The 55498-nt window shown below is 65.7% G+C and carries 58 protein-coding genes (1 of these 58 only partly in view); 16 read left to right on the top strand and 42 right to left on the bottom strand.

Annotated elements, in window-relative coordinates:
- The 6 genes from HHL27_RS05980 to rpsM all read right to left on the bottom strand — a co-directional run.
- On the bottom strand, positions 1-1191 hold the 5' portion of the coding sequence (locus HHL27_RS05980; protein WP_338114833.1) for a prolyl oligopeptidase family serine peptidase. 1134 nt of this gene lie to the left of the window's left edge; 1191 of the gene's 2325 nt are visible here — the first part of the coding sequence; its start codon is at positions 1189-1191; its stop codon lies beyond the left edge, outside the window.
- A gap of 94 nt (positions 1192-1285) precedes the next feature.
- Complete coding sequence (locus HHL27_RS05975) at positions 1286-3364, bottom strand: prolyl oligopeptidase family serine peptidase (protein WP_169492465.1); 2079 nt, start codon at positions 3362-3364, stop codon at positions 1286-1288.
- A 390-nt stretch (positions 3365-3754) separates the two neighbouring features.
- The gene (gene rplQ, locus HHL27_RS05970; protein WP_169492464.1) at positions 3755-4180 is read right to left on the bottom strand and encodes a 50S ribosomal protein L17; all 426 of its coding nucleotides are present in this window, start codon (positions 4178-4180) and stop codon (positions 3755-3757) included.
- 114 nt (positions 4181-4294) lie between these two features.
- A complete protein-coding gene (locus HHL27_RS05965) occupies positions 4295-5359 on the bottom strand; it encodes a DNA-directed RNA polymerase subunit alpha (protein ID WP_169492463.1) in 1065 nt (354 codons plus the stop codon).
- Positions 5360-5477: 118 nt separating this feature from the next.
- Positions 5478-5867, bottom strand: a complete 390-nt coding sequence (gene rpsK / locus HHL27_RS05960; protein ID WP_008065643.1) for a 30S ribosomal protein S11 — start codon at positions 5865-5867, stop codon at positions 5478-5480.
- A 55-nt stretch (positions 5868-5922) separates the two neighbouring features.
- A complete protein-coding gene (gene rpsM, locus HHL27_RS05955; RefSeq protein ID WP_169492462.1) occupies positions 5923-6291 on the bottom strand; it encodes a 30S ribosomal protein S13 in 369 nt (122 codons plus the stop codon).
- A gap of 433 nt (positions 6292-6724) precedes the next feature.
- Here rpsM and HHL27_RS05950 point away from each other — a divergent pair, with 433 nt between their 5' ends.
- Together HHL27_RS05950 and HHL27_RS05945 are read left to right on the top strand one after the other, a co-directional pair.
- Positions 6725-7771, top strand: a complete 1047-nt coding sequence (locus HHL27_RS05950; protein ID WP_169492461.1) for a glycosyltransferase family 2 protein — start codon at positions 6725-6727, stop codon at positions 7769-7771.
- Positions 7768-8145 (top strand): GtrA family protein, encoded by a 378-nt coding sequence (locus HHL27_RS05945; RefSeq protein WP_169492460.1) that lies wholly within the window; start codon positions 7768-7770, stop codon positions 8143-8145. The genes HHL27_RS05950 and HHL27_RS05945 overlap by 4 nt, the downstream gene beginning before the upstream one ends.
- Before the next feature lie 13 nt (positions 8146-8158).
- Here the strand turns inward: HHL27_RS05945 and HHL27_RS05940 are convergent, their stop codons facing one another.
- Both HHL27_RS05940 and gdhA read right to left on the bottom strand, forming a co-directional pair.
- Positions 8159-9712, bottom strand: a complete 1554-nt coding sequence (locus tag HHL27_RS05940; RefSeq protein ID WP_169492459.1) for a glycosyltransferase family protein — start codon at positions 9710-9712, stop codon at positions 8159-8161.
- Positions 9713-9827: 115 nt separating this feature from the next.
- A complete protein-coding gene (gene gdhA, locus HHL27_RS05935) occupies positions 9828-11183 on the bottom strand; it encodes an NADP-specific glutamate dehydrogenase (RefSeq protein ID WP_169492458.1) in 1356 nt (451 codons plus the stop codon).
- A gap of 283 nt (positions 11184-11466) precedes the next feature.
- On the opposite strand from gdhA, the gene HHL27_RS05930 reads away from it, so the two are divergent.
- A complete protein-coding gene (locus HHL27_RS05930; RefSeq protein ID WP_169492457.1) occupies positions 11467-12813 on the top strand; it encodes an MFS transporter in 1347 nt (448 codons plus the stop codon).
- A gap of 169 nt (positions 12814-12982) precedes the next feature.
- On the opposite strand, the gene HHL27_RS22365 is transcribed toward HHL27_RS05930, so the two are convergent.
- The 29 genes from HHL27_RS22365 to rpsL all read right to left on the bottom strand — a co-directional run bounded on the left by HHL27_RS22365 (position 12983) and on the right by rpsL (position 32197).
- On the bottom strand, positions 12983-14053 hold the full coding sequence (locus tag HHL27_RS22365) for an SRPBCC domain-containing protein (RefSeq protein ID WP_169492456.1): 1071 nt from the start codon (positions 14051-14053) through the stop codon (positions 12983-12985).
- Between the two features lie 56 nt (positions 14054-14109).
- Positions 14110-14754, bottom strand: coding sequence for an adenylate kinase (locus tag HHL27_RS05920; protein ID WP_169492455.1), 645 nt, complete (start codon positions 14752-14754; stop codon positions 14110-14112).
- 30 nt (positions 14755-14784) lie between these two features.
- A complete protein-coding gene (secY, locus tag HHL27_RS05915; RefSeq protein ID WP_169492454.1) occupies positions 14785-16152 on the bottom strand; it encodes a preprotein translocase subunit SecY in 1368 nt (455 codons plus the stop codon).
- 158 nt (positions 16153-16310) lie between these two features.
- Entirely contained in the window at positions 16311-16790 is a 480-nt protein-coding gene (rplO, locus tag HHL27_RS05910; RefSeq protein ID WP_169492453.1) for a 50S ribosomal protein L15, read from the bottom strand.
- A gap of 104 nt (positions 16791-16894) precedes the next feature.
- Positions 16895-17998 (bottom strand): acyltransferase family protein, encoded by a 1104-nt coding sequence (locus HHL27_RS05905; protein ID WP_206069406.1) that lies wholly within the window; start codon positions 17996-17998, stop codon positions 16895-16897.
- A gap of 165 nt (positions 17999-18163) precedes the next feature.
- Positions 18164-18340, bottom strand: a complete 177-nt coding sequence (rpmD, locus tag HHL27_RS05900) for a 50S ribosomal protein L30 (protein ID WP_169492451.1) — start codon at positions 18338-18340, stop codon at positions 18164-18166.
- Between the two features lie 6 nt (positions 18341-18346).
- Positions 18347-19060: a 30S ribosomal protein S5 gene (rpsE, locus tag HHL27_RS05895; protein WP_169492450.1), complete on the bottom strand. Its 714-nt coding sequence runs from the start codon at positions 19058-19060 to the stop codon at positions 18347-18349.
- 2 nt (positions 19061-19062) lie between these two features.
- Positions 19063-19413 (bottom strand): 50S ribosomal protein L18, encoded by a 351-nt coding sequence (gene rplR / locus HHL27_RS05890; protein WP_169492449.1) that lies wholly within the window; start codon positions 19411-19413, stop codon positions 19063-19065.
- Positions 19413-19946: a 50S ribosomal protein L6 gene (gene rplF / locus HHL27_RS05885; RefSeq protein WP_169492448.1), complete on the bottom strand. Its 534-nt coding sequence runs from the start codon at positions 19944-19946 to the stop codon at positions 19413-19415. Before rplF ends, rplR begins: the two co-directional genes overlap by 1 nt.
- The gene (gene rpsH / locus HHL27_RS05880) at positions 19946-20341 is read right to left on the bottom strand and encodes a 30S ribosomal protein S8 (RefSeq protein ID WP_169492447.1); all 396 of its coding nucleotides are present in this window, start codon (positions 20339-20341) and stop codon (positions 19946-19948) included. The genes rplF and rpsH overlap by 1 nt, the downstream gene beginning before the upstream one ends.
- Positions 20342-20351: 10 nt before the next feature.
- Positions 20352-20657 (bottom strand): 30S ribosomal protein S14, encoded by a 306-nt coding sequence (rpsN, locus tag HHL27_RS05875; RefSeq protein WP_169492446.1) that lies wholly within the window; start codon positions 20655-20657, stop codon positions 20352-20354.
- 27 nt (positions 20658-20684) lie between these two features.
- Positions 20685-21266, bottom strand: a complete 582-nt coding sequence (rplE, locus tag HHL27_RS05870; RefSeq protein WP_169492445.1) for a 50S ribosomal protein L5 — start codon at positions 21264-21266, stop codon at positions 20685-20687.
- The gene (gene rplX, locus HHL27_RS05865) at positions 21259-21576 is read right to left on the bottom strand and encodes a 50S ribosomal protein L24 (RefSeq protein WP_169492444.1); all 318 of its coding nucleotides are present in this window, start codon (positions 21574-21576) and stop codon (positions 21259-21261) included. Before rplX ends, rplE begins: the two co-directional genes overlap by 8 nt.
- Positions 21576-21944, bottom strand: coding sequence for a 50S ribosomal protein L14 (gene rplN / locus HHL27_RS05860; RefSeq protein WP_169492443.1), 369 nt, complete (start codon positions 21942-21944; stop codon positions 21576-21578). The genes rplX and rplN overlap by 1 nt, the downstream gene beginning before the upstream one ends.
- Positions 21945-22070: 126 nt before the next feature.
- Positions 22071-22340: a 30S ribosomal protein S17 gene (rpsQ, locus tag HHL27_RS05855; protein ID WP_169492442.1), complete on the bottom strand. Its 270-nt coding sequence runs from the start codon at positions 22338-22340 to the stop codon at positions 22071-22073.
- A gap of 10 nt (positions 22341-22350) precedes the next feature.
- Complete coding sequence (gene rpmC, locus HHL27_RS05850) at positions 22351-22554, bottom strand: 50S ribosomal protein L29 (protein ID WP_169492441.1); 204 nt, start codon at positions 22552-22554, stop codon at positions 22351-22353.
- A gap of 12 nt (positions 22555-22566) precedes the next feature.
- Positions 22567-23001 carry a 50S ribosomal protein L16 gene (rplP, locus tag HHL27_RS05845; protein ID WP_039334360.1) on the bottom strand — a complete coding sequence of 145 codons (435 nt, stop codon included), beginning with the start codon at positions 22999-23001 and terminating at the stop codon, positions 22567-22569.
- Positions 23002-23004: 3 nt separating this feature from the next.
- On the bottom strand, positions 23005-23715 hold the full coding sequence (rpsC, locus tag HHL27_RS05840) for a 30S ribosomal protein S3 (protein ID WP_169492440.1): 711 nt from the start codon (positions 23713-23715) through the stop codon (positions 23005-23007).
- Between the two features lie 2 nt (positions 23716-23717).
- Positions 23718-24095: a 50S ribosomal protein L22 gene (gene rplV / locus HHL27_RS05835; protein WP_169492439.1), complete on the bottom strand. Its 378-nt coding sequence runs from the start codon at positions 24093-24095 to the stop codon at positions 23718-23720.
- Positions 24095-24373 carry a 30S ribosomal protein S19 gene (rpsS, locus tag HHL27_RS05830; RefSeq protein WP_169492438.1) on the bottom strand — a complete coding sequence of 93 codons (279 nt, stop codon included), beginning with the start codon at positions 24371-24373 and terminating at the stop codon, positions 24095-24097. Before rpsS ends, rplV begins: the two co-directional genes overlap by 1 nt.
- A 6-nt stretch (positions 24374-24379) precedes the next feature.
- Positions 24380-25216 (bottom strand): 50S ribosomal protein L2, encoded by an 837-nt coding sequence (rplB, locus tag HHL27_RS05825; RefSeq protein ID WP_169492437.1) that lies wholly within the window; start codon positions 25214-25216, stop codon positions 24380-24382.
- 13 nt (positions 25217-25229) lie between these two features.
- On the bottom strand, positions 25230-25535 hold the full coding sequence (locus HHL27_RS05820; RefSeq protein ID WP_169492436.1) for a 50S ribosomal protein L23: 306 nt from the start codon (positions 25533-25535) through the stop codon (positions 25230-25232).
- Positions 25528-26151, bottom strand: coding sequence for a 50S ribosomal protein L4 (gene rplD, locus HHL27_RS05815; protein ID WP_169492435.1), 624 nt, complete (start codon positions 26149-26151; stop codon positions 25528-25530). The genes HHL27_RS05820 and rplD overlap by 8 nt, the downstream gene beginning before the upstream one ends.
- Positions 26152-26154: 3 nt before the next feature.
- Positions 26155-26910, bottom strand: a complete 756-nt coding sequence (gene rplC, locus HHL27_RS05810) for a 50S ribosomal protein L3 (protein WP_169492434.1) — start codon at positions 26908-26910, stop codon at positions 26155-26157.
- Positions 26911-27209: 299 nt separating this feature from the next.
- Positions 27210-27521 (bottom strand): 30S ribosomal protein S10, encoded by a 312-nt coding sequence (gene rpsJ, locus HHL27_RS05805; RefSeq protein WP_011444906.1) that lies wholly within the window; start codon positions 27519-27521, stop codon positions 27210-27212.
- 155 nt (positions 27522-27676) lie between these two features.
- Positions 27677-28867 (bottom strand): elongation factor Tu, encoded by a 1191-nt coding sequence (tuf, locus tag HHL27_RS05800; RefSeq protein WP_169492433.1) that lies wholly within the window; start codon positions 28865-28867, stop codon positions 27677-27679.
- Positions 28868-29016: 149 nt separating this feature from the next.
- Positions 29017-31089 (bottom strand): elongation factor G, encoded by a 2073-nt coding sequence (gene fusA, locus HHL27_RS05795; RefSeq protein WP_169492432.1) that lies wholly within the window; start codon positions 31087-31089, stop codon positions 29017-29019.
- Positions 31090-31187: 98 nt separating this feature from the next.
- A complete protein-coding gene (gene rpsG / locus HHL27_RS05790) occupies positions 31188-31658 on the bottom strand; it encodes a 30S ribosomal protein S7 (RefSeq protein WP_169492431.1) in 471 nt (156 codons plus the stop codon).
- Between the two features lie 167 nt (positions 31659-31825).
- Positions 31826-32197 (bottom strand): 30S ribosomal protein S12, encoded by a 372-nt coding sequence (gene rpsL, locus HHL27_RS05785; protein ID WP_169492430.1) that lies wholly within the window; start codon positions 32195-32197, stop codon positions 31826-31828.
- Positions 32198-32603: 406 nt separating this feature from the next.
- On the opposite strand from rpsL, the gene add reads away from it, so the two are divergent.
- From add to HHL27_RS05755, 6 genes are all read left to right on the top strand, one after another.
- The gene (add, locus tag HHL27_RS05780; RefSeq protein WP_338114831.1) at positions 32604-33761 is read left to right on the top strand and encodes an adenosine deaminase; all 1158 of its coding nucleotides are present in this window, start codon (positions 32604-32606) and stop codon (positions 33759-33761) included.
- Between the two features lie 195 nt (positions 33762-33956).
- Entirely contained in the window at positions 33957-36356 is a 2400-nt protein-coding gene (locus HHL27_RS05775; RefSeq protein ID WP_169492429.1) for a TonB-dependent receptor, read from the top strand.
- A 235-nt stretch (positions 36357-36591) separates the two neighbouring features.
- Complete coding sequence (locus HHL27_RS05770) at positions 36592-37272, top strand: energy transducer TonB (protein ID WP_169492428.1); 681 nt, start codon at positions 36592-36594, stop codon at positions 37270-37272.
- A 75-nt stretch (positions 37273-37347) separates the two neighbouring features.
- Positions 37348-38202 carry a kinase gene (locus HHL27_RS05765; RefSeq protein ID WP_169492427.1) on the top strand — a complete coding sequence of 285 codons (855 nt, stop codon included), beginning with the start codon at positions 37348-37350 and terminating at the stop codon, positions 38200-38202.
- 43 nt (positions 38203-38245) lie between these two features.
- Positions 38246-38506 carry a hypothetical protein gene (locus HHL27_RS05760; RefSeq protein WP_169492426.1) on the top strand — a complete coding sequence of 87 codons (261 nt, stop codon included), beginning with the start codon at positions 38246-38248 and terminating at the stop codon, positions 38504-38506.
- A gap of 131 nt (positions 38507-38637) precedes the next feature.
- The gene (locus HHL27_RS05755) at positions 38638-38895 is read left to right on the top strand and encodes a glycine zipper 2TM domain-containing protein (protein ID WP_169492425.1); all 258 of its coding nucleotides are present in this window, start codon (positions 38638-38640) and stop codon (positions 38893-38895) included.
- A 27-nt stretch (positions 38896-38922) separates the two neighbouring features.
- Here the strand turns inward: HHL27_RS05755 and HHL27_RS05750 are convergent, their stop codons facing one another.
- The 4 genes from HHL27_RS05750 to HHL27_RS05735 form a co-directional block, all read right to left on the bottom strand.
- Entirely contained in the window at positions 38923-39411 is a 489-nt protein-coding gene (locus tag HHL27_RS05750) for a MarR family transcriptional regulator (RefSeq protein ID WP_169492424.1), read from the bottom strand.
- 87 nt (positions 39412-39498) lie between these two features.
- Complete coding sequence (locus HHL27_RS05745; protein WP_169492423.1) at positions 39499-39945, bottom strand: hypothetical protein; 447 nt, start codon at positions 39943-39945, stop codon at positions 39499-39501.
- 81 nt (positions 39946-40026) lie between these two features.
- Positions 40027-40395 carry a hypothetical protein gene (locus tag HHL27_RS05740; RefSeq protein ID WP_240959411.1) on the bottom strand — a complete coding sequence of 123 codons (369 nt, stop codon included), beginning with the start codon at positions 40393-40395 and terminating at the stop codon, positions 40027-40029.
- Positions 40396-40457: 62 nt separating this feature from the next.
- The gene (locus HHL27_RS05735) at positions 40458-41039 is read right to left on the bottom strand and encodes a helix-turn-helix transcriptional regulator (protein ID WP_240959409.1); all 582 of its coding nucleotides are present in this window, start codon (positions 41037-41039) and stop codon (positions 40458-40460) included.
- A 320-nt stretch (positions 41040-41359) separates the two neighbouring features.
- Between HHL27_RS05735 and HHL27_RS05730 the strand changes: the two genes are divergently transcribed.
- From HHL27_RS05730 to HHL27_RS05700, 7 genes are all read left to right on the top strand, one after another.
- Positions 41360-42988: a sensor histidine kinase gene (locus tag HHL27_RS05730; protein WP_169492422.1), complete on the top strand. Its 1629-nt coding sequence runs from the start codon at positions 41360-41362 to the stop codon at positions 42986-42988.
- Positions 42985-43608, top strand: coding sequence for a response regulator (locus HHL27_RS05725; protein ID WP_169492421.1), 624 nt, complete (start codon positions 42985-42987; stop codon positions 43606-43608). Before HHL27_RS05730 ends, HHL27_RS05725 begins: the two co-directional genes overlap by 4 nt.
- Before the next feature lie 86 nt (positions 43609-43694).
- On the top strand, positions 43695-44066 hold the full coding sequence (locus HHL27_RS05720) for a hypothetical protein (protein ID WP_169492420.1): 372 nt from the start codon (positions 43695-43697) through the stop codon (positions 44064-44066).
- Between the two features lie 242 nt (positions 44067-44308).
- The gene (locus tag HHL27_RS05715; protein ID WP_169492419.1) at positions 44309-45304 is read left to right on the top strand and encodes a sensor histidine kinase; all 996 of its coding nucleotides are present in this window, start codon (positions 44309-44311) and stop codon (positions 45302-45304) included.
- Between the two features lie 132 nt (positions 45305-45436).
- Positions 45437-47203 carry a type I secretion system permease/ATPase gene (locus HHL27_RS05710; RefSeq protein WP_169492418.1) on the top strand — a complete coding sequence of 589 codons (1767 nt, stop codon included), beginning with the start codon at positions 45437-45439 and terminating at the stop codon, positions 47201-47203.
- Positions 47200-48549: an HlyD family type I secretion periplasmic adaptor subunit gene (locus tag HHL27_RS05705; RefSeq protein ID WP_169492417.1), complete on the top strand. Its 1350-nt coding sequence runs from the start codon at positions 47200-47202 to the stop codon at positions 48547-48549. Before HHL27_RS05710 ends, HHL27_RS05705 begins: the two co-directional genes overlap by 4 nt.
- Positions 48550-48573: 24 nt before the next feature.
- Entirely contained in the window at positions 48574-50217 is a 1644-nt protein-coding gene (locus HHL27_RS05700; RefSeq protein ID WP_338114830.1) for a TolC family protein, read from the top strand.
- A gap of 170 nt (positions 50218-50387) precedes the next feature.
- Here HHL27_RS05700 and HHL27_RS05695 read toward each other — a convergent pair whose 3' ends face one another.
- The gene (locus HHL27_RS05695; protein WP_169492416.1) at positions 50388-55487 is read right to left on the bottom strand and encodes a VCBS domain-containing protein; all 5100 of its coding nucleotides are present in this window, start codon (positions 55485-55487) and stop codon (positions 50388-50390) included.
- Positions 55488-55498 lie beyond the last annotated feature (11 nt).

Here is a 55498-nt window from a genome sequence, read left to right as displayed (position 1 = left end):
TGCGCCGGACAGGTCGAGTTCAAGGAGGCGGTAACGCGGCGCGCCCATGTTGCTGACGAACCACAACCGGTCGCCGATGCCATCGACGAACTTCCAGTCGTTGTCGAACCCGTCGGCGATGCTCGCCTGCGCCCATTGTCCCGGCTTGCCGCTGCGCAGGTCCAGCAGGTGGATGGCGCGGACCGGCAGCGTGCCGACCTCGCTGGTGATGACCGCCCAGCGCCCGTCGGCCGAAACCGCTGCCTTGTGGCCCTGCTCGGGATGGTCGGGCGTCGCATAGACCAGCAGGTCCGCCGCCTGCGGCGTGCCGACGCGGTGGTACCACACCGCCTTGCCATAGACGGGGGCAAGATGCTCGGCACCCTTCGCGGGCTCGGGAAAGCGGGAGTAGAGGAAGCCTTCCTCACCCACCCATGCGATCGTGGTGTCGTTGGCCCAGGCCAGCGTCTCATCAAGCAGCCTGCCCGAACGCACGTCGATCAGCCGGATCGTGCGCCAGTCGCTGCCCGCCACCTGCACCGTGTAGGCCAGCGTCCGCCCCTGCGGGCTCGGCACCCAGGCATCGAGCGCGACGGTACCGTCCTTCGACCAGCCGTTGGGATCGAGCAGCACCCGCTCTTCGCCATCCAGCCCGGCGCGGACGTAAAGCTCGCTCTGGTTGGAGAGCCCCGGATTGCGCAAGTAGAAGTAGGACTTGCCCGCGCGGCGCGGCAGGCTGATGCGTTCGTAGTCGAACAGGCTGCGGATGCGCGCGGCCAGCGCATCGCGCCCCGGCAACTGCGCCAGATAGGCGGCGCTGGCGGCGTTCTGGCCTGCAACCCACTGCGCCACTTCGGGACTGCTCGCCGGGCTCTGTTCGAGCCAGCGGTAGGGATCGGCCACGTCCTGCCCGAACGCGCGTTCGACCAGCGGCAGGCGCCTGGTCGGCGGGTAGGCCGGCGTGGCGATGCGTGGCATGGCGAGTTGCGGTGCGGCTGCAGGCGCAGTGGGCTGCGCGATGGCCGTAGTCAGGCCGGTAGCGTGCCGCTCTGCCGAAACGTGCGCCGCGCCTTCGGCATCCTCGGCCGCGGGCATCGCCGCCTGCGCCAGCGAGACGGCGGGCAGGCAGGCAAGGAGCAGCGCGGGCACGAGCCCTGCGCAGCGCCAGATGGCGCGGCTTATCCGCCTTGCTGTCCTCTCCGCACGTTTCATCTTTTATCCCGCCCGCTCTAGCACCCATGGCGGGCGCTAGGCGAGAGGCAAAACGACGGAAAGCGCCCGACTTTCAGGGCAAAGGCCGCGGCCTTCAGGGCCGTGGCGTCAGCCCCGTCCAGTGGGCGAGGAAGGCATAGACGTCGGCGCTTTCGGCAATCATCTTGTCGACCGGCTTGCCCGACCCGTGCCCGGCGCGCGTTTCGATGCGGATCAGGTGCGGCTTGTCCCCGATCTGCGCGGCCTGCAGCGCGGCGGCGTACTTGAAGCTGTGCCCCGGCACCACGCGGTCGTCGGTATCGGCGGTGGTCACCAGGATCGCCGGATAGTCCTTGCCGTTCGCGATGTTGTGGTACGGCGAATAGGCGCGCAGCACCTTCCAGTCGGCCTCGCGATCGGGGTGGCCGTAATCGTCCACCCAGTACCGGCCGGCGGTGAAGCGGTCGAAGCGCAGCATGTCCATCACGCCCACGGCCGGATGCGCCGCGGCGAACAGGTCGGGCCGCTGGTTGACTACCGCGCCGACCAACAAGCCGCCGTTCGATCCGCCTTCGACCGCAAGCCCGCCCCTGGGCGCGACGCCGTTGGCGATCAGCCATTCGCCCGCGGCGATGCAATCGTCGAGCACGTTCTGCTTGTTGGCCCGGCGGCCGCCATCGTGCCATGCATCGCCGTATTCGCCGCCACCGCGCAAGTTGGCGATGGCATAGGCCCCGCCGCTTTCCAGCCAGGCCATCCGGGCGGAGGAGAACGCCGGCGGCAGCGAGATATTGAAGCCGCCGTAGCCATAGAGGATCGTCGGCACCGGACCCTTGGCATCCTTGCGCCGGATCACGAACATCGGGATCTTGGTGCCGTCCTTCGACGGGTAGAACACCTGTTCGCTGACGTAGTCACCCGGCGCGAACTTGAGCGCGACCTGTTCCCAGACCTTGGCCTTGCCATCGTCCTCGCTGAAGCGGAACACGGTCGACGGCATGGTGAAGCCGGTGAAGCCGAAGTAGCCCCCCGCCCGGCCCGGCTTGCCCGACAGCCCCGCGAGCGAGCCCACGCCCGGCAGCGCGAGCGTTCCGGCGGGCTTTCCATCGAGCGTGAACAGGCGGACATCGGCCTTCACGTCGCGCAGGTAGGCCACGACCAGCCGGTCACCCACGATCGCCGCGCCATCCAGGTTGGCGTCGCTCTGCGGGACGATGGTGGTGAAGACCGGCTCCGCGCCCGACAGATCGACCCGGACGATCTTCTTGAGCGGGGCATCCTTGCTGGTGACGAACCACAGCACATCGCCCACGCCGTCGATCAGGTCCCACTGCGCGGACAGGTCGGGGATAAGCGGGCGGACCTGCCAATCCCCCTTGCCGATGGGCGCAATGCCGATGGCGGTGGTGGGGTCGGTGCCTTCGTGGCTGGTGACGACCAGCCAGCGCGCGTCGCTGGTGACCTGCGCGCCGTGGCCCCAGGTAGGCTTGTCCGGCGTTGCATAGACGAGCCGATCCTGATCCTGCGGGGTGCCGAGGCGGTGGTAGTAGACCTGCTGGTCGTAATTCCGCGCCTGGAATGCTTCGCCATCCTTCGGCGCGGCGAAGCGCGAATAGAGCACGCCATCATTGCCGACCCAGGCAACGCCACTGAACTTGACCCACTTCAGCTCGTCGGCCAGCGGCTTGCCATCGGCGGCGGCGACGAACTTCATCGTCCGCCAATCCGAGCCGCCGTCCTGCACGGTGTAGGCCAGCAGGTTGCCGTCGGGCGACGGTTCCCACGCATCGAGCGCGGTGGCGCCGTCCTTGGCCCAGCCGTTTGGATCGAGCAGCACGCGTCCCTTGGGCGAGGCTGCATCGCGCACGAGCAGTTGCGCCTGATTCATCAGCCCCGAATTGTAGGCATAGAACAGCCGCCCACCTTCTTCACGCGGCACGCCGAAGCGGGCATAATTGAACAGGCCCTTGAGCCGCGCTTCGAAGGCCGGGCGTTCGGGCAACGCCTTGAGATAGGCGTCGGTGAAGGCACTCTGCGCCGCGACCCATTCGTGGACCTTTGCATCGGTGCGCACGTCGGCTTCGAGCCAGCGCCAGGGATCGGCCACCTGCTCGCCGAACTGCGTTTCGACGACATCGCCGCGCGGGCTGGCGGGATAGGACTGCAGGACAGGCTGGGCGGGCTGGGACGACATCGGGGCGGAACTCGTGTTGGCAAGGACGGGCTGGCAGGGGATCAGCAGGCCGGCGACAGCGATGGCGACGACCGAGCCGAAAAGCGCAGAAACGCTGAGGGGTTGACGGGGTTGACACGGTCCTGAGGAAAAACCCGCGAGGGCCTTTTCAGGCTTTTGGAAGGACCGGCGCGACGACCAGGAATGCTGATTTGCGAATGGGTTGGAAGGCTTCATGGCGGCGACCCTAACCCACCTGCCCGCCGTAGGACAGAGCCCGCGCGTGCATTGGTGAGCTTGCGTATGCAACAGGTGTCAACCCCCGCCCCGCACAAGCGAAAGGGGCGGAGCCTTGCGGCCCCGCCCCTTCCTTGTCCGTGTCCGAACGAAGCGCCGATCAGGCGGCCCGTGTCAGGCTGCTTCGTATTCGTCCTCGTCCGCGGTCTGCACCGGACCCGAGTCCAGGCCCTTGGCGGCGGTGTCACGGTCGACGAGTTCGATCACCGCGATCGGGGCGGCGTCCGAAGCGCGGTAGCCGGCCTTGATGATGCGGGTGTAGCCGCCGTTGCGATCGGCATAGCGCGCGGCCAGCACTTCGAAGAGCTTCTTTTCCTGCGCTTCGTCGAGCAGGCGGGCGTGGGCCAGACGACGGTTCGAGAGACCGCCCTTCTTCGCCAGCGTGATGAGCTTTTCGAGGTAGGGGCGAAGTTCCTTCGCCTTGGGCACCGTGGTGGTGATCTGTTCGTGCTTGATCAGAGCAGCCGCCAGATTGCGCAGCAGCGCGATACGGTGCGAGGAAGTACGGCCGAGCTTACGCTGTCCCAGCTTATGACGCATGTTCTTGTCTCCGTTCGTAGGGGGCCCGTATCAGGTAGCCCGATCCAGGCGGCTGTCGGGGTCGCCGCCAAATGACCCGAATTAGGGGCGCCACAACGGGCGCCCCCGAATTGCTTAACCGAGCAGCTCCTGCTCCAGCTTCTTGGCCATCTCTTCGATGTTCTCAGGCGGCCAGCCGGGGATGTCCATGCCGAGGCGCAGGCCCATCGACGAGAGGACTTCCTTGATCTCGTTGAGCGACTTGCGGCCGAAGTTCGGCGTGCGCAGCATCTCGGCTTCGGTCTTCTGGACCAGATCGCCGATGTAGATGATGTTGTCGTTCTTGAGGCAGTTGGCCGAACGCACCGACAGTTCCAGTTCGTCCACCTTCTTGAGCAGGTAGCGGTTGAGCTGGTTAGCGTCGCTTTCTTCCGGCGCGTGCGTGGCAACGCCACCCGAAACCGAAGGCGCGTGGCCGGTCGGCAGCTGGTCGTCGAAGTGGACGAACAGCGAAAGCTGGTCCTGCAGGATGCGCGCGGCATAGGCCACGGCGTCTTCAGGGGTGACGGTGCCGTCGGTTTCGACCGTCAGGTTGAGACGGTCGTAATCGAGCTCCTGGCCGATACGGGCGTTTTCAACCTTGTACGAGACCTGGCGGACCGGCGAGTAGAGCGAGTCGACCGGGATCAGGCCGATCGGGGCATCGACCGGGCGGTTCGACACGGCGGGGACGTAGCCCTTGCCGGTGTCGACGGTCAGTTCCATGTTGAACGTCGCGCCTTCGTCGAGATGGCAGATCACGAGGTCCTTGTTCATGACCTCGATATCGCCGGTCACGGCGATATCGCCCGCCTTCACTTCGCCCGGGCCGGTGGCCGAGAGCTGCAGACGCTTGGGGCCTTCACCCTGCATCTTGAGCGCGATCTGCTTCACGTTGAGGACGATGTCCGTCACGTCTTCGCGCACGCCAGCCAGCGACGAGAATTCGTGCAGCACGTTCTCGATCTTGATCGAGGTGACGGCCGCGCCCTGGAGCGACGACAGCAGCACGCGACGCAGCGCGTTGCCGAGCGTCAGACCGAAGCCACGTTCCAGCGGCTCGGCGACGAAAGTCGCACGGCTCTTGGCGTCGTTGCCGGACTTGATCTCGAGGGAGTTGGGCTTCTTCAGTTCCTGCCAGTTCTTGATGTTGACAGTCATGGAATTCCCCTGGGGTTAGTTCGGGAGCCGGAGGTCGGCCGAGGGATGGCCGCGCCCGGTCAAAGATATTGGGCGCTCCGGCGCGGTGGATCCGCCGCGCCGGGTGCCGAAAGGCAGGTCAGACGCGACGGCGCTTCGAAGGGCGCACGCCGTTGTGCGGGATCGGGGTCACGTCACGGATCGCCGTGATGGTGAAACCGACCGCCTGAAGGGCGCGCAGGGCGCTCTCGCGGCCCGAACCCGGGCCCTTGACTTCGACTTCGAGGGTGCGGACGCCGTGTTCGGCGGCCTTCTTGCCGGCGTCGTCCGCGGCCACCTGGGCGGCGTACGGGGTCGACTTGCGGCTGCCCTTGAAGCCCATCATGCCGGCAGACGACCACGAAATGGCGTTGCCCTGGGCATCAGTGATGGTGATCATGGTGTTGTTGAAGCTGGCGTTGACGTGCGCGACACCACTGGTGATGTTCTTGCGCTCGCGGCGCTTAATGCGCTGAGGTTCGCGTGCCATGTGCTGAATTCCTGTCGAGAAACCGTTGGAAAGATCAGACCCTTACAGGTCGATCTTACTTCTTCTTGCCGGCGATCGGCTTGGCCTTGCCCTTGCGGGTGCGGGCGTTGGTGTGCGTGCGCTGGCCGCGGACCGGCAGGCCCTTGCGGTGACGCAGACCACGGTAGCACGCGAGGTCCATCAGGCGCTTGATGTTCATCGCGGTTTCGCGACGAAGATCGCCTTCCACGGTGTGTTCAGCGTCGATCGTTTCGCGGATCTGCAGGATCTCGGCGTCGGAGAGGTCCGACACGCGACGGGTCTGGTCGATGCCCAGCTTGTCGGCGATCTGCTTGGCCTTGAACGGGCCGATACCGTGAATGTAGGTCAGCGCGATGATAACGCGCTTGTTGGTGGGGATATTGACCCCGGCAATACGAGCCACTTGTTTCTCCGTTTGCTCCACAGGGCGCCGACATCGAGTCGAGACCCTATCTCATCGCTTCACGCCGCCCCGAAAATGGCAAAAACCCGCGCAGAACAAAGCATTCGCCCTGACTGCCGGGAACCCTTCCGGTTGAGAGTGAAAGGCGCGCTTAGGACTTTTGGGGTTGAGCGTCAACCGCCATGCCGCGCAAACGCGCGATTTCCGCTCCGTTGCCGATGCAAGAGCGGTCTGCTGCGTCCACCTCCGATAATACCCTATCGCCGCAGGATCGTCAAAGGGGCGCGTTGCCCCTTCCCCTTGCCGCCGGGAAACCGGTCATCGCTTGCTTTTGCCGCGTTATCGTAGGCTTAAGGACTGCGCGCCTAATACCGGACATGGTTAATAGCTGGCAGGGCGCGGCGCGAGTGCCATCGCGCGGAACGGGGCGGACATGATAACGGCACAAGCACAGACGCCACGGGCATGGACGGCGACGGCCGGGGTTGAGGCCGGGTGGACGAAGGCGGAGGAGGCGAAAGCCGGCGCGCCGCAGCCGCGCATCGCGGTGCTGCTGCCCGCCTATAACGAGGCGCTGGCGATCGGCCCGGTGATCGACGCCTTCCGCGCCGCCCTGCCCGGGGCGACGATCTACGTCTACGACAACAACAGCAAGGACGGCACCGGCGATATCGCGCGGGCGCACGGCGCGGTGGTGCGGATCGAACGGCGGCAGGGCAAGGGCTATGTCGTGCGGCGCATGTTCGCCGACGTCGATGCCGACATCTACGTGATGTGCGATGCCGATGCGACCTACGATGCGGCCGCCGCGCCCGAACTGGTGGCGCGGCTGCTCGACGACGGGCTCGACATGGTGGTGGGCGCGCGCAGCGCGATCAGCGACACCGCGTATCGCCCGGCGCATGCCTTCGGCAACTGGATGCTGACCGGCATCGTGCGGGTGATCTTCGGCAACACCTTCACCGACATGCTGAGCGGGTATCGCGTGTTCTCCCGCCGTTTCGTCAAGTCGTTCCCGATCACCTCGCAGGGGTTCGAGATCGAGACCGAACTGACCATCCATTCGCTCGAACTGCAGATGCCGGTGGACGAAGTGCGCACGCGCTTCACCGACCGACCGGAAGGTTCGCTGAGCAAGCTGAGCACGGTGCGCGACGGCTTCCGTATCCTTGGCACGATCATCGGCCTGCTCAAGCTGGAGCGGCCGTTCCACCTGTTCGGCATCGCGGGCGCACTGCTGATGCTGCTGTCAATCGCGGCGGGCTCTCCGGTGGTGGCGGAATTCGTGCGCACGGGCCTTGTCCCGCGCCTGCCCACGGCGGTGCTGGCGACCGGGCTGATGATCATCGGCTGGTTCAGCGTGTTCAGCGGCCTGATCCTCGATTCGGTGACGCGGGCGCGGCAGGAGGTGAAGCGGCTGCGCTACCTCGAACTGGCAGGCGTGCACGCGCTGACCGAAGCCGATCCGGCATCGAGGTGAACGCCTTCCTGCGCTTCGCCCTTGTCGGCGCGGCCGGTTTCCTGGTCGATGCGGGTGTGCTCGCCCTTGCCGTTTTCATGGGCGCGGGCCTGTTTGCCGGGCGGGCGCTGTCCTACCTCGTCGCCGCGACGTTCACCTGGGCGTGCAACCGGCGCTTCACCTTTGCCGCCACGCAAGCGCCGAGCGTGGGGGAATGGGTGCGGTTCCTGGTCGCCAACGCGGGTGGCGGGATCGTCAACCTCGGCGTCTATTCGACGCTGGTGGTGACGGTGCCGCTGGTCGCGCGCGCGCCGGTGCTGGGCGTGGCGGCGGGATCGATCGCGGGACTGACGGTCAACTTCCTCCTTTCGCGCCGCTTCGTGTTCCGCGCCTGATCACGCGCGGCGTTCAGGGCTGCGGCAAGGTGGCGGGACAGGCATAGGGCGGCAGCCAGCACGGCCAGCCGATGCCAAGCGCCGGCGCATAGCGCGCGACCGGGCGGCGCGGGAACGGGCCATGCAAGGGGCGGGTCGCGACTTCCATCGGATTGACCGGCCAGCTCACCCCGCGCGGGACATCTTGCCACACTTCGTTGCCGGCGAAATCGCGGCGCAGCGCTTCGCCAAGGACGCGATGCTGGTCGGGCGCGGGGACGAGGTGGACGTCGAGCAGGTTGCGCTGCGCCCCGACTGCGTCCTCGATCGAGGAATGGCCGAAATAGACCAGGGCACCATCGTCATCCACGCCATCGAACACGACCAGGCGCGCCGGGCGGTCCGCCGCCACCGGCACCGGATCGAGCCGCAGCGCGCCGAGCAGCAGCAGCGGCGTGACGGCGAGCGCGGCGGCAGCGGGCCGGTGCCTGACGTACGAGAGCCAGTGCACCATCCCCAGCGCCAGCGCAGGCAGCAGCCACTTGAAATAATGGACATTGCCGAACGCCCAGACCCCGCTGGGCAGAAGGTCGATGTAGGCGAGCATGACGACGGTATAGGCCGCAGCCGGCAGCACAAGCAGCAGGCCAAGCATGCGGCGGCGCGCATCGGCCAGCAGCAGCAGCAGGCCGGCAAGGCCGAACGGGAGCCAGGGCAGCACGCGCAGCAGGCCGTAGCCTTCGGGATACCATGGGCGGGGTTCGACCAGCAGGAGATAGGCCTTCCACCCCGTCCACGCGAGGTTGGTGCCGTACGCCGCCGAGAGCAGCATGTAGAGCGAGGGCCGCGGGCCGTGGATCGCAAGGTGCAACGCAAGGCCCAGTGCGACGACGGCCAGCCCGGCGCCGATGATGGCGCCCAGCGCGTCCCAGCGCCGCCCGTGGCGGATCAGGCCCCACGCCGCGATCGCGCCGATCAGCGCCGCGACGGGCACGTCACCGGGGCGGCCGAGCGGGATCAGCGCCAGCACCACACCCAGCGCGGCGGCGCGGCGCAGGCTCAACGCTTGCGGGTGGTCGCGGTCCAGCGTCCGCGTCGTCCAGGCGAGCGCGAGCCAGATCAGCGCGGCGGAGGGCGTCGTGGTCCAGGGCATTAGCCAGCCGCTGCCGATCTGCGGCCAGGCGACGGTCGAAAGCAGGAACACGACCGCCGACGAAATGCCGGTCAAGCCAACCAGCCGAGCCACTTCGTGAAAGCCCCAGTACGCGGCGAGAAAGCAGGCGGTATCGACCAGCGTGGTCTGCACCAGCGGCGGCAGGCCGGCAAACGGCGCCAGCAGCAGCGGATAGAGCATCGGGTACCAGTGCTGCCCAGGCGAAAGATCGCCATGGAACAGCGCGCGGGCCGAGGTGAGGTACTGGCCCTGATCGAACCAGCCAGCAAAGCGCGGCGGCTGATCGAGCAGGAGCATCGGGATCGGGTGCGACAGCACCACGCCGACCAGGAAGGCGAGCGCGACGATAGCCAGTTCAGGAAGCGCGGATTCCGGCAAAGCCGCGCGCCCATCGCGCACTTCGATATTGGTCATGACATTCCAGCCTGGCACGGCCGGAGCGGCCCCCGGCGTGGTGCATAGGCCAGCCCCGGCCGGCTGCCAATCGGTCTGGCGGCCGGGGCTGTGCCCAAGCTGGAAGCGGCGCGCCCTACACCACGCCGAAGGCCAGCATCGCGTCGGCGACCTTCTTGAAGCCCGCGATGTTCGCACCCTTCACGTAATCGACATAGCCGCCGCCCTGATCGCCCCAGGTGAGGCAGGACTGGTGGATGCCGAACATGATGTCCTTGAGCATCTGCTGCAGTTCCTCCTCCTTCCACGCGCGGCGTTCGGAGTTCTGGCTCATCTCGAGGCCCGAAACCGCGACGCCGCCGGCGTTCGAGGCCTTGCCCGGCGCGTAGAGCAGCTTCGCCGCCTTGAACACGTGCACGCCTTCAAGGTCGGTCGGCATGTTGGCGCCTTCGGCCAGCGCCTTGCAGCCGTTGGCGACGAGCGTGCGCGCATCTTCGCCCAGCAGTTCGTTCTGCGTGGCGCAGGGCAGCGCCACATCGCAGGGGACGCCCCACGGCGTCTTGCCTTCGTGGAAAGTCGCCTTGGGGAAGGCTTCGACATAGTCCTGGATGCGGCCGCGACGGTGGGTCTTGTGCGTTTTGACCCAGTCGATCTTTTCCTGGCTGAAGCCGTCCGGATCGTGGACGAAGCCACCCGAATCCGACAGCGTCAGCACCTTGCCGCCCAACTGGACGATCTTTTCGGCCGCGTGCGTGGCGACGTTGCCCGAGCCGGAAATGACCGCCGTCTTGCCGACGAGGTCCTCGCCCTTGGTCGCCAGCATGTTGGCAAGGAAATAGACCGCGCCATAGCCGGTCGCCTCGGGCCGGATCAGCGAGCCGCCGTATTCCAGCCCCTTGCCCGTGAGCACGCCGGTGAACTGGTTGGTGATGCGCTTGTACTGGCCGAACATGAAGCCGATCTCGCGACCGCCGACGCCGATGTCACCCGCCGGCACGTCGACGTCGGCGCCGATGTGGCGATAGAGTTCGGTCATGAAGCTCTGGCAGAAGCGCATGATCTCGCGCACGCTCTTGCCCTTGGGATTGAAGTTCGAACCGCCCTTGCCGCCGCCCATCGGCAGGCCGGTGAGCGCGTTCTTGAACGTCTGCTCGAAGGCGAGGAACTTGAGCACGCTTTCATTGACGCTGGGATGGAAGCGGATGCCGCCCTTGTAGGGACCGATCGCGTTGTTGTTCTGGACGCGGTAGCCGCGCTGGACGCGGATGTTGCCGGCATCGTCTTCCCAGCACACGCGGAACGACACGACCCGGTCGGGCTCGGCAATGCGGCGCAGGATCTGCTGCGCGTGGTATTCTTCCTTGTCCTGGATGAATTCGTAGATGTCTTCGGCAACCTCCTGAACCGCCTGGACGAATTCGGGCTGGTTGGGATTGCGCTTCTTGACGCCTTCCATGAAGGTCGGAAGGTCGACGTGATCGCTCACGGCCATGCTATTCTCCCCCGGTGGCCGGCGTCCTGCCTGAATGCAGGGTTGGCCGGCAGTCCTTTTTCAACACGTGCGACCGGTGGAGCGTCTGTGGCGATCGGCAGCACCTGGCCGAGTCGCGCTCCTTGCGATCTGGAACGTAACGTTTTTTCGCCCCGTGGGTAGGCGCTTGGTCCGAGGTGGAGCGAGATCAGCCCGCAATCGCCCCGAAAACGCCGGACTTGCGAGGCCGCGCGCACATGCGCAAGCTGCGGCCGGAGGAGAATCCGGCGCAGCGGGGGGTGCGATGGAACATGACGAGCGCGATGGCGCGATCGAGCGCACGACGATGCGCAAGGTGGCGTGGCGAACGCTGCCGTTGCTGATGCTGGCCTATCTGGTCGCCTATATCGACCGGACCAACATCAGCTTCGCCGCGGTGACGATGAATGCCGATCTGGGCTTTTCGGCGACCGTCTATGGCATCGGCGCGGCGATGTTCTCGATCAGCTATGCCCTGTTCGAAGTGCCGTCGAACCTGCTGGGCGACAAGGTCGGCCCTCGTCGATGGCTGGCGCGCATCCTGGTGACCTGGGGTCTTCTTTCCGCCGCGACGTCGCTGGTCGGCAATGCCTGGCAATTCTATCTCGTGCGCTTCCTGCTGGGGATTGCCGAGGCGGGCTTCTACCCGTGCGTGGTGCTCTACATCTCCGGGTGGTTTCCGCCAGAATATCGCGCCCGTGCCGTCTCGCGCTTCTATGTCGCGCTGCCGGTGGCGATGATCGTGATGGGCGGGCTGGCCGGGCCGCTGCTGCGGCTGGACGGAACACTGGGCCTGCGCGGCTGGCAGTGGCTGCTGATCGCCGAGGGCATCCCTTCGGTACTGATCGGATTGCTGGTTTTCCTGATCCTGCCCGACCGCCCGGAAACCGCAGGCTGGCTGGCGGGCGATGAACGCGCTTGGCTTGTCCGGCGGCTGGCGCGCGATGCGACCGAGGCGGCGGAGGGGCGCGTGCGGCACGGCTGGCGCGCCGTGCTCCATCCGCTGGTGCTGTTGCTCGGCCTTGCCAACCTGCTGAACTTCGTGCCGGTCAGCGCGGTGGTGGTCTATGCGCCCAAGATGCTGATGGCGTTCAACGCCTGGAGCGTGGATCAGGCGGGCGCGCTGGTGGCGCTGTGCGGCGTGATCACGGCGATGACCACCATCGGCACGGGCATGTTCGTCGACAGTTCGGCGCGGCGCTATTTCCTCGCGTATGGCGCGCATCTGATCGCGGCGGCGCTGGGCCTTGCGCTGCTGTCATCGGCGACGCGCGGCCCTGCCCTCGTCGTGTCGACCGGATACTGCCTGTTCATGGCCTGCTCGCAGGCTGCGGGGCTGCTGCCGGTGACGCTGCTGTCCCGCCTGCTGCACCCCGGCGAGCGCGCGGCCGGTCTGGCGATGGGCAACACCATATCGCAGCTCGGCAACTTCATCGGGCCGGTGCTGTTCGGGATCATCTATGATGCGAGCGGCGGTTACCGCATGGGCCTTGCCGCAATCGCCCCGGTCCCCTTGGTGGCCATCGCCATCGCCCTGATGGCGGGCAGGACCGCAGGCGTGCTGGGACCGGCGCGACGGGGCGCGGGCGGCGAAGTTCATGGGTTGGGATGAGAACGCGCAAGGTGGGTGCGCCGTGAAGGAAAGGGCAGCCCTTCGACAGGCTCAGGGCAGGCGGTGACGGACTGCGCCTGATCCCCAGCTCGTCTGTCCTGAGCTTGTCGAAGGACTGGCTCTCGTTCTGCGCCTCGCACGCCTTGCTGCCGATTGGCCCCGCCTGGGCCTATTGCGGCTTGTCCGGCGTGTCCGTTCCACCGAGGGCCGCATCGAACGCGGCGTTCGCGTCCTCGTGCTCCTTGTCGACCGGCCGTGCGGCTGGGGCAGGCTTCCTGGCGGCCGTCGCCTTGGCGGGGGTTGCCGGCTTTGCCGATGCGGGCTTCGGCGCGGCGGGCTTTACCGTCGCTGGCTTGGCCGCAGCTGGCTTGGTCACCGCAGGCACCTTCGAGACCGAGGCGGGCACCGTCGCCGCGTTCGCGTCTGCCAGCGTGGTGGTGCCGCCGGACGCCTTCGCCGGGCGGGTCGCCGGTTGTACGGACCGGGCTGCAGCGGCGGGCGTTGCCGCGCTGTGACGCACGGGCTTGCTTCCCGGCCCCGGCGGAAGGCTCCAGCCTTGCGGAGCGACGGCCGCCGTGGGTGCAAGGGCAGGATCGCTGCCTTCGCCCGGCGACGGCGCGGGGCCTGTCGCCTCGGGGGCGGGTTGGGCCGGTGCCGCGGGCGGCAATTCGGCGGCCGGCTCCGCGCTGACCGGGCCGAGCCTGGTCGCCAGCGAGGCGAGTTGCGCGGCCATGACCTTGTCGACCGCCGCGGCGATGTCGGCCACCGGGTAGCGCATGAAGCCGCCGACAACGTAGTCGAACACGATGCGGCTGCCGGTCTCGGTGGGCTTGATGGTGATCGTCAGCGTGCCTTGCACCGCCTCGCTCTGCAGCGGCCCCAGCGCGCCGGACAGGCGCAGCGCCTTGCCCGGCTCGGCATAGAGCACGCGCATGTGCTGCACGCCGCCGGGGCGGTCGCCCTTGGCCGCGTCCTTGGGCAGCGGCAGGCGTTCGCAGAAGCAGCCGCCGGGAACTGGATCGAGGCTGAGGTTGGCCGCACTGCCCGAAAAGGTGTGCTGGGCCTGCCACCATTGCGCGGGGACAATGACCGTCTTCCAAGCATCGGCAGGCTTTGCGGTGACATGCGCCGCGACGCGAACGACGAAGCCGTTGTCGGCCTTGGCCACGACCTCGGCCTGGGCCGGCTGGGCGGCCGCACTCGCAAGCAGAAGGGCGAGCGCGGGGGGGCGCAGGTTCATCGACGGGACCTCAATGGCAGAACGGCGCGCCACGACGACGCGCCCTCCCCATGAGACTAGCCGATAATTGCCTCGATGGCAGCCGTCACGTCATCCATATCGGCCATGCCGTCGACGCGGGCGACGATGCCACGGCTCTCGTAGATCGGCAGGATCGGCGCGGTCTTGGCGCGGTATTCGGCCATGCGGGTGCGCACGGTCTCTTCGTTGTCGTCGGGACGGCGCTTGAATTCGTGCCCGCCGCATTTGTCGCAGGTGCCTTCGACGGCCGGCTTCTCGAACTTGTCGTGATAGCCCTTGCCGCAGGTGGCGCAGGTGTAGCGACCGGTGATACGCTCAACAAGCGCGTCCTCGTTCACTTCAAGCTCGATCACGTGGTCGAGCTTGCGGCCGCGGCTTTCGAGGATCGCATCAAGCGATTCCGCTTGTGGCGCGGTGCGCGGGTAGCCGTCGAAGATGGCGCCCTGTCCAGCCGGCATCGCGTCGAGCTCGTCCCCGATCAGCGCCGAGACGATCTCGTCGGAAACGAGCTGGCCCGCGTCCATCACTGCCTTGGCCTGAAGCCCGACCGGCGTGCCCGCCTTGACCGCGGCGCGCAGCATGTCGCCGGTCGAAAGCTGCTTCATGCCGTGCCGCTCGACGAGCCGCTGCGCCTGGGTGCCCTTGCCCGCCCCCGGCGGTCCCAACAGGATGATGTTCACGTGCCTTGCGTCCCCCTAATGGCCCCGCGCTTAGCGCAGGCGTCCCTTCAGTTTGGCCTTCTTGATCAGGTCGCCATACTGGTGTGCCAGCAGGTGCGACTGGATCTGGGTGATGGTATCGACGGTCACGTTGACCACGATCAGCAGGCTGGTGCCGCCGAAGAACAGCGTGCCCATGCCGGTTTCGGCCATGATCCATTCGGGGACCACGCAGACCACGGTGATATAGGCAGCGCCGAGCACGGTGATGCGGGTCAGGACATAGTCGAGATAGGTGGCGGTGTTCTTGCCCGGGCGGATGCCGGGGATGAAGCCGCCGTTCTTCTTGAGGTTGTCGGCGGTCTCTTCAGGATTGAACACCACCGCGGTATAGAAGAAGCTGAAGAAGATGATGCCGAGCGCGTAGAGCACCATGTAGGCCGGCTTGCCGTGGCCGAGGTACTGGTTGAGCGTCACGATCACCTGGCCGGTGGTGCTGTCTGGCGAGACGGCGTTGCCGGCGAACTGGGTGATGGTCAGCGGCAGCAGCAGCAGCGAGCTGGCGAAGATCGGCGGAATGACGCCCGCGGTGTTGAGCTTGAGCGGCAGGTGGCTGCGATCGGCAGCCATCATGCCGTTTTGCGACGCGCGCTTGGGATACTGGATCAGCAGGCGGCGCGTGGCGCGCTCGAAGAAGCAGATGAAGATCACGACGCCGACGATCAGCACCAGCACGCCCGCGATCGCGAACGGGTTGAGCGAGCCGGTGCGGCCCTGCTCGAACAGGTTGCCGAAGAACTTGGGCATCTGCGCGACGATGCCGGCCATGATGATCAGCGAAACGCCGTTGCCGATGCCGCGGCTGGTGATCTGTTCACCCAGCCACAGCAGGAACATGGTGCCGCCGATCAGGGAGATCACCGCGCCGACCTTGAACAGCAGGCCGGGGTTGACCACCGCCTGCAGCCCGCTCGACGCGCCATAGGCTTCAAGGCCCGAAGCGAGCACCCAGCCCTGGATCGCGGTCAGCAGCACCGCACCGTAGCGGGTGTACTGGTTGAGCTTCTTGCGCCCGCTTTCGCCTTCCTTCTTGAGGGCAGCGAGCGAGGGGTGGAGCGAGGCGGCCAGCTGCACCACGATCGAGGCGGTGATGTACGGCATCACGCCGAGCGCGATGAGGCTCATGCGTTGCAGCGAGCCACCCGAGAACGCGTTGAAGATATCGAGGATGCCGCCGCGCGTCTGGTCGTACAGCGTCTCCATGATCAGCGGGTTGACGCCGGGCAGCGGCACGAAGCTCAGGAACCGGAACACGATGAGCGCGCCCACCGTGAACCAGATGCGCTTCTTGAGCTCTGTGGCCTTCGAAAAGTTCGCCAGGTTGAGGTTGCTGGCGATGTTATCGGCGCGGGATGCCATTGGTCTGGTGTCAAGCCTTGCTGGGGCGCCGGGACTGTCGAACTGGCGCCGCATTCACGTGAGGTTGGCCCGAAAGAACGAGCCTTGCGTGAAGCCCATATAGAGAGGGCGCAGGGATTCCAAGAACCCCCGCGCCCCCAATACGCGATTAAATCGGATCAGGCTGCTTCGACCTTGGTCGCAAGCACCTCGACCGCGCCGCCAGCCTTCTCGACCGCAGCGACCGCGCCCTTCGACGCGCCGGCGACCTTGAAGCTGACCTTGGTGGTCAGTTCGCCCTTGCCGAGCAGGCGCACGCCGTTCTTGCCGCCACGGGCCAGGCCAGCAGCCTTGAGCGCCGCGTGATCGACAACGCCGTCGGTGGCGAGCTTGCCGGAATCGATCGCCTTCTGAATCATGCCGAGGTTCACTTCGGCGTAGTCCTTGGCGAAGATGTTGTTGAAGCCGCGCTTCGGCAGACGCATGTGGAGCGGCATCTGGCCGCCTTCGAAGCCATTGATGCTGACGCCCGAACGCGCCTTGGCACCCTTCTGGCCGCGCCCGGCGGTCTTGCCCTTGCCCGAGCCGATGCCGCGGCCCACGCGCATGCGGCCCTTGCGGGCGCCATTGTTGTCGGAGAGTTCGTTAAGCTTGGTCATGTCGGAGCACTCGCTTTCGCTTTGAGTCGCGCTTGATGGGAAGCGCGGCCCTTAGGCGAAAGCGAAAGGGTTGTCGACTCCTCCGGGTGGCAACCGTGCGTGCGTCAACCTCCGACCGGGGAAGGCGCCGGTCGAGACTTGTCACGCCCGCCCAACAGGCCATCAACCCAGCGCCTGGCCGGTGTCTCGAAGTAGCGCCACGACAGGTAGCTCCAGATCGCGATCGCGGCATAGGTAAACATCATCAGCGCAACCATCGGCGCCGGAGACAGGTGCAGCAGCTTGTCCCCTGCCGCGTTGAGCAGGACGAGGATGAAGAAGCCGTGCCAGAGGTAAACCGAATAGGTCAGCTGCCCGAGCGGCGCCAAACGCCGCACCAGCGGCAATACCTCGCCCCGCACATCGGCTGCGATGGCCGACAAGCCCGTGGCCACGATCAGGGCCAACTGGGCCGACCCCGGCGCGCCGATCATCGCGGCCACCGTGCTCGCAACAACGAGAGGCACGGTAAGCCAAGATCCACCCCGCACACGCGCAAGAAGGTCTCGCGCGTAGCTGGCCGAGACGCCCAGCGCGAAAGAGGGCAAGGCGCGGATTGGGGGATAGAGATCCGTCCACACCCGGGCCGTGTCATTCACCCGGAACGCCAAGAAAGCCACGAATGCGGTGAAGCCCAGAACCACGAAAAGTCCGCCCCCCCGCGCCCGTACAGCCGCCAGCGAAAGAAGCGGAAACAGGATGTACATGAGCATTTCGGCGCTGATCGACCAGTTCACCCCATTGTAGTAGAGCCCGTTGCACCCCGGAAATATGGCATGGGCCAGGAATACGGTCCGCACCATGCACGATGGATCGTTCGAAGGCGCATGGTCCGCGTGAGCGAACCGCCCGATGACTGCCCACATCGCGACAGCCAGCACGAACGTCAGCAGGTGCAACGGGAACAATCGCCCGATCCGGCGCTGCATGAATCGCCCGAACTGCGGGAGACTGGTCACGCGCCCACGGTAGACATGCGCGATCACAAAGCCGGATATCAGGAAGAACAGGTCGACAAAGAGCGCAAGTCCCGCCGTTCTCTCCCCCACGGTCGCGCGCTGCGCCTCGGGGATCAGGAATTCGTGCGAATGATGCCAGACAATCGCCGCCGACGCATAGAATCGCAGGAAGTCGAGGTTCAGCATCTCCTCGGACGTGGACTTCAGCATCATGGCCTTCCCTGACACGCGCACCCTCCGGAAAACCCCTGACGCGCCCATGCGATTGTGCACTGCATCACGGGCGCCGCGTCAAGCGCCGATCCTTCAGAAACGCAAAAGGCCCCGGCAGCGATGCCGGGGCCTTTCGTGTTCTTGCGCAGGGCGCGGACGGGGTCAGTCGACCACGGCCACCATGTGCGGAAGCTTGGCGATTGCGCCACGCACTTCGGCGGTGTCTTCCACCTCGACCACGCGGTGCATCTTGCCGAGGCCCAGACCGATCAGAATCTTCTTCTGATGTTCCGGGCGACGGATCGGCGAACCGATCTGCTTGATCTTGATAGTCGCCATGATTGCTTACTCCACGATGGCCGCGGCTTCGGCTTCCGCCTCAACCGCAGTGGCGCCGCCGCGACCCAGCAGGTCGGCAACCTTCTTGCCACGACGCTGGGCAACCGACTTCGGCGAAGTCTGGTCAGTCAGCGCGTCGAAGGTGGCGCGGATCATGTTGTAGGGGTTGCTGGTGCCGACCGACTTGGTCACCACGTCAGCCACGCCCAGGCTTTCGAAGACGGCGCGCATCGGACCACCGGCGATGATGCCGGTACCGGCCGGAGCCGACCGCACGTTGACCTTGCCAGCGCCGAAACGGCCCTTGCCGTCGTGGTGCAGGGTGCGGCCTTCCTTGAGCGGAACGCGGACCATCTTCTTCTTGGCCGAAGCGGTTGCCTTGGTGATGGCTTCCGGCACTTCGCGGGCCTTGCCGTGGCCGAAGCCGACGCGGCCCTTGCCGTCACCGACCACGACGAGCGCGGCAAAGCCGAAGCGCTTGCCGCCCTTCACGGTCTTGGAAACGCGGTTGATGTGGACGAGCTTCTCGATGAGCTCCTCGCCACCTTCTTCCTCGTTGTTGCCACGGCCGCGACGATCGTCGCGACGGCCACGGCCGCCACGCTCGCCACCGCGATCGTTGCCACCACGGCCACGGCCACGGCCACGACCTTCACGCTGCGGCTCACCGCCGGTCGATTCGACCGGAGCGGCGGCTTCCAGGTTGGTTTCGTCAGCCATTGTCAGAACTCCAGGCCGCCTTCGCGGGCAGCGTCAGCCAGCGCCTTGACGCGGCCATGGAACAGGAAGCCGCCGCGATCGAACACGACGGTGGTGATGCCGGCAGCCTTCGCCTTCTCGGCGATGTCCTTGCCGACCTGGGCGGCCGCATCGACGTTGGCGCCGATCGACTTCTGGCCCTTCACCAACGACGACGAAGCGGCAATGGTCTTGCCGGCGGCGTCGTCGATGATCTGGGCGTAGATGTGACGGCCCGAACGGTGCACCGAAAGGCGCGGGCGGCCACCGGCACGCGCCTTGAGCGCAGTGCGGACGCGGCGGCGGCGGCGATCGAAGAGGGACAGCTTGGCCATTACTTCTTCTTCCCTTCCTTGCGGAAGATGAACTCGCCGCGGTACTTGATACCCTTGCCCTTGTAGGGTTCGGGCTTGCGCCAGCGACGGATCTCGGCCGCAACCTGGCCGACCTTCTGCTTGTCGATCCCGATGATCTGGACCGTGGTGTTGTCCGGCGTCTTGATCTCGATGCCTTCCGGCACCGGGAAATCGACGTCGTGGCTGTAGCCGAGCTGCAGCTTCAGGTTCTTGCCCTGGGCCGTGGCGCGGTAGCCGACACCGGTGATCTCGAGGACCTTGGTGTAACCTTCGGTGACGCCGGTCACGAGGTTCGACACGAGCGTGCGCTGCATGCCCCAGAAGGCACGCGCCTGCTTGGTGTCGTTCGCCGGCTTGACGAGGATGCTGTCACCTTCGACGGTGTAGCTGATCTCGTCGCGCAGGTTGAGCGTGAGCGTGCCCTTCGGGCCCTTCACGGTCAGCACGCCGTTCGCGATATCGGCGGAGACCCCGCTGGGGATCGCCACCGGCTTCTTGCCGATGCGGCTCATCAGAACACCTCCGCCAGCACTTCGCCGCCGACGTTGGCAGCGCGTGCTTCGGCATCCGAGAGCACGCCCTTCGGCGTCGAGACGATGGTGATGCCGAGGCCGTTGCGGATCACCGGGAGTTCCTTGGAACCCGAGTAGACGCGGCGGCCGGGCTTGGAGACGCGGGCCACGTGTTTGATCGCGGGCTGGCCTTCGAAGTACTTGAGCTCGATGCGCAGCTGCGGGTGGGCACCGGTGGTGTCCTCCGAGAAGCCGCGGATGTAGCCTTCACGCTGAAGGACTTCGAGCACGTGCGCACGCAGCTTGGAAGCGGGCGAGAGGACTGCGTCCTTCTTCGCCTGCTGGCCGTTGCGGATGCGGGTGAGCATATCACCCAGGGGGTCGGTCAATGCCATCGGATGATCCTTACCAGCTCGACTTGGTCACGCCGGGGATGAGCCCCTTGTTGGCAAGGTCGCGCAGCTCGACGCGGCACAGGCCAAACTTGCGGTAGTAGCCGCGCGGACGGCCGGTGGTGTTGCAGCGGTTGCGCACGCGGGTGGGGTTCGCGTTGCGCGGCAGCTCGGCCAGCTTGAGGCGGGCGATCAGGCGCTCGGTTTCGTCGAGCGATTCATCGTCGGCCTGGGCCTTGAGCGCAGCAAACTTGGCTGCATACTTCTGAACCAGCTTCTTACGACGCTCGTTCTTGTTGATCGAACTCAGTTTCGCCATGGACTTAAGCTCTTCCTTGGAACTGACTTACGCGGCCTGCTGCTGTTCAGCAGCTTCCAGCGGGAACGGGAAGCCGAACAGACGGAGCAGCTCGCGCGCTTCCTCGTCGGTCTTCGCGGTGGTGGTGACGATGATGTCCATGCCACGCACCTTCTCGATCTGATCGTAGCTGATCTCCGGGAAGATGATCTGCTCCTTCAGACCCATCGCGTAGTTGCCGCGACCATCGAACGACTTCGGGTTCAGACCACGGAAGTCGCGGATGCGGGGCATGGCGATGGTGATGAGACGGTCGAGGAATTCGTACATGCGTTCGCGGCGCAGGGTGACCTTGCAACCGATCGGCATGCCTTCACGCAGCTTGAACTGCGCGATCGACTTCTTCGCCTTGGTGATCACGGGCTTCTGACCGGCGATGAGTTCCATCTCCGCAGCGGCCGTGGTGACCTTCTTCTTGTCCTGGCTCGCTTCGCCCACGCCCATGTTGAGCGTGATCTTTTCGATGCGCGGGATTTCCATCGCGTTCTTGTAGCCGAACTTTTCCTGCATCGCCTTGGCGATGTCGGCTTCGTACTTGGCCTTCAGACGCGGCGTGTACTTATCAGCCATCGATGGCCTCCCCGGACTTGACGGCCACACGGACCTTCTTGCCGTCGCGCTCCTCGAAACGAACGCGGGTGGGCTTGCCATCCTTGTCCGCGACCGCGACCTTCGAGATGTGGAGCGGCGCCTCCGAACGGTCGATGCCGCCCTGGGGGTTCGCCTGGCTCGGCTTGCGGTGACGCGTGGCGATGTTCACGCCGGCGACGACGACCTTGTTGTCCTTGGGCAGAACCTGCAGCACCGTGCCGGTGCGGCCCTTGTCCTTGCCCGAACGGACGACGACGCTGTCACCCTTCTTGATCTTCGCGGCGGCCATTACAGCACCTCCGGAGCGAGCGAGATGATCTTCATGAAGCCCTTGCCGCGCAGTTCGCGGACCACGGGGCCGAAGATGCGGGTGCCGATGGGCTCTTCGTTCTTGCCGACGAGCACTGCGGCGTTGCTGTCGAAGCGGATCACGCTGCCGTCAGCACGGCGCACGTCCTTCTTCGTGCGAACGATCACGGCGCGGTGCACGTCGCCCTTCTTGACGCGGGCACGCGGCTGCGCTTCCTTAACCGACACCACGATGATGTCGCCGACGCCGGCAAAACGACGCTTCGACCCGCCCAGCACCTTGATGCACTGGACGCGCTTGGCGCCGCTGTTGTCCGCGACGTCGAGATTGGATTGCATCTGGATCATTGATCCGGTTCCTTCTCACTGGCTTGCCGGAACCAGTCCGGCAGTTCCAAAATCGCAATTCGGACGGGCCCTATCGACGAGAGCGGACCAGATGTCCACCCTCGCCCGAAAGAACCCGCCTGACCCTCAGACGTCGGCTTCGATCGCGGCGGTCTTGCCGGCCGTGACGCGGTCGATGACCTTCCACGTCTTCAGCTTCGAGATCGGCGCCGTTTCCTCGATGCGGACGGTTTCGCCGGTCTTGAACGAGTTCTGCTCGTCGTGCGCGTGGTACTTCTTCGAGCGGCGGATGATCTTCCCGTAGAGCGGGTGCTTCACCTTGCGCTCGACCTTGACCACCACGGTCTTATCGGTCTTGTCGGACACAACGGTGCCGACCAGGATACGCTTGGGCATATTGGCTTCCTTACGCCTTGGCCGACTGAGAACGCTCAGTCTGCAGCGTCTTGATGCGCGCGATGTCGCGGCGCACTTCCTTGATGCGCGCCGGACGTTCCAGCTGGCTGGTCGCCGCCTGGAAACGCAGGTTGAACTGCTCGCGCTTGAGCTCGGCGAGATCAGCAGAGAGCTGGTCGTCGCTCTTGACGCGAAGGTCTTCGAACTTGGCCATCGTAGTCTCTCCTTACTCGCCGCCAAGGTGCGAGGTATCACCCAGGCGGGCGACGACCTTCGTCTTGATCGGCAGCTTCATCGCCGCGCGGCTGAACGCTTCGGCCGCGAGCGGACCGGGAACGCCATCGAGCTCGAACAGGATGCGACCCGGCTTAACGCGGGCTGCCCAGTATTCGATCGAACCCTTGCCCTTACCCTGACGGACTTCGGCAGGCTTCTTCGACACCGGCACGTCGGGGAACACGCGGATCCACAGACGGCCCTGACGGCGGATGTGGCGGGTGATCGCACGACGGGCGGCTTCGATCTGGCGGGCGGTGACGCGCTCAGGCTCCAGGGCCTTGAGGCCGTAGGAACCGAAGTTCAGGTCGGTACCACCCTTGGCAACGCCATGGATGCGGCCCTTGAACGCCTTGCGGAACTTGGTCTTCTTCGGTTGCAGCATGGCTTAGTTCCTGCGGTCGTCGCGCGCCGGACGGACGCCGGAAGTCTGCGCTTCCATCATCAGTCGGTCCTGCGCCATCGGGTCGTGACCGAGGATCTCGCCCTTGAAGATCCAGGTCTTGATGCCGATCACGCCATAGGCGGTGTGGGCTTCGGCTTCGGCGTAGTCGATGTTCGCGCGCAGCGTGTGCAGCGGAACGCGACCTTCACGGTACCACTCGACGCGGGCGATTTCCGCACCGCCGAGACGGCCGCCGCAGGTGATCTTGATGCCTTCGGCGCCAAGACGCAGGGCGGACTGCACCGCGCGCTTCATCGCACGGCGGAAGGCCACGCGGCGAACGAGCTGGTCGGCAATGCCCTGGGCAACGAGCTTGCTGTCGATTTCCGGCTTGCGGATCTCGACGATGTTCAGCTTGACGTCGCTCTGGGTCATCGTCGCGAGCTTCGAACGAAGCTTCTCGATGTCAGCGCCCTTCTTGCCGATGATGACGCCCGGACGAGCGGCATAGATCGACACGCGGCACAGCTTGGCCGGCCGCTCGATGACCACCTTCGAGATCGCAGCCTGGGGCAGGTTCTCGACGATGTACTTGCGGATCTGGAGGTCTTCCTTGAGCAGCTGCTCGTAGGAGCGACCTTCAGCGTACCAGCGGCTGTCCCAGGTACGGTTGATCTGCAGGCGCAGACCGATGGGGTTCGACTTGTGACCCATGATCAGGCCTCCTCGACTTCGCGAACGACGATCCGGAGGCGCGAGAACGGCTTCAGGATCCGGGTCGACTTGCCGCGACCACGGGTGTGGAAGCGCTTCATCGTGATCGACTTGCCGACCGAGGCTTCCGCCACGACGAGCGAGTCGACGTCCAGGTTGTGGTTGTTTTCCGCATTGGCGATCGCCGAGGCGAGAACCTTGCGCGCGTCAACCGCCATCGCCTTCTTCGAGAAGGCGAGGATGTTCATCGCGTCTTCGGCCTTGTGGCCACGGATCAGCGCCGCCACCAGGTTCAGCTTCTGCGCCGAACCACGGATCTGCGTGCCGACCGACAGCGCTTCCTTGTCGCCAACGCGACGGGGTGCCTTAGGCTTGCTCATCAGCGCTTGCCCTTCTTGTCAGCGGCGTGGCCGGGGAAGTTGCGCGTCGGAGCGAACTCGCCAAGCTTGTGGCCGACCATCTCTTCCGAGACGGAGACGGGGATGAACTTCTGCCCGTTGTAGACGTTGAACGTCAGACCAACGAACTGCGGGATGATGGTCGAACGACGCGACCAGGTCTTGATCGGGCCAGCGCGGCCGCCTGCATCCTGAGCGACTTCCGCTTTCTTCAGGAGGTGCAGGTCGACGAAGGGGCCCTTCCAGACGGAGCGTGCCATGGGGTGTTACCTCTTCTTCTTCGCGTGACGCGAACGGATGATCATCTTGTCCGTCTGCTTGTTGTGGCGGGTGCGTGCGCCCTTGGTCGGCTTGCCCCACGGGGTAACCGGATGACGGCCACCCGAGGTGCGGCCTTCACCACCACCGTGCGGGTGGTCGACCGGGTTCTTGGCGACGCCGCGGGTCAGCGGACGACGGCCGAGCCAGCGGTTGCGACCGGCCTTGGCAAGGTTCTGGTTGGCATTGTCGGGGTTCGACACGGCGCCGACGGTGCCCATGCAATCGCCACGCAGGTAGCGCTGCTCGCCCGAGTTCAGGCGAACGATGACCATGCCGCGGTCACGACCGACGAGCTGGACATAGGTGCCTGCCGAACGGGCGATCTGACCGCCCTTGCCCGGCTTCATCTCCACGTTGTGGATGATGGTGCCGACCGGCATCTGCGACAGAAGCATGGCGTTGCCCGGCTTCACGTCGGTCTTTTCACCGGCGACGATGGTGTCGCCGACGGCCAGACGCTGCGGCGCCAGGATGTAGGCCTGCTCGCCGTCCTCGTACTTGACGAGGGCGATGAACGCCGTGCGGTTGGGATCGTATTCCAGACGCTCGACGGTGGCCGGCATGTCCCACTTGCGACGCTTGAAGTCGATGTAGCGGTACTTCTGCTTGTGGCCGCCCGCGATACCGCGGCTGGTCACGTGGCCCTTGTTGTTGCGGCCGCCGGTCTTGCGCTTGCCTTCGGTCAGCGCCTTGACGGGCTTGCCCTTCCACAGCGCCGACTTGTCGACGAGGACCAGGCCGCGCCGGGCGGGGCTGGTCGGATTATAGGTCTTGAGTGCCATGGTTCTACCCGCCTCAGATACCGCTGGTGACGTCGATCGACTGGCCTGCTGCCAGCGTCACGACGGCCTTCTTGACGTCCGAGCGCTTGTAGGGCTTGCCCTTCCAGCGCTTGGTCTTGCCCTTCTGGGTCAGCGTGTTCACGCCGGTGACCTTCACGTTGAACAGGGCTTCAACCGCTGCCTTGATCTCCGGCTTGGTCGCCTTGTCGGCAACCTTGAAGACCACGGCGTTGTGCTCGGACAGCAGCGTCGACTTCTCGGTGATGTGGGGAGCCACGATCACGTCGTAGTGGCGCGTGTCGATCGCGTCCTTAGCCATTGAAACGCGCCTCCAGCTTTTCGACAGCAGCGCGCGTCAGCACCAGCGTGTCATGCTTCAGGATGTCGTAGACGTTGGCGCCCACTGCGGGGAGCACGTTCACGCCGACGATGTTGCGGGCGGCCTTGGCGAAATTGTCGTTGACGCCTTCACCGTCGATCACGAGGACCTTCTTGCCGAAGCCCGACTTGGCGAGCGTGGCGGCCAGCGTCTTGGTCTTGCCTTCGACGTCGAGCGTGTCGACGATGACCAGACCGGCCTTCGCCTTCGACGAGAGCGCCATCTTGAGGCCGAGCGCGCGGACCTTCTTGTTCAGCGAGATGTTGAATTCGCGAACGCGGGGACCGTGAGCCTTACCACCGCCGATGAAGATCGGTGCCTTGCGGTCACCGTGACGGGCAGTACCGCCACCCTTCTGACGGCCGAACTTCTTGCCGGTGCGGGCAACGTCCGAACGCTCGCGCGCCTTGCGGGCGATGCCGCGGCGGTTTTCGAGCTGCCAGGTGACGACACGGTGCAGGATGTCGGCGCGCGGCTCGAGACCAAACACGTCGTCCGACAGTTCGACTTCGCCGTTGCCGGTGGTGCCGTCGAGGTTGAGAACCTGAACCTTCACGACTTAGCCCTCCTGACCTTCGGTCGCTTCGACAGCCGCGACGTCCACGGGCGTGTCGGCAGCTGCCGAGTCATTGCTGTTGGCGGCCTGCTTCAGGCCGGCGGGATAGGGCGCTTCCGCATGGCGGTTGACCTTGACGGCGTCGCGGACGAGCAGCCAGCCGTTCTTCGAGCCAGGGACCGAGCCCTTGACGAAGATCAGGCCACGCTCATCGTCGGTGCGGACGATTTCGAGGTTCTGCTGGGTGCGCTGGCGGTCGCCCATGTGACCGGCCATCTTCTTGTTCTTAAAGACGCGGCCCGGATCCTGGCGGTTACCGGTCGAACCGTGGGCACGGTGCGAGATCGACACGCCGTGCGTGGCGCGCATACCGCCGAAGCCCCAGCGCTTCATCGCGCCCTGGAAGCCCTTGCCCTGGGTGTGGCCGGTGATGTCCACGTACTGGCCGGGGACGAAATGCGAAGCGGCGATGGTCGAGCCCACTTCGAGCACGGCGTCGTCGGCGACGCGGAACTCGGCGACTTCCATCTTCAGCGCCACTTCCGCCTTGGCGAAGTGTTCGCGCTGCGGCTTGGCAACGTTCTTCTGCTTGGCTTCGCCGGCACCGAGCTGGAGAGCGACGTAACCGTCACGCTCAGCAGTGCGAACCGAAACCACCTGGCAATCTTCTAGCGACAGGACGGTGACCGGCACGTGCCGTCCGTCGTCCTGGAAAAGGCGGGTCATCCCCACCTTCTTCGCGATCACGCCGGTGCGCATGATCCATACTCCATCACAGAGGCCTGCCGGGCCCATCCCGACAGGCGTGTTCAGCCCGTATGTGAAGCATGCCCCCGACCGGGCTGAGTGCTCCTGCCAAACAGGAGCGATCGGGGGACGCTTGCCCGGCTATGCCCCGAAGGACGGCGCCGGAGGTATCCCTATGTCGCGGTGGCCGATTTGCCACCAAGCCGGCTTTGGACCGGAAGGAATTGTGGACCCGAGGGTCCGAAACTTGCGTCGTTGATCTGTCCGCCTTCGGCCACCCCGGCCTTCGCCGGCGCTAAAGGCAAGCTCACTTAGGCGAGCTTGATCTCGACGTTGACGCCGGCCGCGAGGTCCAGCTTCATCAGCGCATCGACGGTCGCAGCATTCGGCTGAACGATGTCGAGCAGGCGCTTGTAGGTACGAACCTCGAACTGCTCACGCGACTTCTTGTCGATGTGCGGGCCGCGGTTGACGCAGAACTTCTCGATGCGCGTCGGGAGCGGAATGGGGCCCCGGATGAGCGCGCCGGTGCGGCGGGCGGTGTCAGCGATTTCGCCGGTTGCCTGATCAAGTACGCGATGATCGAAGGCCTTGAGGCGAATGCGGATGTTCTGGGCTTCCATGTCCGTTTACCGATGCGAAAGAGCGTAAAACAAAAAATCCAGTCGCCCCACCCTCTCACCCTGCCCCAGCTGATGAAGCGCGGGGAAAGCGGGCCGACTGAATCAAAAAACCGGCCCGGCGGAGGAGCGAATCCCCCGCCGGTGCGCGGCCTATATTACTTCGTGATCTTGCTGACAACCCCCGAACCGACGGTGCGGCCGCCTTCGCGAATTGCGAAGCGAAGACCTTCATCCATCGCGATCGGAGCGATCAGCTTGACCGACAGCGTGACGTTGTCGCCAGGCATCACCATCTCGGTGCCCTCGGGAAGGATCACTTCGCCGGTGACGTCGGTGGTGCGGAAGTAGAACTGCGGGCGATAGTTGGCGAAGAACGGCGTGTGACGGCCACCTTCGTCCTTCGACAGCACGTAGACCTCGGCCGAGAACTCGGTGTGCGGCTTGACCGAACCGGGCTTGCAGAGGACCTGGCCGCGCTCGACGTCTTCACGCTTGATGCCGCGAACCAGCGCACCGATGTTGTCGCCGGCTTCACCCTGGTCGAGCAGCTTGCGGAACATTTCGACGCCGGTGACGGTGGTCTTGGTGGTGTCCTTGAGGCCGACGATCTCGACTTCTTCACCAACCTTGACGATGCCGGTTTCGACGCGGCCGGTCACGACCGTACCACGACCCGAGATCGAGAACACGTCTTCGACCGGCATCAGGAACGGCTTGTCGGTCGGGCGCGGCGGCTGCGGGATGTAGCTGTCGACAGCGGCCATCAGCTCGTTGATCGAGTTCTTGCCGATGTTGTCGTCGCGACCTTCGAGAGCGGCCAGAGCCGAACCCTTGATGATCGGAATATCGTCGCCCGGGAAGTCGTACGACGACAGCAGCTCGCGAACTTCGAGTTCGACCAGCTCGAGGATTTCCTCGTCGTCGACCTGGTCGACCTTGTTCATGTACACGACCAGCGCCGGCACGCCGACCTGGCGGGCGAGCAGGATGTGCTCGCGGGTCTGCGGCATCGGGCCGTCAGCGGCGTTCACGACCAGGATCGCGCCGTCCATCTGGGCGGCACCGGTGATCATGTTCTTCACGTAGTCCGCGTGACCCGGGCAGTCGACGTGGGCGTAGTGGCGGTTGGCGGTTTCGTACTCGACGTGGGCGGTCGAGATGGTGATGCCGCGCTCGCGCTCTTCCGGAGCCTTGTCGATGTTCGCGTAGTCGGTGAACGTCGCGCCGCCGGTTTCCGCGAGCACCTTGGTGATCGCAGCCGTCAGCGTGGTCTTGCCATGGTCGACGTGACCGATGGTGCCGATGTTGCAGTGCGGCTTGGTCCGCTCAAACTTAGCCTTAGCCATTGCTCAAACCTTCTTTTCGCTAAATGTTGATTGCTCTTGGAGGCGGCACCAGCCGGACTCGCCAGAAAATCAGGCGCCGCCCCTAGCCTGATCGGATCGATCAGGCAAGCATTACAGGTGGGTCTTCAGAACCGTTCGGATCGACCCGATCAGGCCAGCTTCGACTTGAGTTCGGTCGCGACGTTCGCCGGGACCTCGTCATAGTGCGAGAACTGCATCGAGTAGTTCGCCCGGCCCTGCGTGAACGAGCGCAGCTGGTTCACGTAGCCGAACATGTTCGCGAGCGGAACCATGGCTTCGACGACCTGGGCGTTACCCCGGCTGTCGGTGCCCTGGATCTGGCCACGGCGGCTGTTGATGTCGCCGATGACGTCGCCCATGAACTCTTCCGGCGTCACGACCTCGACCTTCATGATCGGTTCGAGGACCTTGATGCCCGACTTCTGTGCCGCTTCGCGCATGGCGCCGCGGGCACAGATTTCGAAGGCCAGTGCCGACGAGTCGACGTCGTGGTACGCGCCGTCGTAGAGCAGGACTTCGAAGTCGATGATCGGGAAGCCGATCAGCGAGCCGGTTTCGGCGGTTTCGCGGAAGCCCTTTTCGATCGCGGGGATATATTCCTTCGGAATGTTACCGCCCTTGATCTCGTCCTTGAAGACGAAGCCCGAACCGCGCTCACCCGGGGTCAGCTTGACCTTGACGCGGCCGAACTGGCCGGTGCCGCCCGACTGCTTCTTGTGGGTGTAGTCGATGTCGACCGGCTTGCCGAGGTATTCGCGGTAGGCCACCTGCGGGGCGCCGACGTTGGCTTCGACCTTGAATTCGCGACGCATGCGGTCGACGAGGATTTCGAGGTGAAGTTCGCCCATCCCCTTGATGATGGTCTGGCCCGATTCATGGTCGGTCGAAACGCGGAACGAAGGGTCTTCGGCCGAGAGACGGTTGAGCGCGATGCCCATCTTCTCCTGGTCGGCCTTGGTCTTCGGTTCCACCGAAAGCTCGATGACCGGCTCGGGGAATTCCATGCGCTCAAGGATGATCGGCTGCTTTTCGGCGCAGAGCGTGTCGCCCGTCGTCGTTTCCTTCAGACCGGCCAGAGCAACGATGTCGCCCGCATAGGCGGTATCGATGTCTTCGCGGTTGTTGGAGTGCATCAGCAGCATGCGGCCGACCTTCTCCTTCTTGTTCTTCACCGAGTTCAGGTAGCTGCCCTTGGTCAGCGTGCCCGAATAGATGCGGGTGAAGGTCAGCGAGCCGACGAAGGGGTCGTTCATGATCTTGAACGCGAGCGCCGAGAACGGAGCATCGTCCGAGGTCGCACGGGTGTCCGGCTCGTCGGTGTCGGGGTTCACGCCCTGCACGTCAGGAATGTCGAGCGGCGAAGGCAGGTAGTCGACGACCGCGTCGAGCAGCGCCTGGACGCCCTTGTTCTTGAACGCCGAGCCGCACAGCACGGGCACGAACGCCTGCGCCAGCGTGCCCTTGCGGATCAGCGCCTTGAGCGTTGCGACGTCGGGCTCGTTGCCTTCGAGGTAGGCTTCCATCGCATCGTCGTCCTGTTCGACGGCGAGTTCGATGAGCTGCGAGCGATAGAGCTCGGCCTCGTCGGCGAGGTCGGCCGGGATTTCTTCGTAGAAGAATTCGGCGCCCAGCGATTCATCCTTCCAGATGATCGCGCGCTGTTCGACGAGGTCGACCAGGCCCTTGAAGTCGCTTTCGGCGCCGATCGGCAGATAAAGCACTGCGGGCTTGGCACCCAGGCGGTCGATGATCGTCTGCACGCAGTACTTGAAGTTCGCGCCGGTGCGGTCGAGCTTGTTGATGAAGCACATGCGCGGCACGCCGTACTTGTCGGCCTGGCGCCACACGGTTTCCGACTGCGGCTCGACGCCGGCAACGCCGTCGAACGCGGCGACCGCGCCGTCAAGCACGCGCAGCGAACGTTCGACTTCGATGGTGAAGTCGACGTGGCCGGGGGTGTCGATGATGTTCAGGCGGTGATCCTGCCAGAAGCAGGTCGTCGCGGCCGACGTGATCGTGATGCCGCGTTCCTGTTCCTGTTCCATCCAGTCCATGGTGGCGGCGCCGTCGTGGACTTCGCCGATCTTGTAGGACTTGCCGGTGTAGTAAAGGATGCGCTCGGTCGTCGTCGTCTTGCCGGCGTCGATGTGCGCCATGATGCCGAAGTTGCGATAGCGCTCGAGCGGATGGCTGCGGGCCATGGGAGGTTTCCTTGGGTGCTGGGGAGGCCTGAATGTCAGGCCCGCCCCATATGGTTACGTTCGTGACCGTTTAAAGACGCCAGAAACGTCCGGACACCTTACCAGCGGTAGTGGCTGAACGCGCGGTTTGCGTCGGCCATGCGGTGGGTGTCTTCGCGCTTCTTGACCGCGTTGCCGCGGTTGTTGGCGGCGTCGAGCAGCTCGCCCGAAAGGCGGGCCGACATCGTGGTCTCGCTGCGGTTGCGCGCAGCGGTGATCAGCCAGCGGATGGCGAGCGCCTGGGCGCGTTCCGGGCGGACTTCGACCGGGACCTGGTAAGTCGCACCACCGACGCGGCGCGAACGGACTTCGATCTGCGGCTTCACGTTGTTCAGCGCATCGTGGAACAGCTGCAGCGGGTCCGCCTTGGCGCGGGTCTGCATGGTGTCCAGCGCACCGTACACGATCGACTCAGCGACCGACTTCTTGCCGTCGAGCATGAGGTTGTTCATGAACTTCGACAGGACCTGATCACCGAACTTCGGATCAGGCAGGATTTCCCGCTTTTCGGGACGACGACGACGAGACATCGCAAATTCCTTGTTAAACCGCCGCAAGACCCTTTGAAATCGGTCATCCCAGCGAAGGCTGGGATCGTTTTCGGCCTGTTGCGACGTTTGTAAAACCTTAGAGCGAACCGCTCCTCAAGGCCGCCAGCGAGCCCAGCCTTCGCTGGGATGACGGCCTGAAGGGGCCGTCACTTCGGACGCTTGGCGCCGTACTTCGAGCGGCTCTGCTTGCGGTCCTTGACGCCCTGGGTGTCGAGCACGCCGCGCAGGACGTGGTAGCGAACGCCCGGAAGGTCGCGCACACGGCCGCCGCGGATCAGCACAACCGAGTGCTCCTGCAGGTTGTGGCCTTCACCCGGAATGTACGAGATGACTTCGCGGCTGTTGGTCAGACGGATCTTGGCGACCTTGCGAAGCGCCGAGTTCGGCTTCTTCGGGGTGGTCGTGTAGACGCGGGTGCAAACGCCGCGCTTCTGCGGGTTCTGCTCCATCGCAGGGACCTTGCTCTTGGCCTTCTGCGGTTCGCGACCCTTGCGGATCAGCTGGTTGATCGTAGGCATGAAGTACTCTTCACCTTGACTGTGGCGCTCGGGGCCGCGTGGCGAAGAGAGAAAAGACCGTCACCGCTTGTCAAAAGCGGGCGCTGCCCTTGCGAAAGGACACCATGACGAGCTTGAAACGCTCCACCCGTGCCTTGGCGCCGGGTTACTTTGACGGATGACGCGAAAGACGGGTCTTGCGCACGCACCGGCAATGTTCAGCTCTTCCCGCAAACCGAATCCGGCTGCGGAACGCTGCGGCCCCTAGTGGAGACGGGCCTCCCGGTCAAGCGGGGGCGTGTTTTCGGCCTTGCCGGCGAGGCCGGTCGAACAAGGCGCTGGACATGGCGCGCGCCTCGTTGGGATAGGTGCAACGAACGCGACAGGGGAGCAAGTACCGGAGATGGGGCTGACAAGGCGGGACATGGTGCGGGGCGCTGCAGCGATCGGCGGCGCGATGATGGCAGGCCGTACGCTGGCCCAGGAAGCGACGCCCGCGGCAGGGACGCCCGCGCCAGCCCCGTTTGCGCTGCCGCCCATGCCGGTGCCGGCAACCCCTGATGAAATCGACATGGCGCGCTTCATCCGCGTGATGCCCAAGGCCGAATACCACGTGCATCTCGAAGGCACGCTGGAGGGCGAGATGAAGTTCATGCTTGCCCAGCGCAACGGGATCACCCTGCCCTTCGCCGATGTCGCCGCGATGAAGGCGAGCTATCAGTACCACGACCTTCCGAGTTTCCTGGCGATCTACTACGACGGGATGAAGGTGCTGGTCACCGAGCAGGACTTCCACGATCTTGCGCTCGCCTATCTCGCCAAGGCGGCATCGCAGAACGTGCTGCATACAGAGATGTTCTTCGATCCGCAGGAACACCTCAAGCGCGGCGTCGCGATGGAGACGGTCATCCTGGGCATCAGCCGCGCCCGCGCGGAGGCGGCCAAGCTTTACGGGATTTCCTCGGGCCTCATCCTGTGTTTCGTGCGCGATCTCGATCCGCATACCGCGATGGAAGCGCTCGACGCCGCCCTCCCGTATCGCGAGCATCTGGTCGGGGTAGGTCTCGACAGCGACGAAAAGGGGCACCCGCCCGGCAAGTTCGCCGCGCATTTCGCCAAGGCGCGCGCCGCCGGGCTGAAAGTGACCGTCCACTGCGACGTCAACCAGGAGAACACGCTCGCCCACATTCGCCAGGCGATCGTAGACCTGAAGGTCGACCGCATCGACCACGGCGGCAACATCCTGCAGTCGCCGGAACTGGTCGCCTTGGCCAAACAGCGCGGTCTGTCATTCACCGTGTGTCCGAGCTTTTCTGGACAAGTCCGCGGCGAAGGCGGCGATATCGAGGTCGTGCGCGGTATGCTCGACGCCGGGCTCAACGTGACGATCGCTTCGGACGATCCGGCCTATATGGGCAGCGAGTACCTGACCGAGGTGCTGATCCGCGCACAAAGGCGCAGCAATCTGACCAAGGCCGAACTGCTGCAGATCGAACGCAACGCGATCAACGCGGCGTGGCTGGGCGACGAATACAAGGCACGCATGCTGGCCCGGCTCGACATCTTCGCGAAGGCGTGGGCCTGATCCCTTCCAAATAACACCATGTTCCCAGCAGGTTGAACGCCGCCTGTTGCAATGGAATCACAGGCGCGCGGCAAATCAATGCTGCACCTGCAGGCAGGATTGCGCGACCCTGCGCAGTTGCAGCAATAAGACCCCATGACGCCAATCGGCGTCGTTAAGAACACAACCCTTATGTTGTTGCAGGGAGGACTTGAAATGGCCCGTCACGCCATCACGGCGCGCAGCATGCTGCTCGCTTCGACCACCGCGCTTTTCTTTGTCGCTGCGCCGGCCCACGCCCAGACCGCCGACGCTACGGCTTCGGACGGCAACGAAATCATCGTCACCGCCACCAAGCGCGCGCAGAGCATCCAGGAAGTGCCGTTCTCGGTGAACGCGCAGACGTCGGCGCAGATCGAGAAGATGGGCGCCAACTCGATCGAGGACATCTCGCGCGCGGTCGCCGGCCTCACCGTCCAGAACCTCGGGCCCGGCCAGAGCCAGGTCTCGGTGCGCGGCGTCTCGGCCGGCCAGATCGTCCGCGACCAGCCCGGCGTCAAGGAACAGGTCGGCATCTACCTAGATGAATCGGTGACCTCGCTGTCGCTGTTCACCCCCGATTTCGATCTGTTCGACCTTAACCGCGTGGAAACGCTGCGCGGTCCGCAGGGCACCCTGTTCGGTTCCGGTTCGGTCGGCGGCACGGTCCGCTACATCACCAACCAGCCCAAGCTCGGCAAGACCGAGGGCCAGGTTGCCGGCGACGTCAACGTGTTCAAGGGCGGCGACGTGGGCTATTCGCTCAAAGGCGCGGTGAACGTGCCGCTGGGCGGGAAGGCCGCGTTGCGCGTGGTCGGCTATGGCGAACACTTCGCCGGCTTCATCAACGCCATCGGCCCGGCCGCCGGCAAGAACATCAACGATGGCGAACGCTTTGGCGGTCGCGCCGCGCTGCTGCTCGAACCCGTCGAAGGGCTCAAGATCACGCCGCGCATCGTCTACCAGGATATCAAGGTCAACGGCTTCAACCGCGAGGACGTCTACAACCTCTACCAGAGCCCGCTGGCCGGCAGCGCGCCGATCGACGAGCGCACGCAGTACCTGAAGCTGCGCGAGCAGTTCCACGACAAGACCACGCTCGCTGACCTGACCATCAACGCGCCCGTGGCGGACAACATCGATGTGACTTCGGTGACGAGCTACATCCACCGCAACATCCTCGTCAGCCGCGATGCATCGGCGCTGACCGGTTCGGTCGGGGTCAGCCTGGGCCTGCCCGCCGGTGCGATCAACCTGCCTTCGAACCTGCGAGATACCACCAAGCTCGACACCTGGACGCAGGAACTGCGCCTTTCCTCCACCGGCGCGGGCCCCCTGCAGTGGGTGCTCGGCGGCTTCTACAGCGACATCAAGCGCACCTACGCACAGCGCCTGCCGACGCCCGGCTACGATGCCTATATCGATGCGGCGCTGGGCGCGGGCGTGTCCGATGCCGTGGCCAACGGCTTCCCGGCGGATTCGCCCTACAACGCCGACATTCCCTACAAGATCAAGCAGTTCGCGGTGTTTGGTGAAGCCAGCTACAAGGCTGGCGACTTCAAGCTGACCGCCGGCGGCCGCTATTACGACTTCAAGGAAACCCGCAACTTCATCTCCGGCGGCGTCTTCGCCAACGGCGATCGCAACATCGGCGACAAGACCAAGTCGAACGGCTTCAACCCGCGCTTCATCGTCAGCTACGAACCCAGCCGCGACCTGTCGTTCAACGTGCAGGCGTCGAAGGGCTTCCGCCTTGGCGGCGTGAACGATCCGCTCAACATCCCGCTCTGCTCGGGCGGCGCCAACGGTCCGGATGCCGCAACTTACGGTGGGCGTCCGAACTACAAGGACGAAAGCCTCTGGAACTACGAAGCCGGCGTGAAGGCTTCGACCAGCGGGGTGACCTTCAACGCCGCGGTGTTCTACAACCGCATCCGCAACCTGCAGGTGACGGCGGACGCCGGCTCGTGCTCGTCGCGCGTGGTGTTCAACGTGCCCAAGGCGCACACCGCCGGTCTTGAAGTCGAACTCAGCGCACGCCCCGCGCCGGGCTTCGACCTGTCGATCAACGGCAGCGTGATCGATTCCAAGTTCGACAGCAACGTCACCGACGCCGGCGGCAACATCATTGCGGGCATCCGCGATGGCAACCGCCTGCCCACCGTGCCGAAGTTCCAGATGTCGGCCACCGCCAGCTATGCCTATGCCGTTGCCGACGACATGGACTGGACCTTCAACGCCACCTTCAGCCACGTCGGCAACCGGTTCACTCAGCCGTCCGACCAGGAAGCCGGCGCGGGCAACTTCGGCAACTCGCTGTTCTTCAACCCGGCCACCGGCGCTTCGGGTTCGGGAACCTACAGCTTCGGCTCGTACCAGTTGCCGAGCTACAATCTCGTCAACCTGTCGACCGGGGTTGAATGGAAGAACGGCCTGTCGGTTCTGCTCTACGTCAACAACCTGTTCGATGAAACGCCGCTGCTCTCGCTCGACCGCGAACGCGGTGGCCGCGCGCGCATCGGCTACAACATCGGCACGCCGCGCAAGATCGGCATGACGGTGCGCAAGAGCTTCTGATCTTTGCCCGACCGCCCGGCGATGGGCGGTCCCGGCCAGGCTCGAAGGGCCCCTCTTCCCCGGCGGAGGAGGGGCCTCTTGTTTTTTGGAACGGAACCGGGCCGTTCGTTTGTTCTACCTTTGCGGTAGAGAAATAAGGCGTAGGCTCGCTCGCATAACCAGACCGTCCCCGGCCTTTGATCCGACAGGCCGGTCGAGCAAGGGATCGGGGCGGCATTCGAGAGAGGGTGTGGCCATGGGATATGGAGCGGAACGCGGCGGGCGTGGCAGGCTCGGCGCAGGCGCGGCGGTGATCGCGCTGCATGTGGGGTTGGGAGCGGCGCTGCTCTCCACCTTTGCGGGCGGGATCATCACCCGGGTGATCGACAGGGGCCTCGACAACCAGAACTGGATCTGGATGCCCCCGCCGCCCAAGCCGCCAAAGCCCGAACCCTCGCCACGCACTGCGGCGCGCGCGCATACCGACAGCACTGCGCCGCGCACGCCGCTGGATCCGCTGGTTCCATCGACAGACACGCGAACGCTTGATCCTGGACCCCTGCTTCCGCCCCTCGGACCGATCGATCTCGGTCCCAAGGAGCCGTTCCTCAAGCCCGATCCGTCACCAACGCCCACCGGCCCGGCCACGGCGGCGCGGGCCAAGGGCGATCCCGGCAGCTGGATCACGCGCAACGACTACCCCACGCGGGCGATCCGCGAGGAATGGACCGGCGTTACCCGCCTGCGCCTGAGCATCGGCACGGACGGACGGCCGAGCGGCTGCGAAGTGACGGCGAGCAGCGGACATCCCGAACTCGACACCGTAGCCTGCGACCGCGTCACCCGGCGCGCACGGTTCGAACCTGCTCGCAGCAGTGAAGGCACCGCCATGCCGGGCGCATACGAGACGGCTGTACGCTGGGTCCTGCAAGACTGATCGCAACGGGGCGGCGGCTGGTCAGTCGGCCGCCGCCCTGTTAGGCCTGCCCCGGCAATCGCCGCGGGAGAACACGTGACTGGGCCCCTGTCCGCCCTCGACATCGTCGATGCCGAGCTCGCAAAGCTCCTGCCATCGCACGAAGGCCGCCTGCTGGTCATCGGACTGAGCGGCGCGCAAGGATCGGGGAAGTCGACGCTTGCCACAGCCCTCGCCGCGCGGCTTGACGCACGCGGCTGCGCCACGGCGATCCTCTCGCTCGACGATCTCTATCGCACGAAGGCCGAGCGGCGCATCCTTGCCGAAACGGTCCATCCCCTGCTGGCCACGCGCGGCGTCCCCGGCACGCACGACATAAAGCTCGGCCTCGACGTGATCGCCGCGCTTCAGGGGGGAGAAGCGGCTGCACTGCCCCGCTTCGACAAGGGCGCCGACGATCGCCTGCCCGAAACGCAATGGCCTCGCGCAAGCCGGGACACCCGCGCGCTGATCCTCGAAGGCTGGTGCCTCGGCGCAAGGCCGCAAGGGGCGGCAGGCCTTTCGCGGCCGATCAACAGGCTCGAAGCGGAAGAAGATCCCGATGGACGTTGGCGCGGCCATGCCGATGCGGCGCTGGCCGGAGACTATGCCACGCTGTTTGCGCGGATCGACTTCCTCGTGATGTTGCGCGCCCCCGGCTTCGACATCGTCGCACGGTGGCGCGGCGAACAGGAAGAGCCGTTGCGCCAGGCGGGGCGAGGCATGGACTCCGTCGCACTCGCCCGGTTCATCGCCCACTACGAGCGCATCACGCGTGCGCTGCTGGATGATCTTCCGGACCGCGCCGACCTCGTCATCGATCTGGATGAAGACCGCAGCGTGCTGGACGTGCGGCGGAATGCGTGCGCACGGGCCTTCGAGGAGGAACGCCTTCCCCCTCCGCCCGGTTGATCGCGTGCACCGATGATCATGAACGCGGTGCGGGAGAACGATCATGAACGGCAAGAACAACGGCAACGTCCCCGGCGCGCAGGGCGGTGGGGCAGACCAGGGCTCGCTCGGTGGGCAGATGGGCGGCGACCATCGCCAGGGTCACGGCCAGGACGGGCGGCCCGCATCGCAGGCTGAACAGCAACAGGGCGGCGGTGACCGGAAGGGCAATGGGTCGCAGCAGATGGAGCAGCAGCAGAACGACGCCAGCGACGGTCAGCGCGGCGGGATGTCTCGCCAGCAGCGGCGTCAGCAGGACAGCTGACGGCCGGCGAGGCGCGCTGCGACGAGCGGTTGGCCGCAACCGCTCTGGCAGCCGCGCCGGAACTGGGGCAGGAATGGAGCGTTGGCGGGCACGTTTCGCCCGTTCCATTCCGATCCACAGGAGTTCGTTCGATGTTCCGATTTACCCGCCCCGCCCTGCTCGCCGTCGGCGCCCTTTCGGTCCTTGCCGCCGCCCCCGCCGAGGCGCGTTGCGGCAAGCGCCTTTCGAAGACCGAAGGTGCCGTCGTCGGTGCGGCTGGCGGCGCCATTCTCGGCAACGTGATTGCCGGTGGCACCACTGCCACCATCCTCGGCGCGGCCGCTGGCGGTGTCGCCGGGCACGAAATCGCCAAGAAGGGGCAGCGCAAGTGCCGGTATTACCGCCGCTGATGCACTGATCGTTCGCGCTTGGGCTTTTCAGCCTGCGGGCTGTGCCTTGGCCTTGGCCATCGCCTTGTCGAGCGCGAGCAGCATGCCTTCCAGCCAGCCGTCCATGGCCAGCAGGCCCCGGTCGGTCAGGCGGACGAACGTACGGCGGCCATCGCGGCCGTCGTCTTCGCGTTCAACCAGCCCCTTGGCTTCAAGGATGCGCAGCCAGCGCAGGGCTGTCGTCGGCGGCACGTGGGCCCCGATGCAGGCGCTGGTGGTCGGTACGCGGCGATCCTCGCGCGCGGCGACGTAGAGGTCGAGCAGGATGTCCCAAGTGGGCTCACCGAACAGGTCGCCGCTCAGGAAGCGTTCGCGCTTGCGCCTGCCGACATAGAGTTCGTGGGCGAGCGCCAGCGCGGCATGGCCGGTGGTGGTGGTGGGGACCAGCGAACCGTCCTCGCGGTCCGTGCTGTTGGGGAGTTGCTGAACGGCCAGGCTTCCCTCGCGCCCTGCGGCAATCATCGATCTTACCGTCATCCTGTTACTTCCTTCGGTCCCGGACCGCCACGCGCCGGCCTGGCCAGCAGCTTGGTGGTCCACATGGCGGCACGAAGGCCGCCTTTCTCAGGCCGGACGCCAGGCATCATATGCGCCAACGCGGCGTGATCTTGCGACGTGTGCGACCGTGCCGATCGCCAGGACGCACAGCTGGAAGACGAAGGGAACCTGGGTCATCGCCCAGTACGCCCAACGGACCATGTCCAGCTCCCACACCTTGGCAATGTGCCCCATGACCACGATCACCTGGCCCGAACCGACCCACAGGGGCCAGCCGCGGTTGGCCCTCAGCGCGATCCACAGCAGGGAGATGAACGCCCAGGTGTCGATCACGAGATGGCCGGGATTGACGGCGAACCAGTCAGGTGCGCCGAACCAGGAGTGGTTCGCAACGTCGAGTGCGAAAGTGGCGAAAAGCACCGCGGCCACGAGCCGTTCGGGCTCGCCGCCGCGCCGTGCCGCGAAGAGCACGGTGACGATCAGGGCAATGCGAGGGATCCAGAGCGAAAGCATCTGCGCATCACACCTTCTGCAGCGCCGTCCGGCGGCCGGCTGCCGAACGACAGGGCGTCGCCCGGCAGCAGCCAACCACCATCAGGCGACCTTCGCTGCCACGTCGTCGCGATCGGCTTCGCGCGCAGCGGGCGGACAGGCATCGTTGCCGCCGTTGGTTTCGACCGCGATCGTGTTGAGACGGCCATGGACCCGGGCGAGTTCGCCGCCCGCATCGACCAGCCCCTGCTGGCTCTTGAGCAGGCGCATCAGCGCATCCTGGCCGAGGAAGGGCGCAACGCCGGTCTCGCGCCGCGCGCCGACCATGGTCTGGAGCAACTGTGCCTGACGCAAGAGAGCTTCGTCTAGCGCGGCTTCGGCCTGATGAAGGTCACGGGTGATCCGCAACTGGGCAACCCCGGTGCTCATGCCCCGGTCCATCGCGCTCGCTTCGATCTTTTCGAACTTCATGGTCTTCCCCCTTCCGCCCGAGGCAATGCCCGGGCCCGCTGTGACGGGAGATGACAGACGGATCAGTGACCGATGATCTCGGACAGCTGCGAAAAGATCGACAGTCCGCCGAGGACGATCAGGATCAGGAACACGGTTATCGCGGCAATCGAGCCGAGACGCACCAGGGTTCCGTTTGGTCCGTCGAACACCTCCGGGAGAACGCGGTAGTAGGCCTTGACCGCCCTGGCCGCTTCGCTCTGCCCCGTCTCCTGCGGCGCCTTGCGAAGGAGGCCTATGGTGGTCTGGAACGCCACCCCGTCTTCCCGATCCGGACCTTGCCCATCCGATTCGGTCATTTCGACATAGGACGGCTGATATACGGGTTTTTCCCATATGATCGCGGGACTAGAGATGGCGGAATTCCGCCGTTCCTCGACCAGTCGGCGGTATTGCTGCGCCACCTCTCCGCGGGTCGCGACGTTCAGTTTCGCGCGTGCGAGCATGATCCGTTGGTCGACCGTGTGGGGCGATATGCCTAGAAGCCTGGATATTTCCTTGGAGGTCTTGTGCTGGATCAAAAGGTCCAGCACTTCCCGCTGCTTGGGCGTGAGTGCGTCGAGAACATCGTCCTCTTCCTGCAGAGGAAAGGTCGTCATCATCATAGAGCGTGCCGTCCTGCGAAACCGCCTTCTATCGAAAGGTGGCCTCGTTCTCCCGTCAACCTGACCTGTTTAGATCCGCCCTTCATCATCCGAGGCATCCAATTGGCAAAGAAGACAGATTTTTTCCCACATCACGAGTTGAAAATGATCTAATATCCGTCCCAGCGCAAGTTAACGTTTGCGGTATTGCACCTTACGCCCTTTCCGTTTCGTGCAATTGACAGCGTTAGCTAAAGGTATTGCATCCACATGCCGGGGGGCGTGTGGCGAAACGAGAACGAGGACGGGTCGATCCAATGGGGAGGCAGGAACCTCAGCGCATGTTCATGCGGCGCACCGCCAAGGTTCTTGCGACCACGCGCGCGGTGCTTGCCGTCGTCTTCCTGCTGGCCGTGCTGATAGAACCGACCCAGCCCGCCCGTGCCGGCGCCGTCGGCCTTGCCATCCTGGCCGGTTACATGACGCTGGCTGCAGCACTCGTGATCGTGGCGTGGCGCAGCTGGTGGTACGATTTTCGCCTGGCCGTCGCGGTCCACGTCATCGACATCATTGCATTTGTCGGGGGAGTTTATTTCACCGAGGCCGGCAACAGCGACTTCTCCAGTCCTTTCATGGCCTTTGCCGCCTTTCTTCTGGTCAGCTCGAACCTGCGCTGGGGCTGGCGCGGGATCGCCGTCACCGCACTTGCGCTGCTTGTAGCCAATACTGCAGCCGGTGGCGCGCTGATGATGCTGCACTTCAATCTCGACATCTACCGGTTCGGTCGCCGGCAAGTCTACATGCTGCTGCTTTCGATCGTGATGGTCTGGCTGAGCGGCGATGGACGCCTGTCCCGGCGGGTCGAGCTGCAGGATCCGGGCGGCGTACCGGGCGAACGGCGCCTTCGCGTGCTGGCCGAGGCGATTGCCGAAATCCGCAACGCCCTCGGGGCCAAGGGCGTTGCCATCGCGCTTCTGCGCAACGAGGAGCCGCTGGTCGAGATCGTGCTGGACGACGGCACGTCGACCCACGTGATGGCGGCACCCGGCGACCTGTCCGACGATCTTGCCCTCGGCATTGCGCCAGTGATGTTCGACACCGTACGCCGCCGGCGCATCGCCTCGCTGCCCGTTGCCGGTATGGCGGCGTGGACGGGCAGGATATCGGTGCCGCTCGCCGATCACTGCGGCATCAGCGAAGGCATCATCGCATCCTTTGCCACGGCCGCCGGCCCCGGCCAGCTGCTCGCTTGGGGGATGCGGGATCTGTCGGTGGACGACTTGCCCCTGGTCGAGGCTTTCGCGCGCGAAGTCGGCCTTGCGCTCGATCGCGAGGAGATGGCCTCGCTTTCGCGCGAGGCGGCGGTTTCCGGCATCCGCAATGCACTCGCCCGCGATCTGCACGACAGCGTTGCGCAGTTCCTCGCCGGCACGCTGTTCCGGATCGAGGCGCTGCGCCGTTGGATCCGCGAAGGCAATGACCCTGAGGGCGAGATCGATTCGATCAAGCAGGCCCTGCGCCGCGAACAGGTCCAGCTGCGCGGCCTGATCGATCGCCTGCGCAGGGGCGAGGACGGCGACCGCCGCACCGACCTTGCCGAAGAGCTGGAAGCCCTGCTCGTCGAACTGTCGCACCACTGGCACATCGACACGCGGCTCGATGCGGCAATGCGTCCGCTGCCGGTCTCGATCGAGCTGGCTTACGAACTGCGCCAGCTGGTCCGCGAAGGTGTTGCCAACGCCGTGCGCCACGGGCATTGCGCAAGCGTGACGGTGTCGATCATCGGCGAGGCGGGGGCATTGCGCATGCAGATTCGCGACGATGGGCTCGGCTTCGCGACGGGCCCCGACCCGCTTCGGCCGCGTTCGATCAGCGAACGCGTCGAGGCGCTGGGCGGCAGGCTCGAAATCGCCGACGCTACGAAGGGCGTCACGCTGGATATCTCTCTGCCTGCAAGGATGGCCGCATGATTCCCGTACTGGTAGCCGACGACCATGGCTTCATCCGCGCCGGCGTCGAGGCCGTCCTGCGTGGCACGCAGTTCCAGATCGTCGCCGCGACGGCCAGCGGCGAAGAAACCCTGGCCGCGATCGACATGCACGATCCGGCGATCGTTTTGCTCGATATCAACATGCCCGGGATGAACGGGGTCGAAGCGCTCGAAGTGTTGCGCGCCAAGGGCGACAAGCGCCGCATCGTGCTGCTGACGGCAGAGATCAACGATCGCCAGTTGCTTTCGGTGATGCGCGCCGGCGTCGATGGCATCGTGTCGAAGGACGGCGCCGAGGACGAACTGGTCGACGTGCTGGAAAAGGTCCATGGTGGACAGAAGGCGATCGCCCCGATCTTCCTGCAGCGCGCGCTCGATCTTTCGCTCAGCCCGCAGGCCGGCCCGCTCGATCGGCTCAACCCGCGCGAACGCAAGATTGCCCGCCTGGTCGCGCGCGGCATGCGCAATCGCGACATCGGCGCGGAACTCAACATCGGCGAAGGCACAGTGAAGGTCTACCTTCACGCGATGTACCAGAAGCTGGGGATCGAAAACCGCACCGAACTCGCGCTGCTGGCGATCAACGATCCGGGCGAGTGACCGGCTTCATTGACGTTGCCCTTAGGGCAGTCACGTAACGTCGGCTAACCGGATGCTTGCCGTGCCTGCCTTATGCGGTGCGCACCATGGCCATGACCAACGCCGAGCGGCAGCGCCGCTATCGCCAAAGGCTGAAAGCCCGTGCATCGGGCGCCGCGCTGCCCGAACAGGCGCGTGATGCGGTCGAGCGCGCAATCTTCGCGCTCTGGTCCTTTCACGAACGCCCCTCGCCGCAGGGCCTCAGCTGGGCCGACATCGACGGGTGCCACTCGCTCGACCAGTACCGGTCGGACCTTGAACGCAACCCCGGCAACTTCATCCAGGCCTGCCGCGCCTTCCTGCCCGATTTCGCAGGCCTGACCGCCGAAGAGGCGCACGCCGTGGCCACGATCATCGCTCTGGCCGATGCGCTGCGTCTCGCTCCGCCCCGCGCCATGGCGCTGCCCCGCGCCGCCTGATCCGGGCACGCGCGATCGGGCGGACCGCCGCTCGTCGCGCAACCACCACAGCTCGGCAATCATTTGCGCAACCTGATCCGTGGTTAAGCCACGGTTTATCCAATATGTTATTGGCAGCCTAACTCTTGCCGGCGCATCGCGGCGCTGGCGTTGTCGTCGATGCGGGTCCATAGAAGTATCCGAAGCGGACCAAACCGCCGGGCGCGAAGAACGCCCAGGGGCCCTCGAAGGAAACGACGCAGATGACCCGAGCAAAGGTGATCCGGCAAGCGCTGGTGAAACAGCGGTCTCCCGCTGAACAAGTAGTGCTTCTCGTTCTCTTGGTTGCGTTCCCCACGGCGGTACGCGCGCTGGTCGATCCAGGCACAAGCGCCCTGCCCTTTCTCACCTATTGGCCAAGCATCCTCATCGGGGCGCTACTGCTCGATACCGCATACGCCGTCCTCGTCGCCTGTATCGCGGCGATTGTTTCGCAACGGTTGTTCGGCGGCGGCGCGTGGTTTGCGGTGATCGACCCGATGCGCGCGGCGTTCTTCCTGATGTTTTGCTTCTCGGCCGGGCTGATCCTGGCCACCGGCTCCGCCTTGCGCGGCGCGGTGCGCGAACTCGATGCGCTGCATGAACAGGCCGAAGGCTTCAACCGCGAGCTTCGCCATCGCGTGCGCAACATGCTCACGATCGTACAGGCCCTCGCCTCGCGCGGTCCCAAGGCCGACAATCCGCTTGATTTCTATCGCGAATTTTCCAGCCGCCTTGAAGGGCTCGCACAGGCGAGCGACCTGTTGCGGATCGGCACTGAAACCGAGGGCCGCCTGCCCGAGATCGCCGAGCGGACGCTCGAACCGTTCGGCCGGCGCACTCGGCTGAAGCTTTCGGGCGATCCTGTGATCCTGCCCGATCGCACCTGCATTCCCCTGATCATGGCGCTGCACGAACTTGCCACCAACGCGGTCAAGCATGGTGCCTGGTCCGACGATCAGGGCCTTGTCGAACTGACCTGGTTCCTCGCGGTGGACGGGCGCAGCCTGTACATCCTGTGGAAGGAACAGGGCGGGCCGCCCGTATCCTCGCCATCGCGCGAAGGGGTCGGGACCCGCCTGTTGATGCCCCAGCCGGGGCTCGATGCGGTGGAGCTCAATTTCGACCGGCGCGGCGTCTGGTGCGAAATCATGGTCGAGGGCGCGCGCCCTGTCGACGAGCAGTCCCAGCCCCAGGGGCGCATGCCCGAGCTGCGCTGAACCTGCTTAACCGCAGGAAGTTTTGCTTAGTTAACAAAATCGTAGAATTGCTACGTAACAGCCCTCGTCCTGCGTCCTTGCGAGCGTAATGTTATTGCTTTAGCTCCACAAAAAACGTGGGATTTCCAAGGCGTGGACCGTCAGATTCTTAATCTATTCATAAGCCGGTATCGCGGGGGCCTGGTCCTCGTCGCGGTGGCGAGTGTCCTGCTCAACGTGCTGGTCTTTGCGGGCTCGGCCTACATGATGCTGGTCTACGATTCTGTCCTGCCAAGCCGGTCTGTTCCGACCCTCATCGGCCTCTTCGTGATGCTCGTGCTGGTCTATGCCTTCCAGGCCGTGTTCGAGGCGATCCGCAGCGAAGCGCTCCTTGGCGTCGCCAACGGCGTGCACGACGATCTGTTCGGCGCGGTGCACTATGCCACGGTCACCCGGCCCTTGCGCAATGGACCGGACAAGGGCGACGGGCTGCAGTTCACCCGCGACCTCGATTCCATCCACACGTTCCTCGCGGGCCAGGGCCCTATCGCCCTGATCGACCTGCCCTGGGTGATCATGTTCCTCATCGTGCTCGCCTCGCTGCACTGGTGGCTGGGACTGACCGCGCTGTTCGGTGTCTTCGTCATGGCTGCCCTCGCCATCATCTCGAACCGGCGCACGATGTCGGGCTCGCGCGAGCTTTCGAATATCACCAGCGGCCGGTCCGCCGCCGCGCTCGCCGAAATCCGCTTTGCCGAATCCGCGCTTGCCATGGGCATGCAGGACCGGCTGGTCGCGCGGACTTCGGGTTGGGAAGACAGCTTCATCGGCGCCCAATCCTACCTTTCGCGCACGGTCGCCCGTCTCGGCGGGGCAAGCCGCATGTTCCGCATGCTGCTGCAATCGCTGATCCTGTCGGTCGGTGCGCTGCTGGTGATCGATGGCAAGGCGAGTGGCGGCGTGATCCTCGCCTCTTCCGTGCTGTCGGGCCGCGCGCTGGCGCCGGTCGACCAGGCGATCGCCAACTGGCGCGGCCTTGTCGCCGCGCGCGCAGGCTGGAGCCGGGTGGTCCAGGCCGTTTCCGCCTACCGCAAGCCGCCTGCCCGCGAAGTCCAGCTGAGCCGCCCCTCGGGCGAACTCGCGATCCGCGATCTGTGGGTCGCACCCCCGGGCACGCAGCGCTTCACTGTCTCGGGCGTCACCCTTCAGCTCACGCCCGGACAGGTGCTGGCCATCGTCGGGCCGAGCGCGGCCGGCAAGACCTCGCTGGTGCGCGCAATCCTGGGGATCTGGCGCCCGAACCGTGGCGAGATCCGCCTCGATGGCGCCACGCTCGATCAATGGGACGCCGAAACGCTCGGCAGCTATTTCGGCTATGTTCCGCAAGTGGTCGACCTGATGGACGGCACCATCGGCCAGAACATCGCCCGCTTCGATCCAGCCGCCACGTCGGAAGGCATCGTCGCCGCGGCCAAGGCGGCGGGCGTCCACGAACTGATCCTGTCGATGCCCGATGGCTATGAATCCCACGTATCGGCGGGCGGCGTCGAACTCTCTGCCGGACAGCGCCAGCGCCTCGGCCTCGCCCGCGCGCTCTATGGCGATCCGTTCCTGCTCGTGCTCGATGAAGCCAATTCCAACCTCGATGCCGCAGGCGATGCCGCACTGGCCCATGCCGTGCTCGACATGCGCAAGCGCGGCGGCATCGTCATCATGATCACCCACCGTCCGGCAACGCTCGGCCCGGCCACGCACATCGCCCTGATGCAGGCTGGCCGCATCGCCGATTTCGGCGAACGCGACGCCGTGCTCGCGCGCATCCAGCAGGCCAACACCGCCACCCGCATCGAGCCCGGAAACGGCTCGGATGCCAAGGACGATGAAGCCGGCACTGCGGCCGCTTCGGGAGTTTCCGCATGAACGCCCAGCTTCCCACCGATCCCGCGCGCATGCTCCTCCCCGTGCTGTGGGAAGGCGATGCCGCGGCCAAGGTCGCCCAACCGCTTCTGCTCAAGCGCCTGCTGATGACCGTTGCCGGGCTGTTCGTCGTGCTGTTCCTGCTGGCTGCGTTCGTGCCCATCGGCGGCGCGGTGATCGGCAGCGGCCAGGTCGGCGTTGAAAGCCGCGTGAAGCGCATCGCGCACCCGACCGGCGGCGTGATCGACGCGATCCTCGTCCACAATGGCGAACACGTGAAGGAAGGTCAGTTGCTGCTCCGGCTCGACGACCGCGTCACCGGCACCGATGCCGCGCTTTCCAACCTCACCGTCGAACAGCTGCTCGCCCAGCGCGCACGGCTGGAGGCTGAACGCCTTGGCGAAGGTGGCATCCGTTTCCCCCCCGAACTGACCGGCGCCAACACCGACACCGCGCGCAAGGCGATGGCGGATGAAGAGAAGCTGTTCCGCCTGCGCCAGACGGAAGAAGGCCAGATCCGCTCGCAGCTCGCCGCGCGCGTCCAGCAGTACAACCAGGAAATCCACGGCCTCGAAGCCCAGATCGCCGCGCTCAAGCAGCAGCGCAAGCTGATCGAGCCCGAACGCCAGGGCGTGAAGGATCTGTGGGACAAGCAGCTCGTCACGATCAACCGGCTCAACCAGCTGGAACGCACCGCGGTCGATCTCGATGGCAACGTTGGTTCGCTCCAGTCGCAGATCGCGCAGGCCCGCGCCCGCATCACCGAAGCGCAGGAGCAGTCGATCCAGCTCGTCCAGACCCGCCGCGTGCAGGCCGGTACCGACCTTGCCCAGGTCAACACCGCGCTCAACCAGCAGCAGGTCCGCTCGGTCGCCGCCGCCGACCAGAAGCAGCGCACCGAAATCCGCGCGCCCTATTCGGGCAGGGTCGAAAAGGTCGCGTTCTCGGCCATCGGCGACGTGATCCGCGCGGCCGAGCCGATCATGGAGATCGTGCCCGACAAGGATGTCTTCGTGGTGGAGGCGATGGTCAGCCCGGCCGACATCGACCAGGTGATCGAAGGCCAGCACGCCCGCGTACGCTTCACCGCGTTCAACCACGCGGCAACGCCCGAAATCCCTGGCAAGGTCATCTACGTCGCCACCGACCGCACCGACAATCCCGAAGCGCGCCAGGCCTATTACACGATCCGCATCGCGGTTCAGCAGGACAAGGTCCGCAAGGAAGGGCTCGATCTCAAGAGCGGCATGCCCGCCGAAGTCTATGTCGAAACCGGCTCTCGCTCGATGCTGTCGTACCTGACCAAGCCGCTGCGCGACCAGTTCATGCGGGCGTTCCGGGACAATTAAGTGAGGGATCAGGGGGGAATGCACGTGAAGACACTACTGCTCGCCGGGGCAGCACTGGTGGCGAGCCCGCTCGCCGCCCGCGCCCAGGATGCACCAAGTCAGCCCGCGTTGGCCCCATCGGAAATGGGCCCGCCCGCGCCCGCCCCCGAAAGCGCGCTGCGCTATTCGCCCGACCTTCCCGGCGGCACGCCCGCCGACATTGCCGAAGCATCGCGCGCCGGCACCCCGGTCGATGCCCTGCCGCAGGCGCTCAGGCTGGCCTACTGGACCAGCCCCACCGTCCTTGCCCAGCGCGCTGCGCTGCGCGGGATCGATTACCGCGTGCCCCAGGCCCGCGCCGCCTTCGGCCCACGGCTCGATTACCAGGTGGGCTACGACATCACCCGCTCGGGCCTGCGCAAGCCGGGCAACGGGTGGTCCGACAACACGACGCGCAGTCTCACCACCACCGCCGTCCTCACCCAGCCGATCTTCACCTTTGGCCGCAACGCCGCGTCGGAACGCTATGCCCTGGCCCAGCTCGGCTACCAGCGGCAGGTCATGCGCTCGGCCGAACAACAGGCCCTGCTCGATGCGATCGGCGCCTATGTCGGCCTGCTGCGCGATCGCGCCGCCGTGGCCATTGCGCGCGACAACCTCGCTACGCTGGAACAGGAACTGTCCGATAACCGCGCTCGGCTCAAGCGGCGCGAGGTGACCTCCACCGATGTCGAGCAGGTCGAAACCCGCGTCGAACTCGGCCGCGCGCAAGTCTTCACCGCGCAGCGCGATGCGGCGGCGGGCGAAGCGACGTTCCTGCGCATGATCGGTGCTCCCGCCGGCGCCCTTGCCGCGCCCAACCCGCTGCGCCTTCCCGCGGACTCGCTCGAAGCGGCCTACGCCTATGCCGAAGGCCACAACCCCGTGCTCATTGCCGCGCAGGAACGCGAAAAGATCAGCCGCGCCAGCCTTGAATCCACCAAGGCGGACTTGATGCCGCGGGTCGACCTGAAGGGACAGGCGGATTACGTCAACGGCTGGAACGTGCAGAGCCTGTTCGGGGCGATCCCCCGCCGCGACCAGCGCGACTTTTCCGGCCAGGTCGTCCTGTCCGGCCCGATCTACGAAAGCGGCCTGCGCCAGGCCCGCGTGGGCGAGGCGATCGCCGCCAACGATTCCGACTGGCGCCTGATCGATGCGGCCCTGCGCGAAAACCGCGCCACGCTCGCCGCCGCCTGGGATGACTGGAAGGCGCTCGGCGCCGCGGTCGATCGCTATGCCAGCGCGGTGGAATCGGCCCGCCGCGCCTATGACGGTGCCCTGCTGCAGGAAAAGGCGGGGCTCCGCACCACGCTCGACGTGCTCGATCTCGCCCGCGAACTGCTGCTGGCGCGCGGCAACTACAACAGCGCGATGGCCAGCGCCTACATCGCCCAGGCCCGCGTGCTGGCCGCCATGGGTGCGCTCGAACAGACCTGGCTGCTGCCGGGCGAGCCGCGCTACGATCCCGACGACCACTTCGACAAGGTCAAGCATCGCGGCGACGTGCCGCTGCTCACGCCCCTGCTGCGCGGTATCGACGGCCTGCCCCTCGGCAGCGCCAGCGCACGCGCCTTGCGCGATCCCGCCGCGCCGCGCACCGCCGCCCCGGTGGAGCTCGATGCCGTCAAGGAACTGCCGGTCCCCTGAGCGCTCGCGACAGAACAGCAAGCACAAAGCCCGGAGGGACCAACCTTTCGGGCTTTTTTGTTGCGCCACGCCGGGGCCATGCCCGCGCCGCTCGGTTTGAACGCCAACCCGGCCCCAAACGAAAAAGGGGCCGCCGCAGCAGCCCCTTTCCCTTGGTTTGCGGCCCGGCTTTAGAGAATGAAGTCGGCCGCCGTCAGCGAGGTCACCCCGGTCAGCGTGACATGCAGCTCGATGGTCGCGGTGTTGCCGCCGATATCGCCATAAAGCACCACGTCGCTGCCGTTCACCACGTACCACAGGCCGTTGGCGGTCGGCGTCGTGCCGTTGAAGGTGAAGTGCTGGAAGCCGGCCGTGTTCTGGTCCGCGTCGATCGAGGACACGTCGATCTTGTCCTGCTCGCCATTGGCGTGCGTGAAGTCGGTGATCGTGTCGCCGCGGTCGAGAGCGCTCAGGAACTTGAACGTGTCGTTGCCCTGGTTGCCGGTCAGCGTATCCGCTCCCCAGCCACCGATGAGGACGTCGACATTGTTACCGCCGGTGATCGTGTCGTTGCCCGACCCGCCATAGATCGTGTCGTTGTCGGCGCCACCGTCCAGCTTGTCGTCACCCGAACCACCGTACAGGGTGTCGTTGCCGCTGTTGCCGTTGATGGTGTCGTTGCCCGGACCGCCATAGACCGTATCGGCCGACTGACCGTTGCCCTGGAACTTGATGTCCCCGGCAGCACCCTGCGAGTCGAAGTCGTTCGGATCGCCGCTCGCCGTCTGCACCGCCGCCAGCGTCACATCGGTGTTACCCACCACGCTCACGTCGATCGTCGTCGTCGTGCCATCGGCCGACTGCACGGTGAAGATGTCGTGCGCGGTCGTGCCGGTGTTGAGCGTTGCGAAGCCCGACTTGGTGTTGTCGATGGTATAGGTCCACGCACCGGCCGAGTTGATCGAGAGCGAACCGTACGTGCCCGCCGCGTTGGTCTGCGCCACGAAGCTCGCCTGGTTCAGGTCCGGATCGGTCACGGACAGCGTGCCGGTCGCACTGGTCAGCGTGGTGCTGTCCTCGGTGACCGAACCGGTGCTGGTGCCACCGAACGTCGCCGTGTCGTTGGCGCCGGTCACCGTCACCGCGATGTCGTGCGATGCCGTGCCGTCGGCCGAAACCACCGTCAGGTGATCCTGCACCGTCTGCGACGCGGTCAGCGCCTGTGTCGCGGCCTTGGTGTTGTCGAGCGTGTAGGTCCAGCTGCCAGTCGTGGCGTTGAACGTATAGGTGCCATACGTGCCCGCCAGCGAAGCCGGCGTCTGGAACGCGGCCTGGCCAGAATCCGGATCGGTCACCAGCAGCTTGCCCGCAGCGCTCGCATCGCCTGCGGTCGCATTGGCAAGACCGCCCGCTTCCGTCACCGCACGGTCGTTCGCCACCGTCGCATCCACGGTGATCGTGGCGGCATCGTTGGCGCCGGTTACCGTGACCGCAATGTCGTGCGTCGCGGTGCCGTCGGCCGAAACCACCGTCAGGTGATCGTGCACCGTCTGCGACGCGGTCAGCGCCTGCGTCGCCGCCTTGGTGTTGTCGAGCGTGTAGGTCCAGCTGCCGGTCGTGGCATTGAACGTATAGGTGCCATACGTGCCCGCCAGCGAAGCCGGGGTCTGGAACGCGGCCTGGCCATCGTCGACGTCGGTCACCAGCAGCTTGCCCGAAGCGTTCGCATCGCCTGCGGCCACACCCGTTTCGGTCACCGCGCGGTCGTTGGTGACCGCACTGTCCACGCTGATCGAGGCGGCATCGTTGACGCCGGTCACCTTGAACGAAAGGCTGCTCGGCGTCGTGGTGGTGCCGTCGCTCACGCCATAGTTCACCGTGACCGTGTCGGTCGCCCCGGCGGCCAGGTGCTGGAACGCCGCATTGGTCGGATCCAGCGTGAACTGGTGCGTCGTCGCGTCATACGTCACGCCTGCCGGCAGCGAGGTGTAGGTCACCGAAAGCGTGTCGGTCGCATCGACGTCCGACGTGCCCGCCAGCGCATTGAGCGAAACCGGCGAACCGTCCTCGGTCGCGGTGGCCGACTGGGTCAGCGTCACCTTGGGCGCATCGTTGGTGCCCTGGACCGAGAAGTTCAGCGTCACCGATGCCGAGTGGTCAGCGGATTCGATGGTGAACGACTGCTCGCTGACCACCTGCCCGTTGGCGAGGCTCTGGACCGCAGCGCTCGCATTGTCGAGCTGGTAGGACCAGTTGCCCGCCGCATCGACCGAGAAGCTGCCGTACGTGCCGGTCGCGCTCGCAGCGATCGCCGCCGCCTGGTCGTGGTCGGCATCGGCCACGCTCACATGGCCGGTCAGCTGGGTCACCCCGTCCTCGACCACGGTGCCACCGGTGGTGTCACCACTGATCGTCGCGCCGTCGTTGGTGCCGGTGATGGTGATCGTCGCGCTCTGCGCCACGCTGCCACCCTGCCCGTCGATGACATTGTAGCTGACCACGATCTCGCGCGTCTCGCCCGCCTGCAGCGACTGGAACGCCGCATTCGCCGGATCGACGATCAGCGTATCGCCCGACAGCGTCACGCCTGCGACCAGGCCGGTCACGTCCGAAACATGCAGGTTCGCGTTGTCGACATCGCTCGCCCCGCCCAGCAGGTCGAGGTTGAACGCGGCGCCATCCTCGTTGGCCGCCGCCGTCAGCGCAGCAGCAACCACCGGCGCATCGTTGGTGCCGTGGATGGTCACGCTCAGCGTCTGCTCGGTGCCGTCGGTGGTCTTCACCACCACGCTGTCGGTCACGCTGTCGCCCACGTTCAGCGCATCGTAGGCGCTGTCGGCGGTGTAGCTCCAGGTGCCGTCGGCGGCGATGGTGAACGAACCGTGCGATCCGGCGAGCGTACCCGCCTGGAAGTCGGCCGAGCTGTCGACGTCGGTCGCCGAGAGCTTGCCGCCCAGCGTCAGCGCCGCGTCGGTCTCGTCGCCTTCGGCCGATGCCGTGCCGGTGATCACGGCAGCATCGTTGGTGCCGTGGATCGTCACGCTCAGCGTCTGCTCGGTGCCGTCGATGGTCTTCACCACGACGCTGTCGGTGACGCTGTCGCCCACGTTGAGCGCATCGTTCGCGCTGTCGGCCGTGTAGCTCCAGGTGCCGTCGGCGGCGATGGTGAACGAGCCGTGCGATCCGGCGAGCGTGCCCGCCTGGAAGTCGGCCGAGCTGTCGACGTCGCTCGCCGAGAGCTTGCCACCCAGCGTCAGCGCGGCGTCGGTTTCGTCACCTTCGGCCGAGGCCGTGCCGGTGATGACGGCGGCATCGTTGGTGCCGTGGATCGTCACGCTCAGCGTCTGCTCAGTGCCGTCGATGGTCTTCACCACGACGCTGTCGGTCACGCTGTCGCCCACGTTCAGCGCATCGTAGGCGCTGTCGGCGGTGTAGCTCCACGTGCCGTCGGCGGCGATGGTGAACGAACCGTGCGATCCGGCGAGCGTACCCGCCTGGAAGTCGGCCGAGCTGTCGACGTCGGTCGCCGAGAGCTTGCCGCCCAGCGTCAGCGCCGCGTCGGTCTCGTCGCCTTCGGCCGATGCCGTGCCGGTGATCACGGCAGCATCGTTGGTGCCGTGGATCGTCACGCTCAGCGTCTGCTCGGTGCCGTCGATGGTCTTCACCACGACGCTGTCGGTATAGGTCTGGCCGGCAACGAATTCGTTGTGAGCGCCAGCGGCGTAGGTCCAGTTGCCGTTCGCATCGATCGAGAACGTGCCATAGCCGTGGTCGCCCGCAGCGTTGGTCTGCGCGACGAACGTTGCCGAGCTGTCGACGTCGGTCACGTCGAGCTTGCCACTCGCGCTGAGCGCCGCATCGCTTTCGGTGAGGTCGGCGGACGACGTGCCAGTTATGACCGCCGCGTCGTTGGTGCCGTTGATGGTCACGGTGATGACCTGGCTGGTGCCATCGGCGGTCGCGACCGTCACGCTGTCGGTGTAGGTCTGCCCGGCGGCGAATTCGTTGTGCGCACCGGCGGCGTAGGTCCAGTTGCCAGCGGCATCCATCGAGAACGTGCCGTAGCCGTGGTCACCGGCGACGTTGGTCTGCGCGACGAACGCGGCCGAGCTGTCGACGTCGCTCGCATCCAGCTTGCCGCTGGCGTTCAGCGCCGCGTCGCTTTCGGTCAGCGTTGCGCCCGTGCTGCCGGTGATGATGGCGGCATCGTTGGTGCCGGTGATCGTCCAGCTGACCGAGGCGGGCACGGTCGCGGTGCCGTCGGTAACGCCATAGGTCACCGTCACGGTCGCCGTGGCGCCGGCGGCGAGGTAGTCATAGGCGTTGTTCGACGGATCGAACGAGAAGCTGTGCGTCGCAGCGTTGTAGGTCACGCCCGCGGGCAGCGTGCCGGGCACGTTGGTCACCGAAAGCGAGGCGCCGAGGTCGACGTCGCTGGCGTTGGCAAGGGCATTGAGCGTCGAGCTCGCGCCGCCTTCGGTCGCCGTGCCGGTCACCGCGCCCGAAACCACCGGCGCATCGTTGGTGCCCAGGATGGTCACGGTGATGACCTGGCTGGTCCCGTCGATGGACTTCACCGTCACGCTGTCGGTGTAGCTCTGCCCGGCGGCGAATTCGTTGTGGGCGCCGGCGCTGTAGGTCCAGTTGCCGTTCGCATCGATCGAGAACGTGCCGTAGCCGTGGTTGCCCGCGACGTTGCTCTGGACCTGGAACTTCGCCTCGCCGGTGTCGACGTCGGTGACGTTGAGCTTGCCGCCGGCCGAAAGGGCGGAATCGGTTTCGGTGATGGTAACCGCCGAGGTTCCGGTGATCACCGCGGCATCGTTGGTGCCGGCAATGGTGATCGTCACTTCGGCGACGCTCAGCGTGCCGTTGGCAAGGCGGATCGAGTACGAGATCACGTCGGTCACGGTCTGGCCGGGGGGCAGCGCCTTGATCACCGCCATCGCGCTCGCGTCCATCTGGTAGGACAGCTTGCCGTTGACCACGGCCACCTTGGTGCCGGGCCGCGTGGTCTTCCACTCGTAGTTGGCGTCCTTCGAGATCAGGTCGGCGGTTTCCGCGGCGGAGTAGGTGACGGGGCCGGTGTCTTCCTGGTCGACCACCGCCCACAGGTCCTTGGCCGCGCCGCCAAGGTCGTTGGCCATGACGTCGAGCGACAGCGTGACGATGCCGTTGCTGGCCAGCCCTTCGAGCTGCGACTGCGTGTAGCTGTAGGTATCGTCAACCGCCTGCGGCGTGTTGAACATCGAGGTGGTGTTGACGCTCGGTGTCGTGCTCGTGGTCGCCATGATAATGCCCC

The sequence above is a fragment of the Novosphingobium olei genome (genome assembly GCF_012927405.1).
In the GTDB taxonomy this organism is placed as follows: Bacteria; Pseudomonadota; Alphaproteobacteria; order Sphingomonadales; family Sphingomonadaceae; genus Novosphingobium; species Novosphingobium olei.
The sequence above is the reverse complement of the archived record's forward strand: the minus strand, read 5'-3'. Positions and strand labels throughout refer to the sequence as shown.

Bases quoted from the DNA above. Each gene is read 5' to 3' on its own strand.
- HHL27_RS05975 (WP_169492465.1), bottom strand. From the start codon at position 3,364: ATGTCGTCCCAGCCCGCCCAGCCTGTCCTGCAGTCCTATCCCGCCAGC.
- rplQ (WP_169492464.1), bottom strand. From the start codon at position 4,180: ATGCGTCATAAGCTGGGACAGCGTAAGCTCGGCCGTACTTCCTCGCAC.
- HHL27_RS05965 (WP_169492463.1), bottom strand. From the start codon at position 5,359: ATGACTGTCAACATCAAGAACTGGCAGGAACTGAAGAAGCCCAACTCC.
- rpsK (WP_008065643.1), bottom strand. From the start codon at position 5,867: ATGGCACGCGAACCTCAGCGCATTAAGCGCCGCGAGCGCAAGAACATC.
- HHL27_RS05950 (WP_169492461.1), top strand. From the start codon at position 6,725: ATGATAACGGCACAAGCACAGACGCCACGGGCATGGACGGCGACGGCC.
- HHL27_RS05940 (WP_169492459.1), bottom strand. From the start codon at position 9,712: ATGACCAATATCGAAGTGCGCGATGGGCGCGCGGCTTTGCCGGAATCC.
- gdhA (WP_169492458.1), bottom strand. From the start codon at position 11,183: ATGGCCGTGAGCGATCACGTCGACCTTCCGACCTTCATGGAAGGCGTC.
- HHL27_RS05930 (WP_169492457.1), top strand. From the start codon at position 11,467: ATGGAACATGACGAGCGCGATGGCGCGATCGAGCGCACGACGATGCGC.
- HHL27_RS22365 (WP_169492456.1), bottom strand. From the start codon at position 14,053: ATGAACCTGCGCCCCCCCGCGCTCGCCCTTCTGCTTGCGAGTGCGGCC.
- secY (WP_169492454.1), bottom strand. From the start codon at position 16,152: ATGGCATCCCGCGCCGATAACATCGCCAGCAACCTCAACCTGGCGAAC.
- rplO (WP_169492453.1), bottom strand. From the start codon at position 16,790: ATGACCAAGCTTAACGAACTCTCCGACAACAATGGCGCCCGCAAGGGC.
- HHL27_RS05905 (WP_206069406.1), bottom strand. From the start codon at position 17,998: ATGCTGAAGTCCACGTCCGAGGAGATGCTGAACCTCGACTTCCTGCGA.
- rpmD (WP_169492451.1), bottom strand. From the start codon at position 18,340: ATGGCGACTATCAAGATCAAGCAGATCGGTTCGCCGATCCGTCGCCCG.
- rpsE (WP_169492450.1), bottom strand. From the start codon at position 19,060: ATGGCTGACGAAACCAACCTGGAAGCCGCCGCTCCGGTCGAATCGACC.
- rplR (WP_169492449.1), bottom strand. From the start codon at position 19,413: ATGGCCAAGCTGTCCCTCTTCGATCGCCGCCGCCGCCGCGTCCGCACT.
- rplF (WP_169492448.1), bottom strand. From the start codon at position 19,946: ATGAGCCGCATCGGCAAGAAGCCGGTGGCGATCCCCAGCGGGGTCTCC.
- rpsH (WP_169492447.1), bottom strand. From the start codon at position 20,341: ATGGCATTGACCGACCCCCTGGGTGATATGCTCACCCGCATCCGCAAC.
- rpsN (WP_169492446.1), bottom strand. From the start codon at position 20,657: ATGGCGAAACTGAGTTCGATCAACAAGAACGAGCGTCGTAAGAAGCTG.
- rplE (WP_169492445.1), bottom strand. From the start codon at position 21,266: ATGGCTGATAAGTACACGCCGCGTCTGAAGGCCAAGTACGAAGCCGAC.
- rplX (WP_169492444.1), bottom strand. From the start codon at position 21,576: ATGGCCGCCGCGAAGATCAAGAAGGGTGACAGCGTCGTCGTCCGTTCG.
- rplN (WP_169492443.1), bottom strand. From the start codon at position 21,944: ATGATCCAGATGCAATCCAATCTCGACGTCGCGGACAACAGCGGCGCC.
- rpsQ (WP_169492442.1), bottom strand. From the start codon at position 22,340: ATGCCCAAGCGTATCCTGGTCGGCACCGTTGTGTCCGACAAGACCGAT.
- rpmC (WP_169492441.1), bottom strand. From the start codon at position 22,554: ATGGCCAAGTTCGAAGACCTTCGCGTCAAGAGCGACGACCAGCTCTCT.
- rplP (WP_039334360.1), bottom strand. From the start codon at position 23,001: ATGCTGCAACCGAAGAAGACCAAGTTCCGCAAGGCGTTCAAGGGCCGC.
- rpsC (WP_169492440.1), bottom strand. From the start codon at position 23,715: ATGGGTCACAAGTCGAACCCCATCGGTCTGCGCCTGCAGATCAACCGT.
- rplV (WP_169492439.1), bottom strand. From the start codon at position 24,095: ATGAGCAAGCCTAAGGCACCCCGTCGCGTTGGCGACAAGGAAGCGCTG.
- rpsS (WP_169492438.1), bottom strand. From the start codon at position 24,373: ATGGCACGCTCCGTCTGGAAGGGCCCCTTCGTCGACCTGCACCTCCTG.
- rplB (WP_169492437.1), bottom strand. From the start codon at position 25,216: ATGGCACTCAAGACCTATAATCCGACCAGCCCCGCCCGGCGCGGCCTG.
- HHL27_RS05820 (WP_169492436.1), bottom strand. From the start codon at position 25,535: ATGGCTAAGGACGCGATCGACACGCGCCACTACGACGTGATCGTGGCT.
- rplC (WP_169492434.1), bottom strand. From the start codon at position 26,910: ATGCGCACCGGCGTGATCGCGAAGAAGGTGGGGATGACCCGCCTTTTC.
- rpsJ (WP_011444906.1), bottom strand. From the start codon at position 27,521: ATGGAAGCCCAGAACATCCGCATTCGCCTCAAGGCCTTCGATCATCGC.
- tuf (WP_169492433.1), bottom strand. From the start codon at position 28,867: ATGGCTAAGGCTAAGTTTGAGCGGACCAAGCCGCACTGCAACATCGGC.
- fusA (WP_169492432.1), bottom strand. From the start codon at position 31,089: ATGGCCCGCAGCCATCCGCTCGAGCGCTATCGCAACTTCGGCATCATG.
- rpsG (WP_169492431.1), bottom strand. From the start codon at position 31,658: ATGTCTCGTCGTCGTCGTCCCGAAAAGCGGGAAATCCTGCCTGATCCG.
- rpsL (WP_169492430.1), bottom strand. From the start codon at position 32,197: ATGCCTACGATCAACCAGCTGATCCGCAAGGGTCGCGAACCGCAGAAG.
- HHL27_RS05775 (WP_169492429.1), top strand. From the start codon at position 33,957: ATGGCCCGTCACGCCATCACGGCGCGCAGCATGCTGCTCGCTTCGACC.
- HHL27_RS05770 (WP_169492428.1), top strand. From the start codon at position 36,592: ATGGGATATGGAGCGGAACGCGGCGGGCGTGGCAGGCTCGGCGCAGGC.
- HHL27_RS05760 (WP_169492426.1), top strand. From the start codon at position 38,246: ATGAACGGCAAGAACAACGGCAACGTCCCCGGCGCGCAGGGCGGTGGG.
- HHL27_RS05755 (WP_169492425.1), top strand. From the start codon at position 38,638: ATGTTCCGATTTACCCGCCCCGCCCTGCTCGCCGTCGGCGCCCTTTCG.
- HHL27_RS05750 (WP_169492424.1), bottom strand. From the start codon at position 39,411: ATGACGGTAAGATCGATGATTGCCGCAGGGCGCGAGGGAAGCCTGGCC.
- HHL27_RS05745 (WP_169492423.1), bottom strand. From the start codon at position 39,945: ATGCTTTCGCTCTGGATCCCTCGCATTGCCCTGATCGTCACCGTGCTC.
- HHL27_RS05740 (WP_240959411.1), bottom strand. From the start codon at position 40,395: ATGAAGTTCGAAAAGATCGAAGCGAGCGCGATGGACCGGGGCATGAGC.
- HHL27_RS05735 (WP_240959409.1), bottom strand. From the start codon at position 41,039: ATGATGATGACGACCTTTCCTCTGCAGGAAGAGGACGATGTTCTCGAC.
- HHL27_RS05730 (WP_169492422.1), top strand. From the start codon at position 41,360: ATGTTCATGCGGCGCACCGCCAAGGTTCTTGCGACCACGCGCGCGGTG.
- HHL27_RS05725 (WP_169492421.1), top strand. From the start codon at position 42,985: ATGATTCCCGTACTGGTAGCCGACGACCATGGCTTCATCCGCGCCGGC.
- HHL27_RS05720 (WP_169492420.1), top strand. From the start codon at position 43,695: ATGGCCATGACCAACGCCGAGCGGCAGCGCCGCTATCGCCAAAGGCTG.
- HHL27_RS05715 (WP_169492419.1), top strand. From the start codon at position 44,309: ATGACCCGAGCAAAGGTGATCCGGCAAGCGCTGGTGAAACAGCGGTCT.
- HHL27_RS05705 (WP_169492417.1), top strand. From the start codon at position 47,200: ATGAACGCCCAGCTTCCCACCGATCCCGCGCGCATGCTCCTCCCCGTG.
- HHL27_RS05695 (WP_169492416.1), bottom strand. From the start codon at position 55,487: ATGGCGACCACGAGCACGACACCGAGCGTCAACACCACCTCGATGTTC.